This window comes from Thioclava sp. F1Mire-8 (assembly GCF_002213165.1).
Classification (GTDB): domain Bacteria; phylum Pseudomonadota; class Alphaproteobacteria; order Rhodobacterales; family Rhodobacteraceae; genus Thioclava; species Thioclava nitratireducens.
In genome coordinates this window covers 55,369-111,188 of record NZ_NBNY01000006.1, presented here as the reverse complement: position 1 = coordinate 111,188, position 55,820 = coordinate 55,369, and the positions used below count along the sequence as shown (strand labels likewise).

54 protein-coding genes and 1 pseudogene (2 of these 55 only partly in view) are annotated in these 55,820 nt (G+C 64.3%); 27 read left to right on the top strand and 28 right to left on the bottom strand.

What is annotated here, in order from left to right:
- A protein-coding gene (locus B6V75_RS17625) for a DUF1217 domain-containing protein (RefSeq protein WP_088720550.1) crosses the window boundary here: on the top strand, positions 1-9 show its 3' portion. 810 nt of this gene lie to the left of the window's left edge; 9 of the gene's 819 nt are visible here — the last part of the coding sequence; its start codon lies off the left edge, out of view; its stop codon occupies positions 7-9.
- A gap of 3 nt (positions 10-12) precedes the next feature.
- Here the strand turns inward: B6V75_RS17625 and B6V75_RS17620 are convergent, their stop codons facing one another.
- A complete protein-coding gene (locus B6V75_RS17620) occupies positions 13-1,005 on the bottom strand; it encodes an asparaginase (protein ID WP_088720549.1) in 993 nt (330 codons plus the stop codon).
- A 166-nt stretch (positions 1,006-1,171) separates the two neighbouring features.
- Here B6V75_RS17620 and B6V75_RS17615 point away from each other — a divergent pair, with 166 nt between their 5' ends.
- The 4 genes from B6V75_RS17615 (at position 1,172) to B6V75_RS17600 (ending at position 4,727) form a co-directional block, all read left to right on the top strand.
- Positions 1,172-1,687, top strand: coding sequence for an invasion associated locus B family protein (locus tag B6V75_RS17615; protein WP_075776885.1), 516 nt, complete (start codon positions 1,172-1,174; stop codon positions 1,685-1,687).
- A gap of 133 nt (positions 1,688-1,820) precedes the next feature.
- Positions 1,821-3,002 carry a 23S rRNA (adenine(2503)-C(2))-methyltransferase RlmN gene (gene rlmN / locus B6V75_RS17610; RefSeq protein ID WP_088720548.1) on the top strand — a complete coding sequence of 394 codons (1,182 nt, stop codon included), beginning with the start codon at positions 1,821-1,823 and terminating at the stop codon, positions 3,000-3,002.
- Between the two features lie 58 nt (positions 3,003-3,060).
- Positions 3,061-4,020, top strand: coding sequence for an amidoligase family protein (locus B6V75_RS17605; protein ID WP_088720547.1), 960 nt, complete (start codon positions 3,061-3,063; stop codon positions 4,018-4,020).
- Positions 4,017-4,727, top strand: a complete 711-nt coding sequence (locus B6V75_RS17600) for a gamma-glutamyl-gamma-aminobutyrate hydrolase family protein (RefSeq protein WP_075776791.1) — start codon at positions 4,017-4,019, stop codon at positions 4,725-4,727. The genes B6V75_RS17605 and B6V75_RS17600 overlap by 4 nt, the downstream gene beginning before the upstream one ends.
- A gap of 9 nt (positions 4,728-4,736) precedes the next feature.
- On the opposite strand, the gene B6V75_RS17595 is transcribed toward B6V75_RS17600, so the two are convergent.
- Positions 4,737-5,558 (bottom strand): LOG family protein, encoded by an 822-nt coding sequence (locus tag B6V75_RS17595; protein WP_088720546.1) that lies wholly within the window; start codon positions 5,556-5,558, stop codon positions 4,737-4,739.
- An 82-nt stretch (positions 5,559-5,640) separates the two neighbouring features.
- Here B6V75_RS17595 and dapD point away from each other — a divergent pair, with 82 nt between their 5' ends.
- The 3 genes from dapD to B6V75_RS17580 all read left to right on the top strand — a co-directional run bounded on the left by dapD (position 5,641) and on the right by B6V75_RS17580 (position 8,185).
- A complete protein-coding gene (gene dapD, locus B6V75_RS17590; RefSeq protein WP_075776793.1) occupies positions 5,641-6,468 on the top strand; it encodes a 2,3,4,5-tetrahydropyridine-2,6-dicarboxylate N-succinyltransferase in 828 nt (275 codons plus the stop codon).
- Positions 6,461-6,826, top strand: a complete 366-nt coding sequence (locus tag B6V75_RS17585; RefSeq protein ID WP_075776794.1) for a hypothetical protein — start codon at positions 6,461-6,463, stop codon at positions 6,824-6,826. Before dapD ends, B6V75_RS17585 begins: the two co-directional genes overlap by 8 nt.
- Before the next feature lie 84 nt (positions 6,827-6,910).
- Positions 6,911-8,185 carry a lytic murein transglycosylase gene (locus B6V75_RS17580; protein ID WP_088720545.1) on the top strand — a complete coding sequence of 425 codons (1,275 nt, stop codon included), beginning with the start codon at positions 6,911-6,913 and terminating at the stop codon, positions 8,183-8,185.
- 33 nt (positions 8,186-8,218) lie between these two features.
- Here the strand turns inward: B6V75_RS17580 and B6V75_RS17575 are convergent, their stop codons facing one another.
- From B6V75_RS17575 to ade, 4 genes are all read right to left on the bottom strand, one after another.
- Positions 8,219-9,094: a DMT family transporter gene (locus B6V75_RS17575; protein ID WP_075776796.1), complete on the bottom strand. Its 876-nt coding sequence runs from the start codon at positions 9,092-9,094 to the stop codon at positions 8,219-8,221.
- 87 nt (positions 9,095-9,181) lie between these two features.
- Positions 9,182-9,469: an HU family DNA-binding protein gene (locus B6V75_RS17570; protein ID WP_075776797.1), complete on the bottom strand. Its 288-nt coding sequence runs from the start codon at positions 9,467-9,469 to the stop codon at positions 9,182-9,184.
- Positions 9,470-9,600: 131 nt separating this feature from the next.
- Positions 9,601-11,076 carry an AMP nucleosidase gene (locus tag B6V75_RS17565; protein WP_088720544.1) on the bottom strand — a complete coding sequence of 492 codons (1,476 nt, stop codon included), beginning with the start codon at positions 11,074-11,076 and terminating at the stop codon, positions 9,601-9,603.
- Positions 11,073-12,875, bottom strand: a complete 1,803-nt coding sequence (ade, locus tag B6V75_RS17560; RefSeq protein ID WP_088720543.1) for an adenine deaminase — start codon at positions 12,873-12,875, stop codon at positions 11,073-11,075. Before ade ends, B6V75_RS17565 begins: the two co-directional genes overlap by 4 nt.
- A 101-nt stretch (positions 12,876-12,976) precedes the next feature.
- On the opposite strand from ade, the gene B6V75_RS17555 reads away from it, so the two are divergent.
- Entirely contained in the window at positions 12,977-13,828 is an 852-nt protein-coding gene (locus B6V75_RS17555) for an SDR family oxidoreductase (protein ID WP_088720542.1), read from the top strand.
- Here the strand turns inward: B6V75_RS17555 and B6V75_RS17550 are convergent.
- Entirely contained in the window at positions 13,816-15,051 is a 1,236-nt protein-coding gene (locus tag B6V75_RS17550) for an MFS transporter (RefSeq protein WP_088720541.1), read from the bottom strand. The two genes, B6V75_RS17555 and B6V75_RS17550, sit on opposite strands and share 13 nt — an antisense overlap.
- Before the next feature lie 172 nt (positions 15,052-15,223).
- Between B6V75_RS17550 and B6V75_RS17545 the strand changes: the two genes are divergently transcribed.
- Complete coding sequence (locus B6V75_RS17545) at positions 15,224-15,820, top strand: glutathione S-transferase family protein (RefSeq protein WP_088720540.1); 597 nt, start codon at positions 15,224-15,226, stop codon at positions 15,818-15,820.
- Between the two features lie 45 nt (positions 15,821-15,865).
- On the opposite strand, the gene B6V75_RS17540 is transcribed toward B6V75_RS17545, so the two are convergent.
- The 5 genes from B6V75_RS17540 to B6V75_RS17520 all read right to left on the bottom strand — a co-directional run bounded on the left by B6V75_RS17540 (position 15,866) and on the right by B6V75_RS17520 (position 21,809).
- Positions 15,866-17,053: a TIGR03862 family flavoprotein gene (locus B6V75_RS17540; protein ID WP_168174509.1), complete on the bottom strand. Its 1,188-nt coding sequence runs from the start codon at positions 17,051-17,053 to the stop codon at positions 15,866-15,868.
- The gene (gene holA / locus B6V75_RS17535) at positions 17,050-18,072 is read right to left on the bottom strand and encodes a DNA polymerase III subunit delta (protein WP_075776804.1); all 1,023 of its coding nucleotides are present in this window, start codon (positions 18,070-18,072) and stop codon (positions 17,050-17,052) included. Before holA ends, B6V75_RS17540 begins: the two co-directional genes overlap by 4 nt.
- Positions 18,069-18,566 carry an LPS assembly lipoprotein LptE gene (lptE, locus tag B6V75_RS17530; RefSeq protein ID WP_088720539.1) on the bottom strand — a complete coding sequence of 166 codons (498 nt, stop codon included), beginning with the start codon at positions 18,564-18,566 and terminating at the stop codon, positions 18,069-18,071. The genes holA and lptE overlap by 4 nt, the downstream gene beginning before the upstream one ends.
- Positions 18,553-21,111: a leucine--tRNA ligase gene (gene leuS, locus B6V75_RS17525; protein ID WP_088720538.1), complete on the bottom strand. Its 2,559-nt coding sequence runs from the start codon at positions 21,109-21,111 to the stop codon at positions 18,553-18,555. Before leuS ends, lptE begins: the two co-directional genes overlap by 14 nt.
- A gap of 152 nt (positions 21,112-21,263) precedes the next feature.
- Entirely contained in the window at positions 21,264-21,809 is a 546-nt protein-coding gene (locus B6V75_RS17520; RefSeq protein WP_088720537.1) for a DUF3576 domain-containing protein, read from the bottom strand.
- Between the two features lie 350 nt (positions 21,810-22,159).
- Here B6V75_RS17520 and B6V75_RS17515 point away from each other — a divergent pair, with 350 nt between their 5' ends.
- Together B6V75_RS17515 and B6V75_RS17510 are read left to right on the top strand one after the other, a co-directional pair.
- Complete coding sequence (locus tag B6V75_RS17515; RefSeq protein WP_088720536.1) at positions 22,160-23,134, top strand: porin; 975 nt, start codon at positions 22,160-22,162, stop codon at positions 23,132-23,134.
- A gap of 99 nt (positions 23,135-23,233) precedes the next feature.
- Positions 23,234-23,887, top strand: a complete 654-nt coding sequence (locus tag B6V75_RS17510; RefSeq protein ID WP_088720535.1) for a YggS family pyridoxal phosphate-dependent enzyme — start codon at positions 23,234-23,236, stop codon at positions 23,885-23,887.
- Here the strand turns inward: B6V75_RS17510 and B6V75_RS17505 are convergent.
- On the bottom strand, positions 23,884-24,438 hold the full coding sequence (locus B6V75_RS17505) for a L,D-transpeptidase family protein (protein WP_075776810.1): 555 nt from the start codon (positions 24,436-24,438) through the stop codon (positions 23,884-23,886). The genes B6V75_RS17510 and B6V75_RS17505 overlap by 4 nt on opposite strands.
- The gene (ribA, locus tag B6V75_RS17500; RefSeq protein ID WP_088720534.1) at positions 24,438-25,514 is read right to left on the bottom strand and encodes a GTP cyclohydrolase II; all 1,077 of its coding nucleotides are present in this window, start codon (positions 25,512-25,514) and stop codon (positions 24,438-24,440) included. The genes B6V75_RS17505 and ribA overlap by 1 nt, the downstream gene beginning before the upstream one ends.
- Before the next feature lie 142 nt (positions 25,515-25,656).
- Between ribA and B6V75_RS17495 the strand changes: the two genes are divergently transcribed.
- Entirely contained in the window at positions 25,657-26,343 is a 687-nt protein-coding gene (locus B6V75_RS17495) for a response regulator transcription factor (RefSeq protein WP_075776812.1), read from the top strand.
- Positions 26,344-26,455: 112 nt separating this feature from the next.
- Here B6V75_RS17495 and B6V75_RS17490 read toward each other — a convergent pair whose 3' ends face one another.
- The 10 genes from B6V75_RS17490 to B6V75_RS17445 all read right to left on the bottom strand — a co-directional run bounded on the left by B6V75_RS17490 (position 26,456) and on the right by B6V75_RS17445 (position 38,989).
- Positions 26,456-26,800, bottom strand: a complete 345-nt coding sequence (locus B6V75_RS17490; RefSeq protein WP_075776813.1) for a DUF3775 domain-containing protein — start codon at positions 26,798-26,800, stop codon at positions 26,456-26,458.
- Positions 26,801-26,861: 61 nt separating this feature from the next.
- Positions 26,862-28,313 (bottom strand): DNA recombination protein RmuC, encoded by a 1,452-nt coding sequence (gene rmuC, locus B6V75_RS17485; protein ID WP_088720533.1) that lies wholly within the window; start codon positions 28,311-28,313, stop codon positions 26,862-26,864.
- Positions 28,310-30,208: a DNA mismatch repair endonuclease MutL gene (gene mutL, locus B6V75_RS17480; RefSeq protein WP_088720532.1), complete on the bottom strand. Its 1,899-nt coding sequence runs from the start codon at positions 30,206-30,208 to the stop codon at positions 28,310-28,312. The genes rmuC and mutL overlap by 4 nt, the downstream gene beginning before the upstream one ends.
- Positions 30,209-30,273: 65 nt before the next feature.
- Complete coding sequence (locus B6V75_RS17475; protein WP_206198508.1) at positions 30,274-31,599, bottom strand: pitrilysin family protein; 1,326 nt, start codon at positions 31,597-31,599, stop codon at positions 30,274-30,276.
- On the bottom strand, positions 31,596-32,978 hold the full coding sequence (locus tag B6V75_RS17470) for a pitrilysin family protein (protein WP_077701340.1): 1,383 nt from the start codon (positions 32,976-32,978) through the stop codon (positions 31,596-31,598). The genes B6V75_RS17475 and B6V75_RS17470 overlap by 4 nt, the downstream gene beginning before the upstream one ends.
- Before the next feature lie 93 nt (positions 32,979-33,071).
- The gene (locus tag B6V75_RS17465; protein ID WP_075776816.1) at positions 33,072-33,623 is read right to left on the bottom strand and encodes a DUF3035 domain-containing protein; all 552 of its coding nucleotides are present in this window, start codon (positions 33,621-33,623) and stop codon (positions 33,072-33,074) included.
- A gap of 71 nt (positions 33,624-33,694) precedes the next feature.
- Positions 33,695-34,174 (bottom strand): signal peptidase II, encoded by a 480-nt coding sequence (lspA, locus tag B6V75_RS17460; protein ID WP_088720531.1) that lies wholly within the window; start codon positions 34,172-34,174, stop codon positions 33,695-33,697.
- A gap of 84 nt (positions 34,175-34,258) precedes the next feature.
- On the bottom strand, positions 34,259-35,845 hold the full coding sequence (gene purH, locus B6V75_RS17455; RefSeq protein WP_088720530.1) for a bifunctional phosphoribosylaminoimidazolecarboxamide formyltransferase/IMP cyclohydrolase: 1,587 nt from the start codon (positions 35,843-35,845) through the stop codon (positions 34,259-34,261).
- A gap of 64 nt (positions 35,846-35,909) precedes the next feature.
- On the bottom strand, positions 35,910-37,631 hold the full coding sequence (locus B6V75_RS17450) for a heparinase II/III family protein (RefSeq protein WP_240496998.1): 1,722 nt from the start codon (positions 37,629-37,631) through the stop codon (positions 35,910-35,912).
- An 86-nt stretch (positions 37,632-37,717) separates the two neighbouring features.
- Positions 37,718-38,989, bottom strand: coding sequence for a transcription antitermination factor NusB (locus B6V75_RS17445; RefSeq protein WP_088720528.1), 1,272 nt, complete (start codon positions 38,987-38,989; stop codon positions 37,718-37,720).
- A gap of 80 nt (positions 38,990-39,069) precedes the next feature.
- Between B6V75_RS17445 and B6V75_RS17440 the strand changes: the two genes are divergently transcribed.
- Positions 39,070-39,255 carry a DUF1674 domain-containing protein gene (locus tag B6V75_RS17440; RefSeq protein ID WP_088720527.1) on the top strand — a complete coding sequence of 62 codons (186 nt, stop codon included), beginning with the start codon at positions 39,070-39,072 and terminating at the stop codon, positions 39,253-39,255.
- A 97-nt stretch (positions 39,256-39,352) separates the two neighbouring features.
- Here B6V75_RS17440 and dapB read toward each other — a convergent pair whose 3' ends face one another.
- Positions 39,353-40,162, bottom strand: a complete 810-nt coding sequence (dapB, locus tag B6V75_RS17435) for a 4-hydroxy-tetrahydrodipicolinate reductase (RefSeq protein ID WP_088720526.1) — start codon at positions 40,160-40,162, stop codon at positions 39,353-39,355.
- A gap of 97 nt (positions 40,163-40,259) precedes the next feature.
- Between dapB and rbfA the strand changes: the two genes are divergently transcribed.
- From rbfA to putP, 7 genes and pseudogenes are all read left to right on the top strand, one after another.
- A complete protein-coding gene (gene rbfA / locus B6V75_RS17430; RefSeq protein ID WP_075776888.1) occupies positions 40,260-40,691 on the top strand; it encodes a 30S ribosome-binding factor RbfA in 432 nt (143 codons plus the stop codon).
- A complete protein-coding gene (locus tag B6V75_RS17425; RefSeq protein WP_088720562.1) occupies positions 40,672-41,421 on the top strand; it encodes a phosphodiester glycosidase family protein in 750 nt (249 codons plus the stop codon). Before rbfA ends, B6V75_RS17425 begins: the two co-directional genes overlap by 20 nt.
- A gap of 52 nt (positions 41,422-41,473) precedes the next feature.
- Positions 41,474-42,376 carry a tRNA pseudouridine(55) synthase TruB gene (truB, locus tag B6V75_RS17420; RefSeq protein ID WP_075776823.1) on the top strand — a complete coding sequence of 301 codons (903 nt, stop codon included), beginning with the start codon at positions 41,474-41,476 and terminating at the stop codon, positions 42,374-42,376.
- A gap of 78 nt (positions 42,377-42,454) precedes the next feature.
- Positions 42,455-42,985, top strand: coding sequence for a DUF1643 domain-containing protein (locus B6V75_RS17415; RefSeq protein WP_088720525.1), 531 nt, complete (start codon positions 42,455-42,457; stop codon positions 42,983-42,985).
- A gap of 87 nt (positions 42,986-43,072) precedes the next feature.
- The gene (locus B6V75_RS17410) at positions 43,073-44,104 is read left to right on the top strand and encodes a calcium-binding protein (protein ID WP_146735150.1); all 1,032 of its coding nucleotides are present in this window, start codon (positions 43,073-43,075) and stop codon (positions 44,102-44,104) included.
- 120 nt (positions 44,105-44,224) lie between these two features.
- The gene (gene rpsO, locus B6V75_RS17405) at positions 44,225-44,494 is read left to right on the top strand and encodes a 30S ribosomal protein S15 (protein WP_075776826.1); all 270 of its coding nucleotides are present in this window, start codon (positions 44,225-44,227) and stop codon (positions 44,492-44,494) included.
- 253 nt (positions 44,495-44,747) lie between these two features.
- A pseudogene (gene putP, locus B6V75_RS18890) lies at positions 44,748-46,193 on the top strand (sodium/proline symporter PutP).
- Between the two features lie 52 nt (positions 46,194-46,245).
- Here putP and B6V75_RS17395 read toward each other — a convergent pair.
- Entirely contained in the window at positions 46,246-47,478 is a 1,233-nt protein-coding gene (locus tag B6V75_RS17395) for a sodium:proton antiporter (RefSeq protein WP_088720523.1), read from the bottom strand.
- Positions 47,479-47,592: 114 nt separating this feature from the next.
- A complete protein-coding gene (locus B6V75_RS17390) occupies positions 47,593-48,414 on the bottom strand; it encodes an NYN domain-containing protein (protein ID WP_240496997.1) in 822 nt (273 codons plus the stop codon).
- A gap of 125 nt (positions 48,415-48,539) precedes the next feature.
- Here B6V75_RS17390 and pnp point away from each other — a divergent pair, with 125 nt between their 5' ends.
- Entirely contained in the window at positions 48,540-50,684 is a 2,145-nt protein-coding gene (pnp, locus tag B6V75_RS17385) for a polyribonucleotide nucleotidyltransferase (RefSeq protein WP_075776830.1), read from the top strand.
- Between the two features lie 137 nt (positions 50,685-50,821).
- Here pnp and B6V75_RS17380 read toward each other — a convergent pair whose 3' ends face one another.
- A complete protein-coding gene (locus B6V75_RS17380) occupies positions 50,822-51,475 on the bottom strand; it encodes a peroxiredoxin (RefSeq protein ID WP_088720522.1) in 654 nt (217 codons plus the stop codon).
- A gap of 179 nt (positions 51,476-51,654) precedes the next feature.
- On the opposite strand from B6V75_RS17380, the gene B6V75_RS17375 reads away from it, so the two are divergent.
- The 5 genes from B6V75_RS17375 to B6V75_RS17355 all read left to right on the top strand — a co-directional run.
- Positions 51,655-53,091 (top strand): aldehyde dehydrogenase family protein, encoded by a 1,437-nt coding sequence (locus B6V75_RS17375; RefSeq protein WP_075776832.1) that lies wholly within the window; start codon positions 51,655-51,657, stop codon positions 53,089-53,091.
- A gap of 127 nt (positions 53,092-53,218) precedes the next feature.
- Positions 53,219-54,007, top strand: a complete 789-nt coding sequence (locus B6V75_RS17370; RefSeq protein ID WP_088720561.1) for an exodeoxyribonuclease III — start codon at positions 53,219-53,221, stop codon at positions 54,005-54,007.
- Positions 54,008-54,103: 96 nt separating this feature from the next.
- Positions 54,104-55,021 carry a co-chaperone YbbN gene (locus B6V75_RS17365; protein WP_088720521.1) on the top strand — a complete coding sequence of 306 codons (918 nt, stop codon included), beginning with the start codon at positions 54,104-54,106 and terminating at the stop codon, positions 55,019-55,021.
- Positions 55,022-55,048: 27 nt separating this feature from the next.
- Positions 55,049-55,687: an LON peptidase substrate-binding domain-containing protein gene (locus B6V75_RS17360; protein WP_075776834.1), complete on the top strand. Its 639-nt coding sequence runs from the start codon at positions 55,049-55,051 to the stop codon at positions 55,685-55,687.
- Positions 55,684-55,820 carry the 5' portion of a Trm112 family protein gene (locus B6V75_RS17355; RefSeq protein WP_075776835.1) on the top strand. It continues 76 nt past the right edge of the window, so the window shows 137 of its 213 coding nt (coding positions 1-137); it begins with the start codon at positions 55,684-55,686; its stop codon lies beyond the right edge, outside the window. The genes B6V75_RS17360 and B6V75_RS17355 overlap by 4 nt, the downstream gene beginning before the upstream one ends.

Sequence of the window (55,820 nt, the reverse complement as noted above, 5' to 3'; positions counted from 1 at the left end):
CGACTCTAGGCTTTAGGGGAACTGCGCTGCACGGCGCAGCTCGCCCGTTTTTAGGCCGCGCCAATTGGTGATTGGCCCGGTCAATCTGCGATGCACCACGGGCGCGTTGGCATCGAGCGCACCAAGGCGGATCAGCAGCGCGATTATCGCCGCTTCCGAGGCCCGGGTTGCGCCATCAGTGATTTTCAGGGCGACGCCGCGCTTCTGATCCGGAAGCATGGCGACGTAGACGCCTTCCGCACCGGTTTTGACGGCGACACGCCCGTTCGCCTCGCGCATGATTTCGGTGCAGGCGCGCCCTTCGCCCGCGACCATTTCAGGATACTCCATCATCGCGTCGACCAGTCGGGCGGCAGCGCGCGCCCGCAGATCGCCGTCCGGTTTCGCCGACGCGAAGAATTGCATCGCACGCGCGAGGCCAGCGAGGCTGGTCGCGAAATTCGGGGCCGAGCATCCGTCGATCCCATAGCGCGGAGAGCTCTCTTCGGTGACCTCTTCAAAGGCGGATTTCACGGCGCGCTGCACCGGGTGATCGATATCGATATAGTCCGGCCCGCCGCCCAGATGCCGGTTCAGCGTCAGGAAGCCGGCATGTTTGCCCGAGCAATTGTTATGTGCTTGGCAAGGCGCGTCGTCCGCGCAGATCAGATGTTTCTTCTCGGCCTTGTCGCGCGGCAGATGGGCCCCGCAGCGCAGATCATCGTCCTTCATCCCGAGCGTCGCGAGCCAGTCTTCGACTGCGGCGCGGTGCATGCGAGCGCCGGAATGGCTCGCGCAGGACAGGGCCAACTGGGAAGTGGTCAGGCCAGCGGCCTCCGCCGCCCCGCTTTCCAGCAGCGGCAAAGCCTGAATCATCTTCACGGACGATCTCGGAAAAATTACTGTTTCGGGATCGCCCCAAGCCGCTTCGATGCCCTCGGGGCCGAAGATCACTGCATGGCCATGATGGACGGATTCACACATCCCTCCGCGCCATAGCTCAATCATTGCCTCGGGTGCCGTCATCGCCTGCCTCCTATGCGCGAAATCTCGCCGTCGCGGGGTTTTCCCCCTAGGCTTTTTAGGGTTAAATGAGTGTTATCGAGAGGAAAACGCATCCGCCACCGAAAAAAGGGTGACCAGCCCGGGCGATGCAGAGGCAACGTGACAGCTGGAGGCTGTAAGCATGATGATGAAGGGTCTGCGGATCGCGGCGGTCGCCGCGCTCATGATCGGGGCGGGGCACGGCGCAATTGCGCAGGAAAGCACCAACCGCGTCGCTGCGAATACCGATTGGAGCGTCTTCGTCGATAACGATCCGAAAGAATGTTGGGGCGTGTCGAAGCCGAAGAAAACGGTCAACACCAAGGCTGGGAAGGTCGTACAGGTGAACCGCGGGGATATCCTGCTCTTCGTGACCTATCGTCCGGGTAAGGCGCCCGAGATTTCCTTCATGGGCGGCTATCCTTTCGCGGATGGCTCGACCGTCGATCTGGAAGTCGGGGGGCAGAAATACACCCTCTTCACCGACGGTGGCGGCGCTTGGGCCGGATCGCCGGAAGAGGACGCGAAGATCATCGCCGCCCTCAAGGCTGGCGCAGACGTGAAACTGACCGGTCGTTCGAGCCGCGGCACCCAGACCGAGGACACGTTCTCGCTGATGGGCTTCACCGCCGCGACCGACGAAGCCGAGCAGCGCTGCAAGTGAGCGACCCTCGCGCCTGACATTGGAGCCCCGGCCATGCGCCGGGGTTTTCGCGTTCGAGCCAAAAGCGCGACGCCCCCTGTTAATGCAGGGGCGAATCCCCTATATGAGGCGCCTCATTTCAAGGAAACATGCGATGACCCAGTCTCAGGCTCCGATCACGCAAGACGTGCACACGATCCCGCGCAAGCTGCCCGAAGGCGGCAAGGTGAATCTCATCGGCCTCACCCGTGACCAGCTGCGCGCGGCGCTGATCGAGGCGGGCACGCCCGAGAAGCAGGCGAAGATGCGCGTCGGCCAGATCTGGCAGTGGATCTATTACTGGGGTGTGCGCGATTTCGCGGCGATGACCAACCTCGCCAAGGATTACCGCGCGATGCTGGCCGAGACGTTCGAGATTACCCTGCCCGAGATCGTCTCGAAGCAGGTCTCCGAGGACGGCACGCGGAAATACCTTCTGAAGATCGCGGGCGGCCACGAAGTCGAGGCGGTCTACATCCCCGAGGAAAGCCGCGGCACGCTGTGCATCTCGAGCCAGGTGGGCTGCACGCTGACCTGTTCGTTCTGCCACACCGGCACGCAGAAACTCGTGCGCAACCTGACGCCCGGCGAGATCGTCGGCCAGGTCATGCTCGCACGCGACGATCTGGGCGAATGGCCCGAGAAGAACAGCCCGAAGAACGAGACCCGTCTGGTGTCGAACGTCGTTCTGATGGGCATGGGCGAGCCGCTTTACAACTTCGAGAATGTCCGCGACGCGATGAAGGTCGTGATGGATGGCGAGGGGCTGAGCCTCAGCCGCCGCCGGATCACGCTCTCGACTTCGGGCGTGGTGCCGGAGATCGCGAAGACCGCCGAGGAGATCGGCTGTCTGTTGGCGGTGTCCTTCCACGCCACGACCGACGAAGTGCGCGACAAGCTGGTGCCGATCAACAAGCGCTGGAATATCGAGACGCTGCTGAACGCGCTGCGGGAATATCCGCGCCTGTCGAACTCCGAGCGGATCACGTTCGAATACGTGATGCTCAAGGGGGTGAACGATAGCGACGAGGACGCGCGGCGCCTGGTGAAGCTGATCCGCGGCATCCCCGCGAAGATCAACCTGATCCCGTTCAACGAATGGCCGGGCGCGCCCTACGAGCGCAGCGACTGGAAGCGGATCGAGAGCTTCGCCGACATCATCTACAAGGCGGGCTATGCCTCGCCGATCCGTACGCCGCGCGGCGAGGACATCATGGCCGCCTGCGGTCAGCTGAAATCGGCGACCGAGCGGGCGCGCAAGTCGCGGGCGCAAATTCAGGCGGAGGCGGGTCTTTAAGGAACCCGCTTCGCCGGGTCCGCATTGACGCTGGGTGTGGCTAGTTTCCGGAGACGTCATGACGCGAGAGGCCATCGCCCCGCTGCCAAAGCCCTGCAATGCCGAGGGAAAACCGCGCCGCACCGGCGTGGAGATCGAGTTCGCGGGGCTGACCGAGGCGCGCATCGCGCAGATCGCTGCGCGGGCCCTGGGGGGCGAGGCGCGGCGCAGCGACGGTCAGGACTGGGAAGTCACCGGTACGAAGCTCGGCGATCTGCAGGTCTATCTCGATATCTCGCTGCGCAAACAAGCCGGTGGGACGCTCAAAGAGCTTGGTCTACGCATCGGGCGCGAGGTCATTCCGGTCGAGATCGTGACCGATCCGCTGGACCGCGAAGGGCTCCTGCAGCTATCTGATTTCCTTGACTTGCTGCGCAGCGAGGGCGCGCAAGGAACCGGTCGGTCGCTGCTCTATGGTTTCGGGCTTCACCTAAACCCGGAGATCGCGTCCAGCAACGCAGAGGACATCGTCCGCCCTCTACTGGCCTTCGCGCTGATCGAGGAGTGGATGCGGGAGACATGGCCGATCGAGGCGACCCGCGAAGTGCTGCCCTTCACCGCCCCTTACCCCAAGAAGCTGATCGAAGATTTGGCGCGGCTCGGCCCGGATGCCGCGCTCGACGCGGTGATCCTGGCTTATCGCAAGCACACGCTGTCGCGGAACCACGGGCTCGACATGCTTCCGATCTTCTGCGAACTGCGACCCGACCTGATCGCGCCGGAAGAAGGGAAGGGTGGCACCGTTTCGCCGCGTCCCGCCTTCCATTTCCGGCTGCCCGATTGCCGCATCGACGATGAGACATGGTCGCTCGATAACGAATGGAAGCGCTGGTGGTTCGTGGAGACGCTCGCGGCAGACCCTGAACTGCTGGGTCTGATGTGTCGCGAATGGTTGACGGCGAAAACCGAATTTCATCTGCTGGGTGGGAAATGGCTCGAAACCTGCGAGAAAATTCTGAGGCTTGCCGGGCATAAATGAAGCCTCTGATCGGCATATCGACCTCGCGTCGCACCGGGTGGCGGGTCTATCCTTTCATCGCCTTCGGCGTCTGGCTTGCGGGCGGGCGTTCGGTGCGCTGGGTCGCGGGCAAACGCGCCGAGGTGCGCCATGTCGATGGCGTCATCGTGGGCGGGGGCGACGACATCTCTCCAGAGCTGTATGGCGGCGATCTGATCGCGAGCGCGGTCCTCGATCCGGCGCGCGACGAGTTGGAGAAATGTCTGGTCGAGGAGGCGATGGCGCAGGGAAAGCCGGTGCTGGGGATCTGCCGCGGCGCACAGATGATCAACGTGGCGCTCGGCGGTGATCTGCATCAGGACGCCTACGACCATTACAACGCGCGCAAACACACGACGCTCTTGCCGAAAAAGGATGTGCGGATCGAACCCGGCACCCGCCTCGGTGCGCTGGCCGGGTTGGAGCCGATGCGGGTCAACGCGCTCCACAGTCAGGCGGTGGATCGGTTGGGCGATGGCCTGCGGGTCGCGGCGCGCGACGGCTCGGGCATGGTGCAGGCGGTGGAGCGGATCGAGGAACCTTTCGCCCTCGGCGTTCAGTGGCACCCGGAATACCTGACCTATGCGCACCGGCAACGGGCGCTGTTTCGGGCGCTGGTGGCGGCCGCGCGCGCCGGTGTCGAACATCGCGCGCAGCTTCCCGAGGTCAGCGCCGAGGCGAAGGCCTGAGCCCACGCCTCAGCAGTTGTCGTAATCCCAGCCGTCGATGATCGCGACTGCCTCTTTTGCGGTCTCTACGAAGCTGACGAGCTCGAGATCTTCGGGCGAGATCGTCCCGGCCTCGGCCAGCCGATCCCAGTTGATGATCTCTTCCCAGAATTTTCGCCCGAACAGGATGAAGGGGATCTTCGACATCCGCCCCGTCTGGATCAGCGTCAGCGCCTCGAACATCTCGTCGAGCGTGCCGAAGCCGCCGGGGAAAACGCAGACGGCGCGGGCGCGCATCAGGAAATGCATCTTCCGGATCGCGAAATAGTGGAAGTTGAACGTCAGATCGGGCGTCACGAATTCGTTGGGCGCCTGCTCGTGCGGCAGCACGATATTGAGGCCGATGGACTGTCCGCCCGCTTCATGCGCGCCGCGGTTGCCTGCCTCCATCACGCCGGGGCCACCGCCGGTGCAGATCACGTTCTCCCGGCCATATTCCTGCATCGAACGCTCCGTCATCGCGCGGGCGAAGCTGCGGGCCTCCTCGTAGTAACCCGACAGTTCCGCGAGATATTCGGTCTTGGCGCTCGCCTTGTTTTCGGGGGCAGGGATGCGTGCGCCGCCGAACATGACGATGGTCGACTCGATGCCGCGCTCGTCCATGATCAGTTGCGGCTTGAGCAATTCGAGCTGCAGCCGAACCGGGCGCAGCTCGTCGCGCAGCATGAAGTCCACGTCCGTATAGGCCAGCCGATAGGCGGGCGCGCGGGTCTGTGGCGTGTCGGGAATGTTCTTTGCGGTCTGCGCGTCTTCCCGCGAGTGGCGGAACGAATGCGTCGTGTCGTCCTTCATAGGGGCACCTGCTCATTGCGCGATTGGCTCTGACCAACTATAGGCTGAACGCTGTAAAGGCCACCTGAAAGAGGATTTGCCCATGTCGAACGCCGCGCTCGAAACTGCAATCGAAGCCGCTTGGGAAGCCCGCGACACGATCACCCCGTCAACCGGCGGTGAGACCCGCGAGGCGATCGAGGACACGCTCAACGCGCTGGATCGCGGCGAGCTGCGTGTGGCCGAAAAGCGCGAGAACGGCGACTGGCATGTGAACCAATGGGCCAAGAAGGCGGTTCTGCTGGGATTCCGCCTGAAGGACATGGAGCAGCAGGATGGCGGCCCGCAGGGCGGTCACTGGTGGGACAAGGTCGACAGCAAGTTCAAGGGCTGGGGCGACAACGAGTGGAAAGCCGGCGGTTTCCGCGCCGTGCCGAACTGCATCGTGCGTAAATCGGCCTACATCGCACCGGGCGTGGTGCTGATGCCCTCTTTCGTGAACCTCGGCGCCTATGTCGACGAGGGCACGATGGTCGATACCTGGGCCACCGTCGGCAGCTGCGCGCAGATCGGCAAGGGCGTTCACCTCTCGGGCGGCGTCGGCATCGGCGGGGTGCTGGAGCCGATGCAGGCCGGCCCGACCATCATCGAAGACAACTGCTTCATCGGCGCGCGCTCGGAAGTCGTCGAAGGCTGCATCGTGCGCGAAGGCTCGGTTCTGGGCATGGGCGTCTATATCGGCAAGTCGACCAAGATCGTTGATCGGGAGACCGGCGACGTGATGTATGGCGAAGTGCCGCCCTATTCGGTCGTCGTGTCGGGCTCGATGCCGTCCAAGAACGGCATCAACCTCTACTGCGCGGTGATCGTGAAGCGCGTCGACGCACAAACCCGGTCGAAGACCGGCATCAACGAGCTGCTGCGTGACTGACAAGCCGGAAAAGCCGAAGAAGAAACCCTCGCGCCAGCAGGTCTTCACCCTGCTGGTCGAGGTCGGTCGCTCGCCCAATGACGGTCTGCCGAAAGGCGCGTCCGGGGCGGGGCTGCTCTGCTACGCATCGGGCGTGGACGAGGCAGAGGCCGTGCGCGAGACCGTGGCGATCCTCAAGCAGGCAGAGATGGCGCCGCTTGACGTCACGGGTTACGGGACGCTCGCGGAGCGCGAGAAACAGGGGCACGAGATCGACGACGCTGAACGTGAATTGATGCAACGGGCGCTCGACGAGAACTCCGTGATAATCGCCCAGATGGAGCCGTTTTTCGGCAACGACAAGAAGCCGCTGCAGTAAGCCATAGAGTGTCTTTTGACGCCCGTTGAAACCTCACGAACCGTTGATACAGTGGTTCAAAGGGCAAAACAGCGAGCAGGCAACATGGCAATTCCGGGCAAGATTATCCCACTGACATTCATGGCGTTTTCCGCGCTCTCGGCCTGTGCGGGGCCTCCCGAATCCTCGCCCCGGCCGCTGGCGCGGGGCAGCGCGCCCGTGGCGGATCCGATCCCGCCGACGGACGCCGCAACGGAAGCGCGTTTCGAGTCCTGGCTCGCGGGCTTCAAATCACGCGCGCTGGCGAACGGCATCACCGAGTACACCTGGAACCGCGCGATGGCCGACGTGCGCTACAATCCCAAGGTGATCGAACGCGACCGCTACCAATCGGAATTCACCAAGTCGATCTGGGACTACCTCGACAGCGCGGTCTCGGCTGAGCGCGTCGCCACCGGCAAGCAGATGCTGCGCCAATATGGCCCGCAGCTGGATGCGATCGAACGCAAATACGGGGTCGACAAGGAAGTCGTCGTCGCGATCTGGGGCATGGAGAGCCGTTACGGAGCCTATCGTGGGAAGACGGCGATCATCCCGGCGCTCGCGACGCTGGCCTATGACGGGCGACGCGGCGAGTTCTTCGCCAAGCAGCTGATCGCCGCGCTCAAGATCATCCAGTCCGGCGACGTGGATGCGCGGCACATGACCGGCTCCTGGGCCGGGGCAATGGGCCACACGCAGTTCATCCCGACCTCCTATCTGTCCTATGCGGTTGATTTCACCGGCGATGGTCGGCGCGATATCTGGTCGGAAGATCCAACCGATGCCCTGGCCTCGACGGCGGCCTATCTGGCGCGCTCGGGCTGGTCGAAGGGGCAGCCGTGGGGCGTGGAGGTCATCTTGCCCTCTGGCTTCGACTACGGCCTCACTGGCAAGGGCACGAAGAAGAGCCCTGCCGATTGGGCGGCGCTTGGCGTGCGCTCGGCCACGGGCGGCACGGTGCCGAATTATGGCTCGGCGTCGATCCTCGTGCCCGCAGGCGCGAAGGGACCGGCCTTCATGATCTTCGGCAACTTCCGCGCCATCTCGCGCTACAACTCCGCCGACAGCTACGTGATCGGCGTCGGGCATCTGTCGGATCGTCTGAAAGGGAAGGGGCCCTTCGTGCAGGATTGGCCCCGCACGGGCAAGCCGCTCAATTCGAAGCAGAAGGTCGAGCTGCAGGAGAGGTTGACCGCGGCGGGCTTCGATACGGACGGGACCGACGGCAAGATCGGTGCGAATACGTCGAAGGCGATCGTGGCCTTCCAGAAGTCGCGCGGTCTGCCGCCCGATGGCTACGCCACGCTGGAGCTGCTGCAGGTGCTGCGCGGTTCGTGAATTGCTAGGCGTAAAGTTCAGGGGCGCGGGGGGTTACCTCCGCGCCTCTTGCTTTGATATCTGCACGGCGAGAATGCCGCCTGCGATCACCAGCACGCCAAGCGCGTCGTGCCAGTCGACATGCTCGCCCAGCACAGCCCAGGCGATGGCGACGCCGAAGACCGGCGTGAGGAAGTGGAACGTCGCCGCGCGCACCGCGCCGATGCGGCCCACGAGGCGGAACCACACCCAGGTCGCCATCAGGCCTGGCACGATCACCGTGTAGGTGAAGGCCAGCGCCAGTTTCGGCGTGACGGTCACGTCCAGATGCTCGGTGAAGGCGGAGACCACGGCGAGGCTCACGGAACCCACCAGCATCTGCAGCCCGACGATCATCAAGACGCCGCCGCCGCCGCCGCTCGCGCCGCGCACGGTCAGCGTGGCCACTGCCAGCGCCAAGGCGCCCGCGACGCAAAGACCCAGCCCGAACGGATCGATCCCGCCTTGCAGCCGCGCCCCCATGATGATGCCAACGCCCGCGAAACCCGCGATCAGCCCGGCGATACCGAGGAGCGGAATCCGGTCGCGGAAGACGATCCATCCGAGCGCGCCGACGATCAGCGGCATGGTCGAGGCGATGATCGCGGCGACCGAGGCTTCGACCGTCGTCATCGCGACCCAGTTAAACCCCAGGTAGAGCGCGTTTTGACAAATACCGAAAATGATCGTGGCGCGCCATTGGGCCCGGCTCAGCCTCCAGCTTTGCCCGAAGGCCAGCGCAAGCGCGATGCCGATCCCGCCGGACAGGGCGAACCGCAACGCCAGCGCCGCAAGGGGCGGCGCCTCCGCCACGATGATATGCGTGGACGTGAAAGCCGAAGACCACATCAGGGCAAAGGCGAGCCCCATTCCGATCGCGCGCAGATCCATCTTTCCTCCGGGCCTGAAAAAGGGCGCCCCGATTGCTCGCGGGCGCCCTAAAAACTTGGCTGTCCCTCTCTAGAGAGAGTCCTGCGATCAGGAGTTCACGCTGTCCTTGAGCGCTTTCGCCACGGTCACTTTGACCTGCTTGTCAGCCGGCTTTTGCATCTGCTCGCCGGTGGCCGGGTTGCGGACCATGCGCTCGGGGCGCTCGCGGCAGTAGACTTTGCCAATGCCCGGCAGGGTAACGGCGCCGCCGTTCGACACTTCTTTGGTGACGACGTCGGTGATTGCGTCGAGCGCGGCCGAAGCCGTCTTTTTGTCGGCGTCCATCGCCTCGGCGAGGGCTGCCACCAGCTGGGTCTTGGTCATCGGTTTCGACATGTTCGTTCCTCTCTCCGCCCCGGTAATCCAGGGTCAATTTCGTCCGCGTTGCACGGTTGGTGGGCCATGTTCCACACGTTTTTATTGAGCATGGCAAGCCCTTTTCCCAGAATGCGCGGGTTTTTCCCACGTCACAGAAAAGCTGTTTCCTCGAAGCTACGCAATTTCCGGCTGTGAATACGATCCAGAGGCATCTCGCGAAGTTTCTCCATCGCGAGGATGCCGATGAGCAAATGGCTCGCGACTTGGGTGCGGTAGAATTCGGTCGCCATGCCGGGCAGCTTCAGCTCGCCATGCAGCGGTTTGTCCGAGACGCAGAGAAGCGTGCCGTAGGGCACCCGGAAGCGGAAACCGTTCGCGGCGATCGTGGCGCTTTCCATATCGAGCGCAACCGCGCGCGACTGGCTCAGCCGATGTACCGGGCCTGACTGGTCTCTCAACTCCCAGTTGCGGTTGTCGATCGTCGCTACCGTACCGGTGCGCATGATCCGCTTCAGCTCGTAGCCTTCCAGTTTCGTCACCTCTGCCACCGCTTCCTGCAGCGCGATCTGGATCTCGGCCAGCGCCGGGATTGGCACCCAGACGGGAAGGTCGTCATCGAGCACGTGGTCCTCGCGCAGATAGGCATGGGCGAGGACGAAGTCGCCCAGCTGCTGGGAATTGCGCAGACCCGCGCAGTGACCGACCATCAGCCAGGCATGCGGTCGCAGCACGGCGATATGGTCCGTCGCGGTCTTCGCGTTGGAGGGGCCGACGCCGATATTGACCAGCGTGATCCCGCCGCCATCGGCGCGCTTGAGGTGATAGGCGGGCATCTGCGGCAGTTTGGCGAGGCCCGGGATCTCGTCCTGCGGGTCGGTAATCTCCTGATTGCCGGGAGCCACGAAGCTCGTATAGCCCGAGTTCTTGTCGCCCAGCAGGCGGCGCGCAACGGCCTCGAACTCGTCGACATAGAACTGGTAGTTCGTGAACAGCACGTGGTTCTGGAAATGTTCGGCCTTGGTCGCGGTGTAATGCGACAGGCGCGCCAGCGAGTAATCCACCCGCTGCGCGGTGAAGGGGGCGAGATGGCCCGAGCCGTCCGGGTTCGGCCCCGCCATGCCGTTGACGATGTCGTCGTTCATCCCCGCAAGGTCCGGCACGTCGAACACGTCGCGCAGGCTGAAATCGAGCACGCCTTCCTGCGGCACGGTCACTTCCGGATGCGCAGCCACGGCGAAATGCACCGGGATCGGCGTGTCCGACGGGCCGATCGTAACCGGGATATTGTGGTTCTTGATCAGCAGGCCCAGTTGCTGCGTCAGGTAATTGCGGAACAGGTCGGGGCGCGTGATTGTCGCCATGTAGGTGCCCGGCAGCGCCACATGGCCGAAGCTCAGCCGGCTGTCGGCCTTGATATGCGATGGCACAGAGATGCGCACCTCCGGGTAGAAGGCGCGAAAGCGGTTCCGCGCGGTCTTGCTCTCCAACGTCTCGTTGAATTTCTCGAGCAGGAAGGCGGTCGCCTCGTCATAGAGCGCCTCGAGCCGGGCCACGGCCTCGGCGGCATCGGTGAAGCTCTCCGCAGGGGCTGCGTCAGGGGTGATGAGGTCTAGCGTTTCATTCATTCAAAAAGATCCGTCAGTTCAAAACGCGTCACGTCGACAAGGCCAAGATCCGAAATGCGGATCTCGGGAATGACGACGAGCGCGAGCAGCGAATGCTGCATGTAAGCGTTGTTCAAAGTGCAGCCGCAGGCGCCCATCGCCTCGACCATCTTGGCGGCGCGCGCGGCGACCGTTTGTGCCGGATCGTCCGACATCAGCCCTGCGATCGGCAGCGGGACGGCGGCGATTTCTGCGCCGTCCTTCCAGACAGAGACGCCGCCGCCCATCTCGCCAAGCGCATTGGCGCAGGCGGCCATCATCTCGCGATCAGTGCCGACCACGATCATGTGGTGGCTGTCATGAGCGACAGTCGAGCCCATCGCCATGCGGCCCTTGTAGCCGAAGCCTGAGACGAAGCCGTTGGTGACGCCGCCCGTGCCCTGATGGCGCTCCACCAGCGCGATCTGGGCGATGTCCTTGGAGGTGTCGGGCTGGGCGAGCCCGTCGGTCACGTCCAGCTCTGCGGTCAGCGCCTTGGTCGGGGCCTGGTTCTCGACCACGCCGATCACCTTGGCGGTCACTGTGTTAGCGCCCTCCGGCGCGGCAATCTCGAAATCCGCAGCCGTCAGGGTCTTGCCCAGATGCACCGTGTTGCGGGCGCTTTCAGGCCAGTCGTAATGCGGGCAGTCCGCCAGCAGCTTTCCATCCTTCGCCACCGTGCGCCCAAGTGCGATGACCTGCTCGACCGGCAGGGTCGCCAGATCCGAGGTCAGGATCACATCGGCCCGGCGGCCCGGCGTGATCGAGCCCAGCTCGCGCTCCAGCCCGAAATGGGTCGCGGTGTTGAGCGTGCACATCTGCAGCGCGACCAGCGGATCGGCCCCGCATTCCACCGCATGGCGGAAGACGCGGTTCATATGCCCGTCATTCACCAACGTGCCGGAATGGCAGTCATCTGTGCAAAGAATGAAATTGCGCGGGTCGAGACCCTTCTCGGTGACGGCAGTGATCTGCGTCTCCACGTCATACCAAGCCGAGCCCAGCCGCATCATCGAGCGCATCCCGTTGCGTACCCGCGCGATCGCGTCCGCCTCGCAGGTGCCTTCGTGATCGTCGGCGGGCCCGCCCGCGACATAGGCGCGGAACGGCGCGCCCAGATCGGGGGAGGCGTAATGTCCGCCCACGGTCTTTTGCGCGTTCTGCGTCGCTGCGATCTCGGCGAGCATCTTCGGGTCGGCATTGATCACGCCGGGGAAGTTCATCATCTCGCCCAGACCGATGATGCCGGGCCATGTCATCGCCTCGGCCACATCTTCGGGGGTGATCTCGAAGCCCGTCGTTTCCAGCCCGGGCGCAGAGGGCGCGCAGGAGGGCATCTGGGTGAAGATGTTGACGGGCTGCATCAGCGCCTCGTCATGCATCATCCGCACGCCGGCGAGCCCCAGCACATTCGCGATCTCATGCGGATCGGTGAACATGCTCGTCGTGCCGTGGGGGATCACGGCGGCGGCGAATTCGGCGGGCGTGAGCATACCGCTCTCGATATGCATATGCGCGTCGCACAGGCCCGGCACCATATAGCGCCCTCCGGCCTCGATCACTTCGGTATCGGGTCCGATGCTGTCCGATAGATCGGGCGCCACGGCAGCAAATCTCCCCTCGGCCACGGAAATATCGTAGCCGTCGAGAACCTCTCGTGTGTGGACATTGACCCATTTGCCACCCCGGATCACGAGGTCGGCAGGTTCGCGCCCGGCAGCCACGGCAATCAATCGCGGTGCGGCTTCGGGCCAGGATTTGATCTTGTTCTTCTGTTCCATGTCCAAGCCTGTCATTGCATGCGGGAAGGTTCAAGAGACGTTGTTATGCCTTCACACAGCCTCTACCTATGACGGATGACAGAAACGCAAAGGAGGCCGTGATGCCGACGCTTCTTTCCATCGGACACGGCTATTCCGCCCGTGCACTCGCACCGCTTCTTCTGGCGCGTGGCTGGCGCGTGATCGGCACCACGCGCAGCGACGAGAAGGCCGAAATGCTGCGCAGCGAAGGCGTGGAGCCGCTGGTCTGGGAAGGTGGGCCTCTGCCGCTCGATCAAGCGACGCATCTGCTGTCTTCGGTGGCCCCGGGACCGGAGGGCGACCCGGTCCTCGCTGCGCAGCATTCCGAAATTGCTGCATCGCGGCATCTGGAGTGGATCGGCTATCTTTCGACCGTCGGCGTCTATGGCGATCACGCGGGCGGCTGGGTCGATGAGGCAACGCCGCTGACCCCCTCGACCAAGCGCGGGCAGGCGCGGGTGGAGGCCGAGGCGGCTTGGGGCGCGCTGGCCGCAGCCCATGACCTGCCGCTGCATATCTTCCGGCTCGCGGGCATCTACGGCCCCGGGCGCGGACCCTTCGAGAAGGTGCGGCAGGGCAAGGCCCGGCGGATCATCAAGGAGGGGCAGGTCTTCTCGCGCATTCATGTCGAGGACATCGCGCAGGTGCTGCTCGCCTCGATCGACCGTCCCGATCCGGGCGCGGTCTATAATGTCTGCGACGACGATCCCGCGCCGCCGCAGGACGTGATCGCCTATGCTGCGGAACTGCTCGACCTGCCGCTACCGCCCGAGGTGCCGTTCGAGGAGGCCGATCTCAGCCCGATGGCGCGCAGCTTCTATGCGGAGAGCAAGCGAGTGCGAAACGACAAGATCAAACACGACCTCGGCGTCACGCTGCGCTATCCGGATTACCGCGCAGGGCTGCGTGCGCTTCTCTATCAGGCGGGCTGAAGCTCCACCCGCTTCTCGCGCACGGGCAGGTGTACGATGGCGGAGAAGGCACCCACGCCCACGCCAACCCACCAGACCAGCGTATAATCCCCGTAGATGTCGTAGAGCTTGCCGCCCAGCCAGACGCCGAGGAAGGCGCCGACCTGGTGCGAGAAGAAGACGATCCCGTAGAGCGTGCCCATGTAACGAAGCCCGTAGATATGCGCGACCAGCCCCGAGGTCAGCGGCACGGTCGCGAGCCACAGCGCCCCCATCGCGAGCGAGAACATCAGCACCGTCGCGGGCGTCATCGGCGTCAGGATGAATGCGGCGGCGACGAAGGTGCGCAGCAGGTAAACTCCCGCCAGCAGGTATTTCTTCGACCAGCGCTTGCCCGCCCAACCCGCATAGATCGTGCCAGCGATATTGGCGAGGCCGATCACCGAGATCGCGGCGGCGCCGAGCGCCGAGGTCGTCTCGATCCCGATCCCGGCGAGCAGCGATCCGGGCGGCACCGCGCCGCACATCTCGGTCACCATCGCGGGGAAATGCGCCGTGATGAAGCCCAGCTGATAACCACAGGAGAAGAAGCCGAGGAAGATCAGCGTGTAGGACGGATCGCGGAAGGCGCGCATCAGAACGGTGCCCATGCTCTCGGCCATCTCTTCGCGGCTGGCGCGCTCAGGCGCGCGGATCAGCGGCAGGAAGGCCAGCGAGGCGAGGATCACGGCGGCGAAGATCACGAAGACGGTCTGCCACGGGAAATGGCCTAGCAGCAGCTCCGCCATCGGCGCGCCGAAGACCTGACCGGCCGAGCCTGCCGCCGTCGCGATGCCAAGCGCGAGCGAGCGGTTCTCGTCCGAGGTCGCTCGGCCTACCACGGCGAGGATCACGCCGAAGCCGGTACCCGCGATGCCGAAACCCACGAGGATTTCCAGAAGCTGATGCTGTCCAGGCTCCACCGCGTAGGCCGAGAGCACGAGGCCGAGCGCATAGACCAGCGCACCGAGGATGATCGCCAGCCGGTCGCCCCAGCGCTCGGCAATCGCGCCGAAGATCGGCTGACCAATGCCCCAGGCGAGGTTCTGCACCGCGATGGCGAGCGAGAATTCGGCGCGTGGCCAGTTGAACTCGCTGGCGATCGGAATCTGGAAAACGCCGAAGCTCGCCCGGATGGCGAAGCTCAGCATCAGGATCACGGCCCCTCCGATCAGAACCGGCGTGAACAGTCTGCCTTGTGTCATTCTACGTCTCCCGGCGGATCTCCCTTTCGCGCGGGCGGCATATCGCCATGGATGCTGCAGCGCGTCAATCGCGAGCTTGTCTCGGTCACAATCGCGCGGGAATGCCCCAGAGCCGCTCTTGAACCTCCCCCGCAGCCATGGCCCAATGGCGTGACTTTCGAGGGGAGGCAGGATGTATACGGTTATCGGAACGGTCGGCTCGCGGACGCTGCGCGTGTTGTGGATGCTGGAGGAGCTGGGCGCGGAGTATCAGCACGTGCGGGCCGCGCCGCGCTCGGAGGATGTCGTGGCCTTCAACCCGGCAGGCAAGGTGCCGGTGCTCGTTGTCGACGGCACGCCGATCACCGATTCCACCGCGATCCTCACTTATCTTGCTGATGCGCATGGGAAGTTCACCCATGAGGCGGGTACGCTGGAGCGCGCGCGGCAGGACAGCCTGACGCAATTCCTGCTCGACGAGTTCGATGCGAATCTCTGGACCGCCGCGCGCCACAGTTTCGTCCTGCCCGAAGAGCTGCGGCTGTCGGGCATCAAGAATTCCCTGCGCTGGGAGTTCGAGCGTTCGCAGCGCACGCTGATCCACCGAATGGGGGATGGGGAGTTCGTGATGGGCGAGGAAATGACCGTGCCCGATATCATCCTGACGCATTGCCTCGACTGGGCGCTGATGGCGAAATTCCCGATCGTCGAGCATCGGCTGAGCGAATATCACGACCGGATGCGGGCGCGCCCCGCCTATAAGCGCGCGGTCGCGAAGCGGGACGAGTAAGGGGGCTCTGCCCCCGGTGCTACGGACCTCCCCCGGGATTTTCTATCAAGAAGAAGCGAGCCGTTGGACCGCGGCGCGTCCGGCATGGCGGCCGGAGGCGAGGCAGGCGGTCAGCAGATAGCCGCCCGTCGGGGCCTCCCAGTCGAGCATTTCGCCTGCGGCGTAGAGGCCGGGCAGGGCGGTCAGTTCCAGATCGTCGGTGAGGCTGTCCCACGCGATGCCGCCCGCGCTGGAGATCGCCTCGGCGATCGGGCGCGGCGCACCGAGAGGCACGGGCAAGGATTTGAGCGTTGTCGCAAGTTGCGTCGGGTCCTTGGGTAGCGGGCGTCCCCATTCCAGAGCGAGCGCGAGTTTCACCGGGTCCAGCTTCGCGCCTTTGCGCAGGCGGTTCGTAAGGCTCTGTTTGGGCGGGATCTTCGCAAGCCGTGCGGCAAGGTCTTCGGCGCTCTGATCCGGGGCGAGATCGAGGCTCAGCGGCGCGCCTTCGCGCAATTCGGCGGAAAGTTCATAGATGCCGCCGCCCTCAAGGCCACGCTCCGAGATCACGATTTCCCCGCGCGTGCGCCGGGTCGGCGTGATCAGCGCGGCCCCTTTCACGGGCTGGCCGAGCTGGCTTGCCATATGCGCCGACCAGTCGATCTCGAACCCCATGTTGGCGGGGGCAAAGGGGGCGATCTTTACGCCTTTCGCGCTCAGCCAAGGCACCCATGCCGCATCCGAGCCAAGCCGCGGCCAGCTTGCGCCGCCAAGCGCGAGAATCGTGGCATCGGGGCTCAGGCTCTGGCGCCCCTCGGGCGTGTCGAAGATCAGTGCGTCGTCGTCGAAGCCCTGCCAGCGCCAGCGGGTGTGGATCGTGACGCCGAGAGATTCGAGCCGCGCGATCCAGGCGCGCAGCATCGGCGAGGCTTTCATCACTTTCGGGAAGACCCGACCGGTGGAGCCGGTGAACAGCTCGACACCCAGATCGCGGGCGAAACTCTGCGTCGCCTCGGGGCCGAACGCGCGCGTGATCGCGGCGATCTGCGGGTGGGAATAATGGGACAGGAAGACGTCGAGCGGCTCATCCTTGGTCAGGTTCAGCCCGGACTTTCCCGCCATCAGGAATTTGCGCGCGAGCGTCGGCTTGGCCTCTGCCAATGTCACGGCGACACCGGCCCGCGCCAGTTCCTCGGCTGCCATCAGTCCCGCCGGGCCGCCACCGATGACGAGCGCGGATTTCGCCGCCGCGCTCACCGCCGGGCCAGCATCGCGAGCCGCATCAGCGCGCGCTCCATCACCGCCATCTGCGGCGCGCGGCTGGCGGAGCGCAGGGTCAGGTCGGTCTCGACCAGTTCCTTCAGCGCGGTCTCCAGCTTGAACATGCCCCAGCTTTGCGCCTGCCGCTGCATCCGGTCGCGGCGCGGGCCGAAGATCGGCGGACGCATCCGGGCGATGCCTGCACCGGGGCCTTGCGGGTCGGAGGCCGCAGCATGCAGCGCGCGGAAATGGCGCATCGCGGCGATGGCGAGCTGCACGGGTTGCACCCCTTGGCTTTCCAGCCGCCGCATAACCGGACCAAGCTCGGGCGCGCGGCCCTCGGCCACGATGGAGAGCACGTCATCGACGCCTGCCTCGACCGAAGACGGCGCGCAGGCAGCCACATCGGCAGGGGCAAGCGGCGTAGTGTCACCGAATTTGTAGAGCGCGATCTTCTCGACGGTCTGGCGGAAATCGCCCGGATCGAGCGCCCGCGACAGCGCCACGAGATCGGTCATCGCGTCGTTCGAGATGTCGCGCAGACCGGCGCGGCGCAGGATATCCTCGATTTCCTCGCGGCTTGGCGGGTCGTCGTAAATCCCTACAGAATAGGCGTTGTTGTGACCCTCGAAAGCTTTGCGCAGCTTCGATTTCGCGGCGAGCGAGCCTGCGGTGATCACGATCTGCGCATCGCCTTCGCGCCATGCGTCGAGCGCGTTTTTCACTGCATCGGCTACTGCGTCGGTCGCGTCTTCGACGAAGGCCACGCGCGGGCCAGGGAAGAAGCCGACCTCCTTGATCGCATCGAGCAGCAGCGAGGGTTGCTTGCGCAGATCGCCGCCCGCGATCCGGCTCAGGCGCATCTCCTCTTCGCCCTTTGCGCCGATCAGTGCGGCGATGACTTCCTGACGGCGCAGGGCCACGCGCATCGCATCGCCCCCGAAGATCAGCAGGCCGGTGCGCTCGGGCTCGGGTTTGGCGAAATAGCGGGTCGCTGCTACGCCGGTCAGCTTCATTCCGGCAGACCCGGCGCTTGTGACAGAAGTCGCGTCACGATCTGATCGGCAAGGATCACCATCAGACGGCGATGCGCGTCTTCCTGCGCGGCCTGTGAGGCGACCACGGTGCCGGTTGCGGACCACGAGGTGAAGGAGGTGACGCGTCCGGTCAGCAGCACGGCGTTATCGGCCGCATCGCGCAGCGTGTAATCCACAGTGCCGTTCAACTGGTAGCGCGTCGTCGCGTTGTCGGGCGAGATGCCCTGACCGACCGCCTCGGTGTCGATCTTGTAATCGAGCCGGTAGCGGGTGGCCTGCGACGGGCCGAGCCGGGCATTCAGCTGCTGAACGAGGGCGAAGGCGTCGCGCGTCGTGGGCGCAGCCGGTTCGACCCCTTCGAGCAGTTTCGCAGCCCCGCCCTGAGGCCCGTAGGCCGGGGTGAAGCCGCAGCCCGCGAGCAGGCCAGCGGCCCCCGCGAGCCCCAGAAATCCGCGTCTGTCAGATGACCACATTGACGATCCGCCCCGGCACAACGATCAGCTTCTTGGGCTGGCCACCGGCCAGCGCCTTGACCACAGCTTCGTCGGCCAGAACCTGCTTTTCAACCTCTTCCTTCGGCATGTCCTTGGGCACCGAAATCTCGGCGCGGCGCTTGCCGTTGATCTGGATCGGCAGCGTCACCGAATCCTCGACCAGCAGAGCCGGGTCCGCCTCGGGCCAAGGGGCTGCGATCACGAAACCTTCGCCGCCCAGCATCGACCAGACCTCTTCGGCGAGGTGCGGGACCATCGGCGCCATCAGCTGCGCCATCAGCTTCATCGCCTCGCGCTTGGTCTCGGCCCCGGCCTTCGATTTCGACATCGTGTTGGTCAGGCCGTAGAGCGTCGCGACCGCCTTGTTGAAGGTGAAGCCCTCGATCGATTTGGTGACCTCGTCGATTGCCTTATGGGTGGCCTTAAGCAGCGCCGTATCCTCGGCCTCGTTCGCGGGCGCATCCGAATTGGCGATATCGTCGGCAATGCGGTGCACGCGGGCGAGGAATTTCGACGTGGCTTCGGCGCCAGCGGCGGTCCACTCCACGTCCCGCTCGGGCGGGCTGTCGGACATCACGAAGAAGCGGGCGGTATCGGCCCCGAACTCGGCGATGATGTTCATCGGATCGACGACGTTCTTCTTCGATTTCGACATCTTGGCCGAGGGGATGGTCTCGACCGCTTCGCCGGTCGCCTTCAGCTTGCCGTCCTCGACCTCTTCGGGGAGGTGGTAGACGGGGCGATTCTTGGCGTCGCGCGTGAGGTAGATCTCGTGCGTCACCATGCCTTGCGTGAAGAGCGCATCGAACGGCTCGATCGCTTTCGCTGGCAGGTGGCCGGTCTTGTGCATCGCGCGGGCATAGAAGCGCGAATAGAGCAGGTGCAGAATCGCATGCTCGATGCCGCCGATATATTGGTCGACGTTCATCCAATACTCGGCCTCGGCCGGATCGGTCGGCGTGGCGGCACCGGGCGAGGTGAAGCGCGCGTAATACCAGCTCGAATCGACGAAGGTATCCATCGTATCGGTCTCGCGCTGACCCGGCCCGCCGCAATTCGGGCAGGTGCAGTCGCGCCAGCTGGGATGACGGTCGAGCGGGTTGCCAGGGATCGAGAAGTCGATCTTCTGGCCGTCCTCGTCGTAAGGCAGCTCGACGGGCAGGTTTTCCTTCTTCTCCGGCACCACACCGCAGGTCTCGCAATGCACGACCGGAATCGGGCAGCCCCAGTAGCGCTGGCGGCTCAGGCCCCAGTCGCGCAGGCGGAACTTGGTCACGCCCTGACCGATGCCGTTTTCCTCGCAGAAGGCGATCGCGGTTGCGACGCCCTCTTCGCCGGTCTGCACTTCGTCGCCCGCGAAGCCTCGGATATAGCGGACTTTTTCCGATTTCAGCGGGACGTATTCGGCGTCGGGATAGTCGCCCTCGAGCGGCTCGAAAACGGGCGTGATCGGCAGCTCGTATTTCGTCGCGAATTCGAAGTCGCGCGCGTCATGCGCCGGGCAGCCGAAGATCGCGCCGGTGCCGTAATCCATCAGGATGAAATTCGCGATATAGACCGGCAGTTCCCAGCTCGTGTCGAGCGGGTGGCGGACCTTGATGCCGGTATCCATGCCGAGCTTCTCGGCAGTCTCGATGGCTTCTTCTGTTGTGCCGCCCGCGCGGCATTTCGCGACGAATTCCGCGACCTTGGGATCGTGGCGTTCCAGATGCTTGGCGAGCGGGTGATCGGGCGAGATCGCCGCAAAGCTCGCACCGCGCAGGGTGTCGGGGCGGGTCGTGTAGACCTCCAGCCGGTCGAAACCTTCCGGCGCATCGACGGTCGAGAAGGCGAATTGCAGGCCGCGCGATTTCCCGATCCAGTTTGCCTGCATCAGGCGCACCTTCTCGGGCCAGTCTTTCAGGTTGTCGAGCGCGTCGAGCAGTTCTTCGGCATAGTCGGAAATCTTGAAGAACCACTGCGTCAGCTCGCGGCGTTCGACCTCGGCGCCAGAGCGCCAGCCCTTGCCATCGATCACCTGTTCATTGGCAAGCACGGTCATGTCGACCGGGTCCCAGTTTACCACCGCGTTCTTGCGATAGACGAGACCGGCGTCGAGCATGTCGATGAACATCGCCTGCTGCTGGCCGTAATAGTCCGGGTCGCAGGTCGCGAATTCGCGCGACCAGTCGATCGAGAGGCCCAGCGGCTTCATCTGGTCCTTCATTACGGCGATATTGCCGTAGGTCCAGTCCTTCGGGTGACCGCCATTGTCCATCGCGGCGTTCTCGGCGGGCATCCCGAAGGCATCCCAGCCCATCGGATGCAGCACGGAAAAGCCCTTCGCCATCTTGTAGCGCGCGACGACGTCGCCCATCGTGTAGTTGCGCACATGGCCCATATGGATGCGGCCCGACGGGTAGGGGAACATCTCGAGGACGTAATATTTCGGCTTGGCCGGATCACGGCGCGCGGCGAAGAGATCCGCCCTGTTCCAGGCCTCTTGCCATTTCGTCTCGCTCTGGCTCGGTTCGTAGCGTGCCATGTCGGGCCCCTCATCACGTCGAATTCTGCGCGAGCTTGCTACACTGGCCTTGGGGGCGAGGTCCAGCCGCCGCGCTCATTTGGACAGAAATATCCCCGCCGGAGGCTGGCTCGGGCGGGGATCTGAATGCGTCCTGCGGTCGACTTTCGGGATCAGAGTTGCGAGTCGCGGACCCGCAGCTGACGTGCGCGGGTGAGAATCGCGTTCTCCACGGCGCGCTGCGTATCGGCGGAAACTGCTCCGCCCCGGGTGCGGATCGACACTTTCAGCGAGCGCGCATCGAGCGCCGGATCGGTGACGTAAACAGTGGCCTTGTAGGCGCGACCGCCGCCCGGCGGGGTGCCGTAGCCGGTCACGATGACGCCGGAGAAGGGGTCAACCTCTTGAATCGGCAGGAAGTCGAGCACTTCGAGCGAAGCCTGCCAGAGATACTTGTTCACCTCGACGGTGATGTTCGGATCGCCCTTGCCGCTGAAGAGGTCCCAAACGGTGGATTTCTTCTGAACGCGGCGCGAGGGCCCGTCGGCAACGGCCTCGTTGGTGCCTGCCATATGGCTGAGCTGATTGGCGTCGCGCTGCGCGGGGGTGCCACCGCTACCCGAGAAGATGTTGCCGCTCGAGATACCCTTGCCGCAGCCTGCGAGCGCGAGGCACAGGCCCAGAATTGCCGTGCGTTTCAAAAGGGTTCTGGAAGTCATGCGAAGCTGTCCCCGTCGGCCTGCGTCATTGGTTGCCTTTTCTCTAGCCCATGGCCCCAAGCCCGACAAGGTTTTTCCCTTTTCGCCCCGGAATTCGCCCGAACGGCCCGCTGCCACTCGCGGGTCGTGTGCCGCTATATACGCACATGAGGGCTGTCGCGAGGCGATGGCAAGGAACGGCTGCAAAGGCGGGCTGACGTTACTGTGACATGTCTGCACCATCAAACACCCTATTCGACCGGGGCGGGCGCTTTGAGTTGCAATAGAAGGGGTGGGGAGAGAAAACACCGTCATACCCAACTTCGGATTCCCCAGGTTGGGGGTTACCTGTAAGACAATGAGGGAAAACGATGAAAAAGGTTCTCTTCGCGACGACCGCGCTCGTGTTCTCGGCTGGCATCGCTGCCGCTGAGGTCTCGGTTGGCGGCGACGGCCGCATGGGTGTCGTGTACAACGGCTCCGACTGGAACTTCTCGAGCCGTATCCGCGTCTCGTTCACCGCTTCGGGCACCACCGACGGTGGCCTCGAGTTCGGTGGCTCGGTCCGCGCTGACCAAGCTTCGGCTGCGACCAGCGGCACCGCTGCTTCGGTCTACATTTCCGGCGCATTCGGCAAGCTCTCGATGGGCGACGTTGTCGGCGCTCCGGAAGCTCTGTTCGGCGACCTGCCGGAAGTCGGCTACACCGACCTCGACGGCGCTGGCCTCAAGAACGTGGGCACGCTCGGTGGCCGCAACAACATGGGTGCGAACGAAATCCCGTACCTGACCGGCGACAACGGCGGTAACGTTCTTGGCAACACCACCACCACCGGCAGCTCCACCTCTTCGGGCCCGAACCTGCTGTACACCGGCACCTTCGGTGCTTTCTCGGTCGCAGCGTCGATGTCCGACGGCAAAACCGGTTCGGTTGATCAAAGCCAAGAGTACGCGCTGGCCGCTGCTTACACCTTCGGCAACTACACCGTTGGTGCTGGCTACGAAGTCGTCGACCCGGTCGGCGGTGGCGCCAACTGGAAGCAAGCTATGATCTCCGGCGTTGCTCAGTTCGGCAACACCTCGGTCAAAGCCTACTATGCTGACGGCAGCGGCGACAACAACCTCGACAAAGGTTACGGCATCGGCGCGACTTCGGTCTTCGGTGCGACCTCGGTCATGGCTTACGTCAACTACGCCAAAGACTCGGCCGGCGCTGAAGGCACCGCTTACGGCCTCGGCGCTGCGTACGATCTGGGCGGTGGCGCCTCGATCGTCGGTGGTGTTGCAGACAGCGACATCGCAGGCACCGACACCCAAGCCGACCTCGGCGTGAAGTTCTCGTTCTAATCCTTCGGGACAGAACGATGGGAAGAGCGGGCCTTGCGCCCGCTCTTTTCTTTTTGGGCCCTTCGGTGTTTCTTGGGCGCGCTGACGAGGGAGGGCCAGATGGGACTGAGCGACATTCAGGCGCGGATCGCGAAAGCGGAAGACGAGGCAGGGCGCGACGCGGGATCGGTGAAGCTGATCGCCGTGTCGAAAGTTCAGCCCGCCGAGCGGGTCGAGGCGGTTCTGCGCGAAGGGCATCGGCTCTTCGGCGAAAACTACGTGCAGGAAGCGCAAGGCAAATGGCCCGCCTGGCGCGAGGAATTTCCCGGCTGTGAGGTCCACATGATCGGGCCGCTGCAGTCGAACAAGGCGAAGCTGGCGGTGGAGCTGTTCGAGGCGATTCACACGCTCGACCGGCCCTCGCTGGGCAAGAAGCTGGCCAATCTGGCGCAGGCGCGCGGGGCTTCTCCCGATCTTTTCATTCAGGTCAATACCGGGTGTGAGCCGCAGAAGGCGGGCGTGCTGCCCGATGATCTCGACGCCTTCGTCGCGGATATGCGGGCGAAGGATCTTCCGGTCGTCGGGCTGATGTGCATCCCGCCCGAATCCGATGACCCTGCGCCGCATTTCGCGATGCTGGCCGAGATGGCCGGGCGCAACGGGCTCGACGGTCTCTCAATGGGAATGAGTTCGGATTTCGAGAAAGCGATCGCGGCCGGTGCGACCTATGTGCGCGTGGGTTCGGCAATCTTCGGTGCGCGCGACTATTCCTAAGCTTTGTCTCGGGCGTCGAGCGCCGGGGGCTTTCCGCCCCCGGACCCCCGGAGGATATTTCCGCCAAGCCGAATTGGAATGTCGAGCGGTTCGCCCGGTGCAACATGCCGCGCGATCCAGATCAGGTGGTCCCGGCGGAAGGCGAGGCAGCCTGCGGTAGGGTAGCCCGCGCGGCGGCGCTGATGCAGGAAGATGGCCGAGCCTTTGCCTGCCTGCGCCTGCGGATAGTTCCAATCGGTGACCAGTACGATGTCGTAAAGCGGATCGGCGCGCCGCATCGCCTCATGCGAGGCGGGGTAGGGTGCGCGAACCAATTGGTTATAGGCCGAATCCTCGGAGGCGTCGCACCACAGATCGCGCGGCCCGATCGGTTCGGCCCAGTCTTGAGGCGCGACAATTCGATCCGCGCGGTAGAACATCCGCAGGATGTGCAGCCGCCCCGAGGGGGTCGCGCCGTCGCCCTCCTGCTTGCTGCCGGTGATGCCGCCGCGGCCGATCTCGACCGGGAAACGGCGACCGCGAAACAGCAGGCCCGTGGGCGTCAGGCGCATCACAGGATATGCCCCGATTTCGCCGCCTTGGTGGCCAGGTAGTTTTCGTTATGGCGGCTAATGCCGACCTTCAGCGGCACGCGCTCGGTCACGTCGATGCCGTTGGCCTCCAGCATCGCAACCTTGGCGGGGTTGTTGGTCAGCAGCCGCACCTGCGAAAACCCGAGCTTGCGCAGCAGCGCCGCGCCGATCCGGAAATCGCGCTCGTCATCCTCGAAGCCGAGGCGGTGGTTCGCCTCCACCGTGTCGAAACCCTGATCCTGCAGCGAATAGGCGCGCATCTTGTTCGCAAGCCCGATCCCGCGCCCCTCCTGATTGAGATAGAGCAGGATGCCCGCGCCCTCATGACCCATCAGCGTCAGCGCCGCGTCCAGCTGCGGGCCGCAATCGCATTTCAGAGAGCCCAGAACGTCGCCGGTGAAACAGGCCGAATGCAGCCGCGCGAGAACCGGTTTCGAGCGATCGGGGCGACCGATCTCGATCGCGTAATGCTCCTCGGCGCCATTGTCGGGGCGGAAGATATGCAGGCGCCCCGCTTCGGCGGCGCGCATCGGCACGCGCGCGGCAGAGACCGGGGCGAAAGCCTGCGGGATGTCGGCAGCGGCGAGCGCCTCTTCGGCGGTGATGCAGGTCAGATCCGTCGGCGTGGGGTCGGGCGCTGCGACCATCAGCGCTGCGGGCAGAAGCTGGGCGGACTTTGCCAGCCGGATAGCGGCACGGGAGAGATCCGCATCGCCGCCGCGAAGGGCCTTGAGCGGGCCTTTCATCGGCACGCGCAGATCGTCGGCCGGATCGGCGAGCGCGCGCAGCCAGAGCAGATCGGCGTCTGCAGGCACTTCGATCCGGGCGATATCGGCGTCATAGACCCGGGCTTTCAGCGTCTCGGCCCGGCGCGCGGTCAGCACCAGCGTCAGCGGCCCCAGTGCGCGCAACGCCGCCAGCCGCTCGGGCGAGAGCGTCTCGACCGCCACCGCGAGGTGATCTGACAGCAAGACGGGCAGCCCCATGCGCAGATCGGCGCGGGCGCGATTCAGTCGTTCAGCCGGGCTCGGCCCGAGGGAATAGGTACCGGTCATGCGCTCTGAGATAGCCTCGACTGTAACAAATTGAAATATCTGCCGGTGATTCGACACGTCAGCGTGAGATAGGTTTCACCACCCTTGCCATCGCTGTGAAAGGGCAACAGCTATTCGTCAAACGCAAATGGAGGCTCAGGACATGGCATCATTGAAGAAGGTCCTTTTGGTTGACGATGACAACGATCTGCGCGAGGCGCTCGCCGAGCAGCTCGTCGCGACCGATGATTTCGAGGTGTTCGAGGCCAGCAATGGTCACGAAGCGGTAGATAAGGCGAAATCGACGCTTTACGACCTCGTCGTTCTGGATGTGGGCCTTCCCGACACCGATGGCCGCGAACTGTGCAAGAAGCTGCGCAAAAGCGGTGTGAAATGTCCGATCGTGATGCTCACCGGGCATGACACCGACGCCGATACGATCCTCGGCCTCGACTCCGGCGCCAACGACTACGTCACCAAGCCCTTCAAGTTCCCGGTGCTTCTGGCCCGTCTGCGCGCCCAGCTTCGCACCCATGAACAGTCTGAAGACGCCGTATTCCAGCTCGGCCCGTATACGTTCAAGCCCGCGATGAAGATGCTGGTCGACGACAAGGACCGCAAGGTGCGTCTGACCGAGAAGGAAACCAATATTCTCAAGTTCCTCTATCGCGCGACCGACGGCGTGGTGCCGCGCGACGTGCTGCTGCACGAGGTCTGGGGCTATAATGCGGGTGTCACCACCCACACGCTCGAGACGCATATCTATCGCCTGCGTCAGAAGATCGAGCCCGATCCCTCGAATGCGCGCCTGCTGGTGACGGAATCGGGCGGCTATCGTCTGGTGGCCTGATCCGAGGCGCTTTATGCGGCATGGGCTGCGTGACGCGCGCCAAGGTTGGAAATGAGGAAGGCGGCTCCTGCGGGGGCCGCCTTTTCCTTGTCCGGCGCTTGGGATGCGCGGCTCAGACCGTGGGGTAGATGTCTTCCTCAGCCTCTTCGAGCGAGATACCAAGCGCATTCAGCCCGTCTTCGAGATGATCGGCCAGCATCGGATTGCCCAGCAGGTAATCTTCGGTGGGCGCGGTCGCTTCGGCCTTGGCGGTGGCGATCGCCTCATCCAGTTCCGACGCGTCATAAGTGTCGCGCCCGACCCACATCACCGCAGTCAGACCTGCTTGCTCATCCTCGTTCAGCGCGGCGATGAAGGCACGCAGCTCACGGGCTTGGCCGGAGCCGGGCACGCCCGCGTCGAACTTGCGGGCGCGGATGATGACATGGGCGATTTTGGCGGGGCTGATGGTGAGCATGTATCCCTCCTGAGGCTTGAGTTTGCGCCTCCGCCCTCTTTTGCGCAAGCGGCAATAGGTGTCAGTCTTCCTCTTGCACGAGCGCCGGGGCGGAGACCGCGCGCGGATGGCTGTCGACCAGCGCGGGCGTCTCCAGCGTGCCGCCATCGGGCACGACGCCCATCTGTTCGAAGCGGCGGGCGGAAGGCAGCACGCGGCTTTCCAGCGAGCCCACCGCCTTGTTGTAGCTCTCGACCGAGCGGGTCAGCGCCTTGCCGACGGATTCGACATGGCCGCCGAAGGTCTTGATCCGCTCGTAGAGATCCTTGGCGGTCTTCTGCACTTCGATGGCGTTGCGGGCCATCTTCTCCTGCTGCCAGCCATAGGCGATGGCTTTCACCAGCGCCATCAGCGTCGTCGGCGAGGCGATCAGCACCTTGTTCTCGAACGCGTATTCGATAAGGCCCGGATCGGCCTCGGCGGCGGCGGCCACGAAGGTCTCGCCGGGGATGAACATGACGACGAAATCGGGCGTCTCGTGCAGCTGGTCCTGATAGGATTTCGAGGACAGCAGCTTCACATGCTGACGCACCTGCTGCGCGTGGCGGGTGATGGCCGCGTTCTGCAGTTCCGGGGTCTCCGCCTCCAGCGCATCGAGATAAGCCTCGAGCGGGGTCTTGGCGTCGATCACGATGCTCTTGCCGCCGGGGATATGGACGATCGCATCGGGGCGGCGCGCGCCTGCATCGGTCTGGAAATGCTGCTCGAGGTGGAAATCCACGTTCTCGGACATCCCCGCCATCTCGAAGACCTGCCGCAGCTGCATTTCGCCCCAGCGGCCCCGCGTCTTCGGCGCCCGTAGCGCCTGCACAAGCTTGCGGGTCTCCTGCCCCAGATGCGCTTGCCCTTGGGCCAGCGTCTTCACCTGCGCATGGATCGCGCCGTAAGCCTCGTTGCGGGCCTTCTCGATCGACTGGATCTGCTCGCCGAACTCGTTGAGCCGGGTGTTGAGCGGCTTCACCAGATGCTCGATCGCGTCGCGGCGGCGGTCGAGTTCCTCCTGCGCGGTCTTCTCATGGGTCTTGAACCGTTCCGAGACGAGCGACAGGAAAGCCTCGGAGTTCTTCTGCAGCACGCCGGAGGCGACCGAGGAGAACCGATCCTCGATCTCCTTCTTCATGCCGCGCAATTCTTCGAGGCGCGCCGCATGTTCGCGCTGCAGGCTCTCATAAGCCTCGGACTTGGCAACGCGCGCCCGGTATTCGTCGTTGAGCGCGTTTCGCGTACGCTCCAGCGTGGCCTCGACCTCGTGCAGACGTTCTGCCGCAGCTTCAGAGGCAGCGAGCGCCTCGCGCAGGTTCTGGGCCTCTTCGCGATAAGGTTCGGCCGCGGCCAGATCGGCATCCAGTTCCGCGGCACGCTTGCGCGCAGACAGCCACAGCCCGGCGAAGATCAGCGCGACGACGACTGCGCCGATCAGAGCCTGAACCACGGGATCGTTAAGGTCGAGCGTGAGGGAACCGAGCTGGATCATGTGCGGCCAAACAGTCTTTCAATATCGCTGAGCTTCAGTTCGACATATGTCGGACGCCCATGGTTGCATTGGCCGGAATGGGGGGTGGCCTCCATCTGGCGCAGCAGCGCATTCATCTCGTCGGCGCGCATCTGGCGGCCCGAGCGGATCGAGCCGTGGCACGCCATGCGGCTGAGTACCGCTTCGATCTTGGCCTGCACCAACTGGCTGTCGCCCAGATCGGACAGCTCGTCGAGCACGTCGCGCAGCAGCCCTTCGGCATTGATTTCGCCCAGAACGGCAGGGGTTTCGCGCACCGCAATCGCGCTGCCGCCAAAGGGTTCGATGGTCAGCCCAAGGCGGGAAAGCGCGTCGGCATGTTCCAGGAGCAGCGCGGCGTCGTCTTGGGAAAGCTCCACAATCTCGGGGATCAATAGCGCCTGCGCGGGCACGCCGTTCTCGGCCATCTGGCCCTTCAGCTTCTCATAGACCAGCCGCTCATGCGCCGCGTGCTGATCGACGATGACGATGCCGCGCTCGGTCTGGGCGATGATGTAATTCTCATGCACCTGCGCGCGGGCAGCCCCCAAGGGCTTTTCGGTCAGCGCGGGCTCAGCGGGGGCCGGGGCCTCGGCCCGCGCCGAGGGCGCATAGTCGAAGCTGGGCGCAGGGGCCTCTTGGAAGGACGGCTGCGGGTAGGATGGGGGCTGATAGGCCGGATCGGGCAGCGGCGCCTGCGCGGAGTAGGACGACCGCATCGCGCCAAGGCTCGGGCGATCCATCTGGTAAATGCGCGGCGGCTGATTGGCGGTCGGTTCGGGGCGCATCGCGCCGAGCGTCGCATCCGAGACGGTCGAGGACGCCCGATGCCCCGCTTGCGCCAGCGCATGGCGCAGCCCCGTCACGATCAGCCCGCGCACGGTCGCGGCCTCTCGGAAGCGGACCTCGGCCTTTGCGGGGTGGACGTTGACGTCGACGCGCTCGGGCTCGCAGGTCAGAAAGAGGCAGGCGGCGGGATGACGTTCGCGGCTGAGGAAATCCATGTAGGCCGCGCGCAGTGCCCCGGTCAGCTGCTTGTCGCGGACTGGGCGACCATTGACGAAGAGGAACTGCTCCACCGCCGCGCCGCGCGAATAGGTGGGCAGCGCGGCGTAACCGGTCAGGCGGATATCTTCGCGCTCGGCGTCGATCTTCACCGCGTTATCCGAGAAGGCGCGCCCGATCACCCGAGCCAGTCGCTCCGCGAGCGCGTCGAACAATTCGCCCTGCTCGCCATCGGCGCGGAAAATCTCGCGCGATTTGCCGTTGGACACATCGGTGAGGGTGAAGCTGACATAGGGCGCCGCCATCGCCAGCCGTTTCATCACATCGGCGATCGCCTGCGCCTCGGCCCGGTCGGTGCGCATGAATTTCAGACGTGCGGGCGTGGCGAAGAACAGGTCGCGCAGTTCGACCACGGTGCCCCGGTTTAGCGCCGCCGGTTTCACCGGCCCGATCTGGCCGCCCGCCACGCTGATCTGGAAGGCGTCGAGACCATCGACGCGCGAGGTGATCGTCAGCCGTCCGACCGCGCCGAGCGAGGGCAGCGCCTCTCCGCGAAAGCCGAAAGTGTGGATGTTGAGAAGGTCCGAGCCGTCGATCTTCGAGGTGGCATGGCGCGAGAGCGCCAGCGGCAGATCCTCGGCGGTCATCCCGCAGCCGTCGTCGGTCACGCGGATCAGCGTCTTGCCGCCATCGCAATATTCCACCGCGACCCGCGAGGCGCCTGCATCCAGTGCGTTCTCCACCAGCTCCTTCACCGCCGAGGCCGGACGTTCGACCACCTCGCCCGCTGCGATGCGGTTTGCCGCAGCGTCATCGAGCTGCCGGATCACAGGACGCTCAGACGCGCCGATATTGCGGTTGTGCTGGTTCATTCCACTAGGGATAGCATGGCGCGGCGCTCATCTAAAGAGATTCGCGCCAGCTATCCCCAGCGAAATCAGTTCAGGCCCTGCGGGCGTCCGACGACGACGAAGGTCAGGTTGTCGGGGTTCAGGATGCGCTTGGCCACGCGCTGGATATCCTCCTTCGTGACCGCGTTCACCTTGTCGTTGCGGGTGTCGATATAGCTCGGCGCCATGTCGTTGAGCTGCATCCCCGTGAGAATGCCCGCGATCGTGCCATTGCCGTCGAAACGCAGCGGATAGGCACCGGTGAGGTAGGTCTTGGCGTCCTCCAGCTCCTTGTCGGTGACCTTGCCGGTCGCCGCTTTTTTCCACTGTTCTTTCACGACCGAGATCGCCTCTGCGACCTTCTCATTGGCGGAGGCAAAGCTGCCCTGCCAAGTCTTCGCCAGATCCTTGTCGACGATATAGGAGGCGATGCCATAGGTCAGGCCGCGTTTCTCGCGCACCTCGTCCATCAGGCGCGACGAGAACCCGCCCGCGCCGAGGATCTGGTTGAGGACATAGGCCGCGAAGAAATCGGGGTCTTTCAGCCCGATCCCCTTCTGGCCGAACATCACCACCGATTGCGGGCTGTCGAAATCGACCGTGGTCACGCCGCCCTTGAAGCTCGGATCCGCGGGGGGTGGCATGTCGGCGCCCTTGGCGGGCAGATCGCCCAGCAGCTTGTCGAGCATCGGCCCGAGTTCTTCCGGGGTGATGTCGCCCACTGCGGAGACCACCATGTGATCGCGGGTCATCACACGGTCCTTGGCCTCGAACAGGTCCTCGCGCGTCAGGCCCTTCACGCTCTCGGTGGTGCCGTTGAGCGAGCTACCATAGGGATGATCGCCATAGGTGATCTCGCGGAATTTCTCGCCCGCGATGTCGTTCGGGTCCTGTTTGCTCGACGCGATCACGGCGAGCACCTGCTGGCGGACGCGTTCGATTGCGCTTTGATCGAAACGCGGATTGACCAGCGCCTCGCGCAGAAGATCGACGGATTTGTCGCGGTTCTCGGTCAGCATCCGGGCCGAGATGTCGAGCGAGTCGTCGCCCACATCGAAGCCGAACTGTGCGGCCAGTGCTTCCTCGGCCTCGGCGAATTGCTGCGAGTTCTTCTCTCCCGCGCCTTCTTCGAGCGTGGCGGTCATCAGGTTGATCGCGCCGCGTTTGCCCTTGGCATCGAGGCTCGCCCCGCCGCGGAAGGCGATGTCGAGCGCGGTGAAGGGGATGTCGTGATTCTCCACCAGCCACGCCTTGATGCCGCCGGGCGAGGTGACCTGCTGAATGTCGATCGCGCGGGCGGGCAGGGCCAGCACGAAGGCGAAGAGCGACGCCATCACGAGGCGCGCGGCGATCGGGAAACGGGTATGGATCATTGCGTGATCTCCTGCGCGGTCACGGGCGGCGCGGCGGGGGCCGCAGTCTCGGCGGGGGCGTCATCGGGACGCTTGGCATAGCCCGTCACCGAGGACTTGTTCTGGAACAGATCGCGGGCCGCGGCCATCACGTCCTCCTCGGTCACCGACATCAGAACGTCCGGCCAGTCCTCGACATCCTTCACCGTGAAGCCCGAGGCCAGTGCTTCGCCATAGCGCCGTGCGAGGCCCTGCGTGTTGTCGCGCGAATAGATCTCGGAGGCCTTCACCTGCGTCTTGATGCGGGCAAATTGCTCCGGGTCGATGCCTTCCTTCAGAAATTGCGCCAGCGCCTTGTCGAGTGCCTTTTCAGCCTCGGGGAGGCTCACATCCTTGGCGGGCATGACCGAGAGGTTGAACGTCGTCGGGTCGATCGACATGCCGTCATAGTAGCTCGACGCGTAGATCGCGGTGCCGTCGCCGTAGATCAGCTTTCGGCCAAGTACGGAGGTCGCCTGATTGCCGCCGAGAATCTCCGACAGAACGGTCAGGGCGGCCGCGCGCTTCTGATCGCCCGGATTGCGCTCGGGGGCGAGATAGGTGCGGACCAGATAGGGCTGGGCGACGCGGGCGTCCTCGAAGGTCAGGTGGCGCGCGGCGCGTTGCGGCGGCTCTTGCGGGCGGGCGCGGGGCGACAGGTCCTCGGTCGGTTTCAGCTTGCCGTAATACTTCTCGGCGAGCGCCTTCACCTCGTCGGGCTTCACATCGCCCGCGACCACGAGTACCGCGTTATTGGGCGCGTAATATTCGTGATACCACTTGAGCGCGTCCTGCCGGGTCAGGCCTTCCATTTCCTTGCGCCAGCCGATGACCGGCGTGCCATAGGGCGAGTTGAGGAACTGGGCGGCGCGCTCCTGTTCGTTGAACAGCGCCTGCGGGTTGGAATCGGTACGCTGCGCACGCTCTTCCAGGATCACCTGCAGCTCGGTCTTCGCGTCGTCGGGCGAGATACGCAGATTGCGCATCCGGTCCGCTTCCATCTTCATCACCAGCGGCAGTCGGTCCGCGGCGATGCGCTGGAAATAGGCGGTGTAATCGAAGCTGGTGAAGGCGTTGTCCGAACCGCCATTGGCGGCGACCGTCTTCGACAGCTCGCCGGGGGCCATGGTGTCGGTGCCCTTGAACATCAGGTGTTCAAGGTAATGCGCGATGCCGGATTTGCCGCGCTTCTCGTCGGCCGATCCGGCTTTGTACCAGACCATATGGACCACGACGGGCGCGCGGTGATCTTCGATCACGACGCCTTTCAGGCCGTTTTCCAACTCGAAAGTAGAGACGTCACCGGCCACCGCCGGGCTCAGACCTGCCAATGTCAGCAGGGCGAACAGGAATGCACGCAATGCCCAACTCCTCACAAGACACAGTTTCGGCGAAGATAAGCACTCTCGCTTCGCGTGCAAACGCCGGTGACGTTCTCGTGATGATTTTCCGGATTACTTGACCGCTTGCTGCGCTTCACCCGAGGGCGGGGCGCCCGGGGTGACGACGCCGAGACGGCGCCAGCGCTCGAGCTCTGCCGACTGGTCGAGCTCCATCGGCTTGTAGGCTTTGTAGTAGACCGAAACCTGGAACAGACGTTCGAGCAGGCGACCGTCGTGATCCTTGCGCCACTGGTAATCTTCGGCGGCGAGGGTCTGGCGGATGCCCGCCTGGCTGCCGTAACGCGAAGCCGCGGAGACGAGCGCCCGATCCGACGTCGGCACCTGGCCGTTCCGATCAAGGCGGCGCGGATTGCCACCAAGGGCGGCGACGGCATCAGCTTCGGGCGTGGGATCGGTGATGTTCGCGCCGCCCGGCGTGGGCGGCGGCAGGGCATCCAGGTTCTCCGGCATCTCCAACGGCTTCGTCGGAATTACGCCGAATTCGTCCGGGCCTTGGTGCGAAGACCGCAGATTCATCAGGCTGGGGTCGCGGGAATTGCCGCAGGCAGCCAGCGTCAGTACCGCTGTAAACGCGAGTCCGAGCGTGCCGATCTTCGCCTGCATGAACCACTCCCTTGCCAGTTCCGCCCCCGTCTTAACGCAACATTGGAGCGTCGTCACCTGCGAAAAACAGGCTAGCCTTCGTTGGGGCGATGGTCCTTGCCGGTGAACAGCACCAGACCGACAGCGCCGAGGAAAATCGCCACATCTGCCACGTTGAAAGAATAGGGGTTCTCCCAACCCGGTAGCGACATGTTGAGAAAATCCGCCACCGCGCCGTAAACGAGCCGGTCGACGACGTTTCCGAGCGCGCCACCGACCAGCAGCCCGGCCGAGATATTCACCCGCCGCGAATGCGGCTCACGCGCGATCCAGACCCAGACCCAGAGCGAAATCACCAGCGCGACGATAATCAGCACCCAGCGCATCCAGTCGGTTTCGCCGGAGAACAGACCGAAATTGACGCCGCGATTCCATGCCATGCGAAAGTTGAGGTAGGGCGGCACCACGTCGATCGCGCCGCGCTGGTCGAGATGCATCCCCTGCACCACGATATATTTCGACACCTGGTCGAGGAGCAGGACGCCCGCTGTCACTTTCGCTGCTAGCCGCATCTGGCCCTCGTTTGTTTCTCGTCACGTCTTCATGCCAGAAGGTGCAGCCCGGCATCCACCGGGCTACGCAAAGATACGGGCGGATCAGTGGCGGAAATGGCGCATTCCGGTGAAGACCATCGCGAGACCACGCTCGTTCGCCGCGTCGATCACTTCCTGATCGCGCATCGAGCCGCCGGGCTGGATGATCGCGGTGGCGCCTGCCTCGGCCGCGGTGATCAGGCCGTCGGCGAAGGGGAAGAAGGCGTCCGAGGCCACGACTGACCCCTTGGTGGGAGTCTCGCTCAGACCAGCGGCTTCCATCATGTCTTCCGCTTTGCGCGCCGCGATCCGGGTCGAGTCGACGCGGCTCATCTGGCCCGCGCCCACGCCGACGGTCGCGCCGTCCTTGACGTAGATGATCGCGTTCGACTTGACGTGTTTCGCGACTTTCCACGCGAACACAAGGTCTTTCAGCTCCTGCTCGGAGGGCTGGCGCTCGGTCACCACTTTCAGATCGTCCAGCGAGATCACGCCGTTGTCCTTGTCCTGTACGAGGAAACCGCCCGCGACCTGACGATAGGTCGTGATCGGTGCGGTGATGTCGGGCAGGCCACCGGTTTCGAGAAGGCGCACATTCTTCTTCTTCGCGATAACCTCTTTCGCCGCCTCGTCCACCGAGGGCGCGATGATGACTTCGGAGAAAATCTTGGTGATCTCTTCGGCGGTCGCCGCGTCGAGCGTCTGGTTCAGCGCGATGATGCCGCCGAAGGCCGAGGTGCGATCGCAGTCGAACGCGCGCTTATAGGCTTCGATCACGGTCTCGCCGGTCGCCACGCCGCAGGGATTGGCATGCTTGATGATCGCGACGGCGGGCTTCTCGGTGCCGAATTCCGAGACCAGCTCGTAGGCGGCATCAGTGTCGTTGATGTTGTTGTAGCTCAGTTCTTTGCCCTGCAGCTGCTTCGCGGTCGCGACGCCGGGGCGGTTCGTACCGTCGAGGTAGAAGGCCGCCGACTGGTGCGGGTTTTCGCCATAGCGCAGCGTTTGGGCGAGCGTGCCCGCGAAAGCGCGGCGGCGCGGGGTCTGCTCGCCGATGGCGCCAGCCATCCAAGTCGAGACGGCGGCATCATAGGCCGCGGTGCGCGCATAGGCGATCTGGGCGAGGCGCTGGCGGAACGGGTAGGAGGTCGCGCCATCATTCGCGTCGAGCTCTTCCAGCACGGCGGCGTAATCTTCGACATCCACGACGGTCGAGACAAACGCGTGGTTCTTCGCCGCAGCCCGGATCATCGCCGGGCCGCCGATATCAATGTTCTCGATGCAGGTGTCGTAATCGGCGCCTTTCGCCACGGTTTCCTCGAACGGGTAGAGGTTCACCACCAGCAGGTCGATCGCCTCGATCTGATGCGCTTCCATCGCGGCGAGGTGTTCTTCGTTGTCGCGCAGCGCCAGCAGGCCGCCATGCACTTTCGGGTGGAGCGTCTTAACGCGACCGTCCATCATCTCCGGGAAACCCGTCAGATCGGCCACGTCGCGCACGCTGAGGCCAGCTTCGCGCAGGGTTTTGGCGGTGCCGCCGGTGGATAGCAGTTCCACACCGCGCGCAGCAAGCGCTTGGGCGAAGTCGACCAGTCCGGTCTTGTCGGAAACGGAAATCAGCGCACGGGTCAGGGGGATCGGGCGGGTCACGGGCAGCTCCTCGCAAGGCTCAGGTCAGGGGCGCCCGGCCATCCTTGGGGGATCTGCCCCAAGGTCAGGGCGCGTCGATGGCCGAGGGGTTATCGCGTGCTTGCGAAAAGGTCCAGCCAATCTGGCAGGCCCGGTCCAGAACCTTGCTGGAAAGCACGATCTGTTGTGCAGGACGCGGGCGAATGCGCCCTTTTTCCAGGTAAACCGAGGGTTCCAATGCCAGATCGGCGACCCCGTCATGGCGGAAAATCCAGATTTCCCCGGTGCGCAGCGCGACCGAAACGGCGGTGCCACCGAGATCGAGTGCCGCGTCGCAATCGGGATGCAGGTGAAAGCGGATGTCGAAGGGAATGCCGCGCAGGCCTTCACGCTCGAAGATCTGGTCGAAGCGCTCGATATCCTGAGGCGTCATCGCGCCCAGCGTGTCGCGCCCGCGCAATTCGCGCCCGTCGACGGAGAGGTCCAGCTCGCGGATATGCGACATGCCGTGGGTCTCGGCATAGCCGTCATGGCCGAAGATCATCCCGGTCTCGGACAGGTCGTCGGGCTTGAACCAGACGTTTTTCGGCGTCTTGTCGAGAAAGGCGCGCGGTGCCCGTCCGAAGAGGCGCTCGGGGCCGAGGCGCGACGAGGAATAGCCGCGGATCGAGAGGGTCGAATGGCTGGCGGTGGCCCGGCCCGCCCGGTGCCAATCCGCGCCGAACTGCGCGCCCGAGCCGCAATTGACGATCAGCGGGCGACGACCGGAGGTCAGCTCGAAAGCCAGCGTCGACGCATGGGCATTGGCCGAGGCCTCGCCCTGCGGAGGTCGCGCCGCGTCGATGATGAGAGAGCCGCGCCCCCCCTGCATTCGCACATAGCCCATCGCGATCGGTTCGCGCCGCACGCTGCGGATGCCGGTCGCCGAGAGCGCTGCGTCGAGCCGCCCTTCGGGGCCGCGTCCGCCGCCGTGAAACCGCGCCAGCGCCCCATCGGAGTGGCGCAGTGCGCGTAGGGTGGGCGCAATCCGAGCGATCGCATCGAGGAGCGGACCCGGCGGCGTGCGCCCCGCCGTTTCCAATGCCTCGGCTGCCCAGTTGAGAAGCGTCAGGATCTCGAGCAGTTCCTCGGGGTTCCGGCTGGCGATCCCGCCCTCCGCGTCGATTTCCTGCGCGCAATCGCGCGACAGCGCCTCGAGCGCGGGGGCGGCGTGCCGCTCCATCCCGGTCAGCGCAAGTCCCGCATAGACGAGACCGGTCAGCGCCTCGAACCGGGGCAGCCCCTGCACCGCGCCGAACCAGCGCTTCGAAAGGAAGATCGTCTGCTTGCCCAAGGCGTGGAAGAAGCGGTCGGCATCCACGCGCTCGCGCCCGTTCAGAAGCAGGACCGCGTGGTTGATCCAGCGGATCAGGCGGCGCCCGGTCAGATCGGGCGTCCAGCCCGGCCCTTTGCCGTCGCCGAAGCGGTCGATCCAGCCGAAGACCCAATCCTGCGCGCGGATCCGGGCCTCGCGGGTGCCCAGCGCGGCGAGATCGTCCAGCCAACCGCAACCGTGAAGCGCATCCTCGAACGCGGGGTCAGGCATCGGCAGATCCCAGATGTTGACCCCCGGGCCTTCGATCAGGAAGCCGGCGAACAGGAAATTGCCCTGAACGAGTTGCCGCCCCTTGGCATAAGAGCCGATCGTGCGCGGTTCCGGCTGGCTGACGAAGCCGGTCACGGTTTGCGCACGGCCCGCGCGCGCAGCAGCGAGCCGGTTCAGCGCCATGCCGAATTTTGCCGATGATCGGGTTCTGTCCTTGCCCATTCCGTCGCCGCTTGCATGCCCTTCTGTCGGGGAATGCGGTCACGTTACTGGGAGGCAGGCGCGCTGTCACCGCCTGCGGTGCCAGTTCACGCAGAGCGTTGCAGTCGCGCCATGTAGAATCCGTCCATCCCCCCGAGATCAGGCCAGAAATCGGGCCGCAGGCGCAGCCCGCCTTCCTCGGTGATCCACGCGGGATCGACGCCGGGCAGATCGGGGCGGATCACGGTGAGGTCCGGATGCCGGGTGAGCGCCGCCTTGATCTGCGCCTCACCCTCTTCGGGCAGAAGCGAGCAGGTCGCATAGACCAGCATGCCGCCGGGTTTGAGCCATTGCAGCGCGCGGTCGAGGAGTTGTTCCTGAAGCGCGAAGAGCGGCTTGATCGAGGTGCCGTCCTTGATGAAGGGCAGGTCGGGATGGCGGCGGATCGTGCCGGTGGCCGAGCAGGGCGCATCGAGCAGGATCGCGTCGAAAGGCGCATCCGGCTCCCATTCGAGCGCGTCGGCGGCGACGATCTCGGCCTCCATCTGCGTCCGGTCGAGGTTTTCCGCGAGCCGCTCCAGCCGCGCCTCGGAAATATCGAGCGCGGTCACATCGGCCCCCATCGCGGCGAGTTGCAGCGTTTTGCCCCCGGGTGCTGCACAAAGGTCGAGGACGTGCGCACCAGATGCCGGAGCGAGCAGCTTCGCGGGCAGCGCGGCGGCGGCATCCTGCACCCACCACGCGCCGTCTTCGAAACCGGCTAGCTCGGACACTTTGCCCGGATCGGTCAGCCGCAGCGAGCCCGTGGGCAGAAGCGTCGCGCCCAGCGTCTCGGCCCATCCTGCGGCATCGTCCTTCACGCTCAGGTCGAGCGGCGCACCGGCCAGGTGCGCGACTTCCATCGCCTGCGCGGCCTTCTTGCCGAAGGACGACATGACGCGCCCGCGCAGCCAGCCCGGCATTTCGGGCGCAGGCGTCGTGGCCCATTTATCGCCCTCCTCGGAGACCTTGCGCAGCACGGCATTCACCAGTCCCGAGAAGCTCTGCAACTTCGGCCCGGCCGATTTCACCAGCGTTACGGCGGCATCGACGACGCCATGCGGGGCTTGCTTTTCTTCCAGCAGCTCGACCGTGGCCAGCCGCAGGATCGCCATCACGTCCGTCGGCGTGCGACGGCGCAGATGCGGTTTGAGAATCCGGTCGGCGCGGCCCAGATGGCGCAGCGTCGTCGTCGCGAGGCGCTGGGCGCGAGCGCGTTGCGCAGGCTCCAGCCCGTCGAGCGCTTCCGCGCCGATTTGCTCGGAGAGGCTTTCGCGATCCTCGAGAACGCCCACGATCAGGCCAAGGGCTGCGCGGCGCGCGGGGTCGGGTCTGGACATGGGCTGCGGCTTCCTGGCTTGTTGCGGCTTAAGCGCAGGCCTATATCATGCCCCGATCCACAGACAAGAAAGGACGCGCCATGTCCGATAAGCCCGAAGATAAGCGCGACTTGCCGCCCGCAGCCCTGCGCGCGCTCGCCGAAGCCGAAGAGCGCCGCAAGAACGCGCAGGCGGCGGAACTCCCGACTGAGCTTGGCGGTCGCGACGGTCCCGAGCCCGTGCGCTACGGCGATTGGGAGAAGAAAGGCCTCGCGATCGACTTCTGATCGCGGCGCCCTTTGATGCCGGGGCAGGGGGCGTCGCCCCCTCGGCGCGTTGCGCCTCGCCCCCAGGATATTTGAGCCAATCCGAAACTGCTGTGACTCAGAGCCCCAGCACGTCGAGCATGTCGTATTCGCCGGGGCGTTTGTCCTGCCCCCAGAGCGCGGCCTTGAACGCGCCGCGCGCGAAGATGGCACGGTCGGTGGCGACATGGCGCAGGATGATCCGCTCGCCCATGCCGGCAAACAGCACGTCATGCTCGCCCACGATATCGCCGCCTCGAATGGCCGAGAAGCCGATCGCGCCATGCTTGCGTGTGCCGGTGATACCGTCGCGGCCCGACTCGCGATTGTCTTCGAGCGAGACGCCACGGCCTTCCGCCGCCGCCTCGCCCAGCATCAGCGCGGTGCCAGAGGGTGCATCGACCTTCTTGTTGTGATGGGCTTCGATCACTTCGATATCCCAATCGGCATCGAGCGCCTGCGCGACTTTCTTCGTCAGCTGCGTGAGCAGGTTTACCCCGAGGCTCATGTTGCCCGCGCGCACGATCACCGCGTGACGGGCACAGGGCTTGAGCGCCGCGATGTCATCGTCATCCATGCCGGTCGTGCCGATCACATGGGTCAGGCGTGCCTGCGCCGCGATCTTCGCGAATTCGCGGGTGGCGGCAGGCGCGGTGAAGTCGATCACGGCCTGCGCCCCGGAAAACGCCTCCAGCGGATCGTCGGTCACGATCACGCCGTTCGGTGCGCCGCCCATCGCCTCGCCCAGATCCTGTCCGACCCAGTCGTGGCCCGTGCGTTCGACGGCGCCCACGAGGCGCGCCTTGTCGCTCTCGCTCACGGTGCGGATCAGCATCTGGCCCATCCGGCCCGACGCCCCGGTGATCACGATGCCCGGCAGGTCGCTCATGTCTTTCTCCTTAACGGTTTCGCGCTATCTAGCTTGCACAGGCGCGCTTGGCAAAGCCCCCGTTGCGCAAAACCCGCAGACGCCCTATGTGAGCGCCATGGCAAAGAACCGTTTCTCCTCGGGCGATGGCCCCTCGCAACGTCAGCTTCGCATGGGCGAGTTGATCCGACGCACGCTGTCGGACCTCCTGATGCGCGGCGACGTGCATGATCCCGATCTCAGCCGCTTCTCGGTGACGGTGGGCGAAGTGCGCTGCTCTCCAGACCTGAAGGTCGCGACCGCCTATGTCACGCCCTTGGGCGGGGAAGGCGGCAAAGAGTTGATCGCGGCGCTCGCGCGCAACAAGGGCGAGCTGCGGCGTCTGCTGGGCAAAGAAATGACCGCGAAATACAGCCCCGATCTGCGCTTCCGGTTGGACGAGACTTATGACCGGCTGGACGAGACGCGCCGTATGTTTTCGGACGAGACGGTGCAGCGCGATATCGCTGCGCGGGACGATGACGAAGACGATGAAGACGATCGCAACTAATGCTGCCGCGCTGATGCTGCTGGCCACGCCTGCGCTGGCCGACGCTCCTTGCGCGGATCGCAGCTTCGACGGCGTGACCTACACGGTCTGCGAAGCGCAGCTCGGGCAGGACCTGAAGCTGTTCCTCGACGATCCCGATGGCAACCTGATCGGAACGCCCGAGCGGCTTTCCGAAGTCGTCCCCAAAGGCGACCGCGTTATCTTCGCGATGAATGCGGGGATGTACCATCCCGATCGCAAGCCGGTGGGCCTGTTCATCGAGAACGGCAAGGAACTGCATTCGATCGTCACCTCCGAAGGGCCGGGCAATTTCGGCCTGCTGCCAAATGGTGTCTTCTGCATCGGCGAGACATTCTCGGTGACGGAATCGCGCGCCTTCGCCGCTGACCCGAAGGACTGCACCTATGCGACGCAATCGGGGCCGATGCTGGTGATCGACGGCACGCTGCATCCGAAATTCCTCGCCGACGGAACGTCGAAGAACATCCGCAACGGGGTGGGTGTCTCGGCCGATGGCAAGACCGCCTATTTCGCGATCTCCGATGCGCCGGTGAGCTTTCACGAATTCGGTCGTTTCTTCCGTGACGAGATGCAGGTGCCCAACGCGCTCTATTTCGACGGAAAGATATCTCGGCTGACCATTCCCGGCCAGGGGCGCGAGGATATGGGCCTGCCGATGGGGCCGATCGTGGCGCTGATCGCGCACGCGGACCCCGCTGCTGGAGATTGACGGCTCGCGCCGCTTGGGCTAGCAGGCGGCCCCTGTTGACTACGGAGGCCTCATGGCACGCAAGAAGGGTCGCGACATTTCCGGCTGGTTGATCGTGGACAAGCCCGCGGACATCACCTCCACCTCGGTGGTGAACAAGGTGCGCTGGGCGCTGGGCGCCAAGAAGGCGGGCCACGCGGGCACGCTCGACCCGGCGGCGACCGGGGTTCTGGCGGTGGCGCTGGGCGAGGCCACGAAGACGGTGCCTTTCATCACCGATGCGCTGAAGTGCTATCGGTTTCAGGTGCGGCTGGGGGCTGCGACCAAGACCGACGATGCCGAGGGCGAGGTGATCGAGACCTCCGATCTGCGCCCCACCGATGAAGAGATCGCCGCCGCGCTGACCGCTTTCGAAGGTGATATCGAACAGGTGCCGCCGCAATTCTCCGCGGTGAAGGTCGATGGCGAGCGCGCCTATGCCCTGGCCCGGGCGGGCGAGGAAATGGAACTGGCCGCGCGGCCTCTCTATGTCGAAAGCCTCGTGATGCTGGGCCGGCCCGATGCCGATACGGTCGAGCTGGAACTGGTTTGCGGCAAGGGCGGCTATGTGCGCTCCATCGCGCGCGATCTGGGGCAGAAGCTGGGCTGTCTCGGCCACGTCCTCTGGCTGCGCCGCGAATGGTCGGGGCCTTTCGAGGCGAGCGACGGGATCACGCTGGCGGAGATCGACGAACTGGCAAAGACGCCCGAACTCGATGCGAAACTGCTGCCTGTGGAACTTGGTCTTGACGATCTGGTGCAGCTGAAAGCCACGCCCGAGGGCGCGGTGCGGCTGAAGAACGGCAATCCGGGCATGGTGCTGCCGGGTGACGCCGAATGGGGCGAGGAAGTCTGGGTCAGCCATGAGGGCAAACCGCTCGCCGTCGGCATCTACAAATCCGGCGAGGTCCATCCGAGCCGCGTCTTCAATCTTTGACGCGCCCTTCCCCTTGGTCCAAATATCCCCGCCGGAGGCCTCCGCCCTCTGCCACACACGCAACGGTCAGGACGAGAGATGATCACCCGCGAGCATATTAAAGGCGACGCCCCTTCCATCGCGGTCTATTCGGATTGCGAGAACTACCGCTACCTGCTGACGCGGGTCTGGGACGACAGCAAACCCCGGGCGCTTTTCATCATGCTCAACCCCTCGACCGCGACCGAAGTGCAGAACGATCCCACGGTGGAGCGCTGCGAGCGCCGCGCGCGGGCGCTGGGTTTCGGGGCGTTCCGGGTGACCAATATCTTCGCCTATCGCGCAACCGATCCGAAGGTGATGCGGGCGCAGGAAGATCCGGTCGGTCCGGAGAATGATGCGTCGATCCGCGAAAGCCTCGATTGGGCGAGCGGTCCCGAAGACCGGATCATCTGTGCCTGGGGCGCGCATGGGGCGCATCTTCAACGGGGCGCCGCAGTAGAGGACTTGCTGCGCGCCAGTGGCCGGGCGCTGCACCATCTCGGGCTGACCAAGGCAGGCGCGCCGAAGCATCCGCTCTACATCGCGTACGAGCATCAGCCCGAGCTGTGGTTCGCCCCGGAAGGGTGAGCGTATCGTTAAGCATTTAACGCTTAAGTCCTAGGGATTTCTTCTCCGCGACCGTAACGTCCGCGCATCTTCACAGGGGTGCTCGAGATGTTGTTTCTGTCGGGATTTCTGGGTCTGCTGATGGCGGGTGCCACGGCGGGTCTCATGGTGGTTTCCTCCGACAATGAGGAGGATGAGCCGCCGCAGGGTGATCCGGATGGCACGTCCATGGAGAGTGAGGGCAACCTTCTTACCTTGGTCAGTGCCGGAGAGGCTTCGCCGGTACCGGTCGATCCCCCAGCGCCCGGCCCGGAGGATTACATGACCTGGGGTGATGCGTCCGACGATGCGATCGCGGGGGCGGCGGGCGATGACCAGATCGATGGATATGGTGGCGATGACAGCCTGCTTGGCGGCAGCGGTGATGACGAGCTTCTCGGGGCGGCCGGCAACGATACGCTGCGCGGAGAGGCGGGGGCGGACACGCTGATCGGCGGCGACGGCGCGGATGTGCTCGCAGGTGGCGCGGATCCGGATTTCCTCTCCGGCGGGTCAGGGGCGGATCGGCTCTCTGGTGAGGCGGGGGGCGACACGCTGGTCGGTGGCGTGGGAGACGATACACTCGCGGGCGGCACTGGGGACGATACGTTGGTCGGAGCGGATGGCGCAGACACGCTGACCGGGGATGCCGGGCACGACGAATTGAACGGCGATGCGGGAAACGATCTGCTGCGCGGCGTCACGCCGCAGACGCGCGATCTGGGGGCGGCCGATGCCGATACCCTCAATGGCGGGGCAGGGGAGGATGTGCTCCTTGGCGGCTCCGGCGATTGGCTGCATGGTGGCGAAGATCCCGACAGCTTTGCTCTGAGCGACTGGATCGACCCGGCGACGCCCGCAACGATCGCCGATTACACGGCGGGCGAGGATCGGTTGGCCGTGATCTACGATCCGCAGGGCGCGGCCTTGCCGCAGATGAGTGTGGAGCCCTCGGAGGTTCATTCCGGTGCGGCGTGGATCCTGCTCGATGGGATACGGCTGGCCGAAGTGCTCGACGCGCCGGAGTTGAGCGCGCAGGACATCGCACTCTTCACGCCCGAGCAATTCGCGGCGCAACAGGCGGTAGGCGCTTTGAAATAAGGCTTTTCAACAGGCCGATTCGCGTCTATACGCGCGCATCTGCTCCGAAAGGGGCAGTCTATGGACCTTGCTGGACGACATCCCGGCTTGCGCCCGAACCCTCAATGTAAGGAGATCCCGATGTCGATCACTGTTGAAGACAAGAACGCGCTTATCAAGGAATACGGCACCAAAGAAGGTGACACCGGTTCCCCCGAAGTTCAGGTCGCAGTCCTGACCAAGCGCATCGCGAACCTGACCGAGCACTTCAAAGAGCACAAGAAAGACAACCACTCGCGTCGTGGTCTTCTGATGCTCGTCGCGCAGCGCCGCAAGCTGCTCGACTACCTGAAGGCGAAAGACGTCGCACGTTACCAGTCGCTGATCGAGCGCCTCGGCCTGCGTCGCTAATCCGCCTAGGATTGGAATTCGAAACGCCCGCGCATACCGCGCGGGCGTTTTCATTTGCGTAATTCCGTGTGAATTGCCTGAAATGACATGATTGGGCTCTGTTCCCATGATTGGCGAGATTTTTGGGCGAATGGCCTTCCAATGAAAAAACTTTGGTCGGTTCGACTTCTTGTCCTCCTGTATCGTCCGCTCCAAACGGGAAAACGCGCGCATCTGCCCTAGTTTGCAGATGCGGTAACAGGGAGGATACAAAATGCAGATCGGAGTCTGGATCAGCTTGGCACTGTATTTCGTGCTGATGCTGGCCATTGGGGTCTACGCGTGGCGCAAGTCCACGTCGAGTTCCGAGGAATACATGCTGGGCGGGCGCAACCTGCCCCCCGCGGTTGCAGCTCTCTCGGCAGGCGCATCGGACATGTCGGGCTGGCTGCTTCTGGGTCTGCCGGGCGCGCTCTTCGTGTCGGGCCTGACGCAAAGCTGGATCGGGATCGGTCTTTTCGTCGGTGCGTTCGTGAACTGGATCGTCGTGGCGCCGCGCCTGCGCGAGCAGACCGAGCGTTATGACAACGCGCTGACGATCCCGGGCTTCCTCGCCAATCGCTTTCCGAGCCACGCGACATTGCTGCGGATGGTTTCGGCGGTGATCATCGTGGTCTTCTTCGCGGTCTACACCGCCTCGGGTCTCGTCGGCGGCGGCAAGCTTTTTGCCAGCGCCTTCGGTGGCAGCTACATGACTGGGGTCATCCTCACGCTTGGTGTCGTGCTGGTCTACACGGTGATCGGCGGCTTCCTCGCCGTGTCGCTCACCGACTTCGTGCAGGGCTGCATCATGATGCTCGCGCTCGTCATCATGCCGATCGTGATCCTCACGACCGGTCAGGGCGACGGCGTGGACGCGGCTGCGAGCCGGCTGAGCGATATCGACCCGAACTTCCTGTCGATGACGAACGGGCTGACCTTCGCGGGCTGGCTCTCGGCCGTCGCCTGGGGGCTGGGCTATTTCGGCTAGCCGCACATCATCGTGCGCTTCATGGCCGTGCGCTCGGTCGCCGATGTGCCGAAAGCGCGGAATATCGGCATGGGCTGGATGGCGATCTCGCTGATCGGCGCGATCTCGGTCGGGATCTTCGGCCGCGCCTATGCGCAGCGTAACGGGCTCGACGTGCAGGATCCGGAGACGATCTTCATCATCCTGTCGAACCTGCTCTTCCATCCGCTGGTGACGGGCTTCCTGTATGCCGCGCTTCTGGCGGCGATCATGTCGACCGTGTCGAGCCAGCTTCTGGTGTCGTCCTCGTCGCTGACCGAAGACTTCTACAAGATCGTCTTCAACAAGGAGGCCTCGGACCGTGCCTTGGTGAATGTCGGTCGTCTCGCGGTGCTGGCCGTGGGGATCGCGGCGATCATCATCGCCTCGAACCCGGACAGCAAAGTGCTTGGCCTCGTCTCGAATGCTTGGGCCGGGTTCGGTGCCGCCTTCGGTCCGCTGATCATCCTGTCGCTGACCTGGAAACGGATGACGGGTCTCGGCGGCGTGGCTGGCCTCGTCGTCGGCGCACTGACCGTGATCGTCTGGATTTCGCTGGGCTGGGGTTCGTTCCTCTACGAGATCATCCCGGGCTTCATCGCGGCCTTCATCGCCATCATCGTGGTGAGCCTCGCAAGCGAAGATCGGGGCGAGTTCCGCCCGATCGAATGATCCTCGCGACTTGAGATGTGAAAGGCCCGTCCAATGTGGCGGGCCTTTTGCGTTACTCCTTCGCAGCGCGTCTCGCGAGCCAGCCGACGCTCAGCCCTTGCACCACGATCGAGAAGACGACGATCACGTAGGTGGCCGAGAGGATTTCATCCGTCCACTGCGAGTCCGGCAGGGACAGCGCGAGGGCGACCGAGATGCCGCCTTTCAGCCCGCCCCATGTCATCACGCGGGTCACGCCGGGGCCGAAGTTGCGGAACGGGCGCAGCGCGAGGATCGGCACCACCACCGCGACCAGCCGGCCGACCAGCGCTAGGCCGATCGAGGCGACCGACGTCGTCAGGATATCCGCGTCGAACCGGATCGCGAAAATCTCCACCCCAATCAACAGGAAAAGCACGGCGTTGAGTATCTCGTCCACCAGCATCCAGAAAGCGTCGACGTACTTGCGGGTCTCCTCGGACATGCCGAACCGCGCCCCGACATCTCCGATCAGAAGCCCGGCGCAGACCGCGGCGATCGGGCCGGAGACATGCAGGAACAGCGCCAGCTCATAGCCACCGAACGCGAGGCCAAGCGTCAACAGTACTTCCAACGAGGGGTCGTCGATGAGGCGCATCACGCGAAACAGCCCCCAGCCCATCGCGAGGCCGAGCGCCGCGCCGCCCACCGCTTCGCGGAAGAACAGGGTGCCCGCCCCGGACAGGCTTGAGGCTTCGGAGTGGCCGCTGGTGAAGGCGAGGCCAGAGAGGATCAGGAAGACCGTGTAGCCGACGCCGTCGTTGAACAGGCTCTCGCCCGAGATCACGGTCTCGAGCGTGCGGCGCAGATTGGCCGAGCGCAGTACGCCGAGCACGGCGACGGGATCAGTCGGCGAAATCAGTGCCCCGAAGGTCAGCGCGACCATGATCGGCGCGCCGGTCAGCCAGTGAAAACCGAAGCCCACCACGAGGGTCGACAGCACGACGCCGATCGTCGCCATCACCAGAACCGTCGGCCAGACCGCCCGCAGGTCCGACAGCTTCACATGCAGCGCCCCCGCGAAGAGCATCAGCCCCAGCATCCCGTCGAGCAGCGCTTTCGAGAAGTCGATGCTCTTGACGTAATCTTGTACCTGCTGCGCGAGGTTCAGCCCGAAAATGCGATCGACGATCATCAGTCCGATCGAGGTCATCAGAGCGACGATCAGAATCCCGATCGTCGGCGGCAGGCGCAAAACGAAGTGATTGATGACGCCGAACAACCCAGCGAGCACGATGAGGGCGGCGGCGAATTGCAGAACGGTCATGGGGCGGCTCTCGGCGTGATTGTCCGTTTAAGGTAGCCCAGAGCACCTCAGGGCAAGCGGCGCAAGCCCTGCAGAGGGGCGCCGCATTGATCCCGAGATCGCGGGGCGGGGACTCTATTGGGCGGCGATGACAAGCTGTGCGAAGCCCTTCGCGCGGTAGCGGACGAACGCCTCCGGGCCCTTGGGGTCGAGGTCGTAAAGATGCGGACGCCCGGCAAGATAGGGGCGCCAGCGCTTTTCCGGCGTTTCGCTTATCAGCACATCGTGAGACTTCTTCATCTCGCACGCGAGGTCCTTGATCTTCATTCCCCGGCCTTCCTTGCTGTTCTGCGCGATGACCTGTCGGATCTTGTGGTCGAGTTGGCCGATTTTGCTTTCGGGCGGGGCCACCTCCTTCGGCTTGCTCTTCGGTAGGCCGATTTCGTGAAACACGGAGCAGCTTTTCCGAAACCCCGCGGGCGCCTTCTTTTCGCCGATGCCGATGACTTCAAAACCCTTCTCGCGAAGGCGGGTCGCGAGATGCGTGAAGTCTCCATCAGAACTTGCGATCACGACACGTTCGGCCAAACCTTCGAAAGCGATCTCCAGCGCGTCGAGGGCAAGCAGCAGGTCGGACGCGTTCTTGCCGGTGCCCGAATGTATGAGCCGGATCGACGGCACGTCTCCCCAGTTCTTGATCTGCGCGATATCGCCATAGGCGCGCCGGATGAACGCACCGGGTGCGAAGGATAGGATCTTCGGCGCGTGGCAGGCGGAGATGTTCTCGCCGTCGATGAAAAGGGCTGTGGGTTTGCTCATGGTCTCACAATGTTCAATCTTAATAACTACGGGCTGAGGATGGCGCGCCAATCTGGCCAGAATTGGGCGCGGGCCGTTTCCTTCCCCAAGGACTCTTTGCTTCCCAAACCCCTTCATTTCCTGTATTGGCAGGCCCATCTGAGACGTGACGCCTCGAGCCCCCGGGCGCGTGCAAGAGGATAAGGGGGCGGCGGCAATGGGGCCGCCATGCAAATCGGGAGACACGGGATACGCCTGTGAGAGCTCCCAGAAGGATACGCTGAATGTTCAACACCGTTAAAAAATCGATCCAGTGGGGCGAAGAAGAGCTCACGCTGGAGACCGGCAAGGTCGCACGTCAGGCTGACGGCTCGGTTATCGCCACGCTGGGCGAAACCTCCGTCATGGCCAACGTGACCTTCGCCAAGGAACCGAAGCCGGGTCAGGATTTCTTCCCGCTCACGGTTCACTACCAAGAGAAATACTATGCCGCCGGTAAAGTGCCGGGCGGCTTCTTCAAGCGCGAGGCCCGTCCGTCCGAAAAAGAGACGCTCACCGCGCGCCTGATCGACCGTCCGTGCCGTCCGCTCTTCGCGGAAGGCTTCAAGAACGAAGTGCTCGTGATGTGCACCGTTCTCTCGCACGACCTCGTCAACGAGCCCGACATCGTCGCGATGATCGCCGCGTCGGCTGCGCTGACGATCTCGGGCGTTCCGTTCATGGGCCCGATCGCCGCTGCGCGCGTCGGTTTCGCCGATGGCGAATACATCCTGAACCCCGAAGTCGACGACATGCAGAAGCTGCGGGAGAACCCCGAGCAGCGTCTGGACCTCGTCGTCGCGGGCACCAAGGACGCCGTGATGATGGTGGAATCGGAAGCTTACGAGCTGTCCGAAGCGGAGATGCTGGGCGCGGTCAAGTTCGGCCATGACGCGATGCAGCCGGTGATCGACCTGATCATCGACCTCGCTGAAGCCGCCGCGAAAGAGCCCTTCGACTTCCAGGCGCCCGACTACTCGGCGATGCTCGAGACCGTCAAAGCTCTGGGCGAAGAGAAGATGCGTGCTGCATATGCGATCTCCGACAAGCAGGAGCGCGTGGCCGCCGTCAACGCCGCCAAGGAAGAGATCAAGTCGCAGCTCACCGAAGAGCAGCTCGAAGATCCGACCCTCGGCACCGCGATGAAGAAGCTGGAATCGGCTGTTCTGCGTGGTGACGTCGTGAAGAACGGTCGCCGCATCGACGGTCGTGCGCTGGACGAGGTTCGCCCGATCGTGGCGGAAACCGGTCTGCTGCCGCGTACCCACGGCTCGGCGCTGTTCACCCGCGGCGAGACGCAGGCGCTGGTCGTGACCACGCTGGGCACCGGCGACGACGAGCAGATCATCGACGCGCTGCACGGCAATTCGCGCTCGAACTTCCTGCTGCACTACAACTTCCCGCCCTACTCGGTCGGCGAAGTGGGCCGCGTCGGTTCGCCCGGCCGTCGTGAGATCGGTCACGGCAAGCTCGCATGGCGCGCGCTTCAGGCGGTTCTCCCGGCTGCGACCGACTTCCCCTACACGATCCGCCTCGTCTCCGAGATCACCGAGTCGAACGGCTCGTCCTCGATGGCGTCGGTCTGCGGTGGCTCGCTGGCAATGATGGACGCGGGCGTTCCGCTGAAGTCGGCCGTGGCGGGTGTCGCGATGGGTCTGGTGCTGGAAGAGGATGGCTCCTGGGCCGTTCTGACCGACATCCTTGGCGACGAGGATCACCTCGGCGACATGGACTTCAAGGTCGCGGGTACCGAGGAAGGCATCACCTCGCTGCAGATGGACATCAAGGTCGCCGGCATCACCGCCGAGATCATGGAGAAAGCTCTGGAGCAGGCACGCGCTGGCCGCATGCACATCCTTGGCGAAATGAACAAGGCGCTCTCCGCGGGCCGTTCGGAATTCTCCGCCCATGCTCCGCGCATCGAGACGATGACCGTTCCCACCGACAAGATCCGCGAAGTGATCGGTTCGGGCGGCAAGGTCATCCGCGAGATCGTGGAAGTCTCGGGTGCCAAGGTCGACATCAACGACGACGGCGTGATCAAGATCGCTTCGGCCAATGCCGAGGCCATCAAGAAAGCGCATGACATGATCCACGCTATCGTGGCTGAGCCTGAAGAAGGCCAGATCTACACCGGCAAGGTCGTGAAGCTCGTCGATTTCGGCGCCTTCGTGAACTTCTTCGGCAAGCGTGACGGTCTCGTCCACGTCTCCCAGATCGCCAACAAGCGCCTGAACCACCCGAGCGATCTGCTCAAGGAAGGTCAGGAAGTGAAGGTAAAACTTCTGGGCTTCGACGATCGCGGCAAGGTACGCCTTGGCATGAAGATGGTCGATCAGGAAACCGGCGAAGAGATCGCGCCGGAAAAGCGTGAAGAGAAAGCCGATTGATCGGTTTGATCCGCTAGACGATTTAGAAAGGCCCCGGAGCGATCCGGGGCCTTTTGCTTTTGGTCCTTCTGGGTCGGGCGGAAATGAAAAAGCCCCGGGCGTTGCCGGGGCTTTTCCGCAATCGGACGAGACTGCTCTCAGCCCTGCGCTTTCACAGTGCGCAGATAGGGCAGCTTGACGTCGACTTCGCCGAATTTCTCTTTCGCTTCCTCGGTCGACACTGAGAGGGCGACGATCACGTCCTGGCCCGGGACCCAGTTCGCGGGGGTCGCGAAGGGCTTGCCGTCGGTAGCCTGAACGGCATCGAGGGCGCGGATGATCTCGGCGAAGTTGCGGCCGACCGACATCGGGTAGGACATGGTCAGACGGACCTTCTTGTCGGGTCCGATGATGAAGACGGTGCGCACGGTCGCCGAGTCCGCCGGGGTGCGGCCGTCGGGCAGGTAGGCGTCGGCGGGCAGCATGTCATAGGCTTTCGACACGGCCAGCGAGGTGTCGTCGATGATCGGGAAATTCGCGGGCGCGCCGGCGACTTGCTCGATATCCGATTTCCACTTCACGTGCTCTTCGACGCTGTCGACCGAGACGCCCATGACCTTGGTGTCGCGCTTCTCGAATTCGGGGGCGAGCTGCGCCACAGCGCCGAATTCGGTGGTGCAAACCGGGGTGAAGTCTTTCGGGTGCGAGAACAGGATGGCGTAACCGTCGCCGATCCAGTCGTGGAATTTGATCTCGCCAGCGGTCGAGTCGGCGGTGAAATCGGGAGCGGTGTCGTTGATACGCAGGCCCATGAAAAACCTCCTGTGTTTGCGTAAAATTACGTCTTTGCGGGATATAAGTCCTCGCCGGGGTCCATTCCAGACAGTTTGGAATCTTTTCAAACTTGGGGTCTGCGACCTATCGTCAGGCCTTGCGCAGGGCCGAGAGTGGTGAAACGCTCTTGCGCAATATCTGTGTGCGGGAGGCTGAAATGATCGAGAAGCGGAATTTCTACATCGACGGGGAATGGGTGGCACCCAAGGCTGCGCAGGACTACGAGGTGATTGATCCATCGACCGAAGATCCCTGTGCAGTAATCTCGCTGGGCGATCAGGCCGACACGGACGCGGCAGTCGCGGCAGCGAAGGCGGCGCTGCCCGGTTGGAAAGCGGCCGACCCGGCAGAGCGGATCGCGGCGGTCGAGCGGATCGCCAAAGTCTATGCCGAGCGCGCCGAGGACATGGCGCAGGCGATCAGCCTCGAGATGGGCGCGCCGATCGATCTCGCGCGCAAGAACCAGTGGGGCGCGGGCGCCTATCACATCAAGAATTTCATCGACGCGGCGAAGGCGTTCGAGTGGGTGCATCCTTTGGGCGACGGCACGCCGGGCGCGATGATCGCCTATGAGCCGGTGGGTGTCGTCGGGCTGATCACGCCGTGGAACTGGCCGATGAATCAGGTGACGCTCAAGGTGATCCCGGCGATCCTCGCGGGCTGCACGATGGTGTTGAAGCCGTCCGAGGAAGCGCCGCTGTCTTCGCTGATCTTCGCGGAAATCCTTGATGCGGCGGGGCTGCCCAAGGGCGTGTTCAACCTCGTGAATGGCGACGGCGCGGGCGTCGGCACGCAGCTCTCGACCCATCCGGATGTCGAGATGATTTCCTTTACCGGCTCGACCCGTGCCGGGCGCGCGATCTCGAAGGCGGCGGCCGATACGCTCAAGCGCGTGACGCTGGAGCTTGGCGGCAAGGGCGCCAACCTGATCTTCGCCGATGCGGACGAGGATGCGGTGGCGCGCGGTGTGAAGCATTGCTTCCAGAATTCGGGGCAAAGCTGTAACGCGCCGACGCGGATGCTGGTCGAGCGTTCGGCCTATGACCGCGCGGTCGAGGTCGCGCGGCAGACCGCCGAAGCCACGCAGGTCGCCAGCCCTCGCGAGGAGGGCAAGCATATCGGTCCGGTCATCAACAAGGCGCAGTTCGACAAGATCCAGGGCCTGATCGAGACAGGCATCGCGGAAGGCGCGAAACTCGTCGCGGGCGGTCCCGGACGGCCCGAACATCTCAATCGCGGCTTCTATGTCCGTCCGACGGTCTTCGCCGACTGCGATCCCTCGATGACGATCATGAACGAGGAAATCTTCGGCCCAGTCCTGTCGATCATGCCCTTCGACAGCGAGGAGCAGGCGATTGAGGTGGCCAACGCCACGCCTTATGGTCTGACCAATTACCTGCAATCGGGCGACGGCGCGCGACGCAACCGGCTGGCGCGTCAGTTGCGCTCGGGCATGGTCGAGATGAACGGTCAGGACCGCGGGGCGGGGGCACCGTTCGGCGGCGTCGGTTCCTCGGGCCGGGCGCGCGAGGGTGGCCGTTGGGGCATCGAGGAATTCTGCGACGTGAAGTCGATCTCCGGCTGGGCGGAATAAGGGGCGCTGCCCCTCTTGCCCTATCGGCCAATTAACCTGCCGATATTTTTATTGAGAAGAACAGGGGCGGTTGCGCAAGCGGCCGCCCTTCGACATGATCGCGCGGCTTTTGGAACGGGAGAATGAGATGAGCTTCACGCTGGCGACCTGGAACATCAACTCGGTGCGGCTGCGCGAGGGGCTGGTGCGCAAGCTGATGGAGGAAGAGGCGCCCGACGTGCTCTGCCTTCAGGAATGCAAGAGCCCGGTCGAGAAGATCCCGGTCGAGGGTTTCAAGGAACTGGGCTACACGCACATGATCGCGCGCGGCCAGAAGGGCTATAACGGCGTCGCGATCTTCTCGAAAATTCCGATGGAAGAGAACAGCGCCCATGATTTTGCCGATCTCGGCCATGCACGCCATGTCGCGGGTACGCTCGAGAATGGCGTCACCATCCACAACTTCTATGTCCCCGCAGGCGGCGACGTGCCGGATCGCGAAGTGAACGAGAAGTTCGGCCAAAAGCTGGATTACCTCACCCAGATGCGCGATCACTTCAAAGCGGAAGGGCCGAAGAAGTCGATCCTCGTCGGCGATCTGAACATCGCCCCGCGCGAGGATGACGTCTGGAGCCACAAGCAGCTGCTGAAGATCGTCAGCCACACCCCGATCGAAGTCGAGCATCTGCATGACGCGATGGAGGCGGGCAAATGGGTGGACATCACCCGGCAGGACATTCCCGAGGGGCTTCTCTATTCGTGGTGGTCCTACCGGGCGCGCGACTGGGATGCCGCCGACAAGGGCCGCAGGCTCGATCACATCTGGGCGACGCCGGACATCTCGAACGCGGCGCATGGCAGCCGGGTGCTGCGTGCCGCGCGGGGCTGGGAGAAGCCCTCCGATCATGCGCCGGTTTTCGCGGCTTTCGATCTGTAATCGCTTGCGGCAGCGCGCCGCGGTCAAACGGGTTTGCGTTCGGCCCTTCCGAGGCCATATAGGAAAGCAAATCCTCCGCAATTTCGGGAGACGGACATGCTGGAACTGGGTGGCGGCGCCAAGGCCGCAAGCAAGAGCGAATACGTCACGGACGTGACCGAAGCCAACTTCATGGCCGAGGTAGTCGAGAAATCGCAGACCGTGCCGGTCATCGTGGATTTCTGGGCGCCGTGGTGCGGCCCGTGCAAGCAGCTCGGCCCGGCACTTGAAGCCGAGGTCGAAGCCGCGAAGGGCGCGGTCGTGATGGCCAAGGTCAATGTCGACGAAAACCAGATGATCGCGGGCCAGATGCGCGTGCAGTCGATCCCCACCGTCTACGCTTTCTGGCAGGGCCAGCCAATCGACGGGTTCCAGGGCGCGCTGCCCCCCTCCGAGATCAAAAGCTTCGTGGCCAAGCTGATCGAAGCCTCCGGCGGTGAGGCCGGAAACGGTCTGGGCGATGCGGTCGCGGCGGCGGAAGCCATGCTGGCCGAAGGCGCGGCAGAAGATGCGGCGGAAACCTTCGCGGCGATCCTCGAAGAAGATGGCGAGCTGGCGGAGGCGCATGGCGGCCTGATCCGCGCACGCATCGCGCTCGATCAACTGGATGCGGCAGGTGCAGCCTTGGCTGCGGTGCCGCCGAAGCTCGCCGACAGTGCCCCGGTAGAGGCAGCGCGCGCGCAGCTCGATCTGGCGAAACAGGCGCAATCGGCCGGTCCGCTCGACGATCTGAAATCCAAGGTCGAGGCAGATCCGAACGATCATCAGGCCCGCTTCGACTATGCTCAGGCGCTCTACGCGGCCGGGAACGCCGAAGAGGCCGTGGATCAACTTCTCGAGTTGTTCCGGCGGGATCGCGAATGGGACAACGAGGCCGCGAAGACGCAGCTTTTCACCATTTTCGACGCGCTCAAGCCGAACGATCCGATCGTCGCAAAAGGTCGCCGTCGTCTGTCGTCGATGATATTTGCCTGAGGGCATGGGCGCGCTAGTTTCATCGGCATGATGAAGAAAGGCGACTTGCCCGAAATCCTTCCGCTTTTTCCGCTGCCCGGTGCGCTGCTGCTGCCCCGGGCGCGGCTTCCGCTGCACATCTTCGAGCCGCGCTATCTGCAGATGATCGAAGATTGCATGAAGACCAAGTCTCGACTGATCGGGATGATCCAGCCGATCAAGGGGCCGGAGGGGCAGAACCACCTCAACACGATTGGCTGCGCGGGCCGTCTGACTGGGTTTTCCGAGACCGAGGACGGACGCTACATGATCACGCTGTCGGGGATCTCGCGCTATCGCATCCTGCAGGAGGTCGAAGGCTTCACGCCCTATATCCGCGCCGAGGTCAGCTGGGCCGGGTTCGAGCGCGATCTGGGCCCGGCGGAGCATGACAACGGCTTCGATCGAGACGATTTTCTCGACCTGTTGTCCAAGTTTTTCCACGCCCAAGGGCTGGATACTGATTGGCAAACGCTGAAGGATGCCGATGACGAGTTGCTGATCAACTCGCTCGGGATGCTTTTGCCGCTGGAGCCCGAGGACAAGCAGGCACTGCTGGAGGCGCCCTGTCTGGCCACCCGGCGCGAAACCCTGGTGACCCTGATCGAATATGCGCTGCATGGCGGCGGAGAGGAGCGGTTGCAATGAGCGAAGAGACCGAGAGCGCACCGGCTGCGGAGAAACCGCTATTCGACCGGCACATGCTGGAGGCGCTCGTCTGCCCGCTGACCCATGCGGTGCTAAAATACGATGCCGAGAAACAGGAGCTGATTTCTCAGCC

Coding starts and splice junctions, on each gene's coding strand:
- B6V75_RS17620 (WP_088720549.1), bottom strand. CDS start 1,005: ATGACGGCACCCGAGGCAATGATTGAGCTATGGCGCGGAGGGATGTGT.
- B6V75_RS17615 (WP_075776885.1), top strand. CDS start 1,172: ATGAAGGGTCTGCGGATCGCGGCGGTCGCCGCGCTCATGATCGGGGCG.
- rlmN (WP_088720548.1), top strand. CDS start 1,821: ATGACCCAGTCTCAGGCTCCGATCACGCAAGACGTGCACACGATCCCG.
- B6V75_RS17605 (WP_088720547.1), top strand. CDS start 3,061: ATGACGCGAGAGGCCATCGCCCCGCTGCCAAAGCCCTGCAATGCCGAG.
- B6V75_RS17600 (WP_075776791.1), top strand. CDS start 4,017: ATGAAGCCTCTGATCGGCATATCGACCTCGCGTCGCACCGGGTGGCGG.
- B6V75_RS17595 (WP_088720546.1), bottom strand. CDS start 5,558: ATGAAGGACGACACGACGCATTCGTTCCGCCACTCGCGGGAAGACGCG.
- dapD (WP_075776793.1), top strand. CDS start 5,641: ATGTCGAACGCCGCGCTCGAAACTGCAATCGAAGCCGCTTGGGAAGCC.
- B6V75_RS17580 (WP_088720545.1), top strand. CDS start 6,911: ATGGCAATTCCGGGCAAGATTATCCCACTGACATTCATGGCGTTTTCC.
- B6V75_RS17575 (WP_075776796.1), bottom strand. CDS start 9,094: ATGGATCTGCGCGCGATCGGAATGGGGCTCGCCTTTGCCCTGATGTGG.
- B6V75_RS17570 (WP_075776797.1), bottom strand. CDS start 9,469: ATGTCGAAACCGATGACCAAGACCCAGCTGGTGGCAGCCCTCGCCGAG.
- B6V75_RS17565 (WP_088720544.1), bottom strand. CDS start 11,076: ATGAATGAAACGCTAGACCTCATCACCCCTGACGCAGCCCCTGCGGAG.
- ade (WP_088720543.1), bottom strand. CDS start 12,875: ATGGAACAGAAGAACAAGATCAAATCCTGGCCCGAAGCCGCACCGCGA.
- B6V75_RS17555 (WP_088720542.1), top strand. CDS start 12,977: ATGCCGACGCTTCTTTCCATCGGACACGGCTATTCCGCCCGTGCACTC.
- B6V75_RS17550 (WP_088720541.1), bottom strand. CDS start 15,051: ATGACACAAGGCAGACTGTTCACGCCGGTTCTGATCGGAGGGGCCGTG.
- B6V75_RS17545 (WP_088720540.1), top strand. CDS start 15,224: ATGTATACGGTTATCGGAACGGTCGGCTCGCGGACGCTGCGCGTGTTG.
- holA (WP_075776804.1), bottom strand. CDS start 18,072: ATGAAGCTGACCGGCGTAGCAGCGACCCGCTATTTCGCCAAACCCGAG.
- lptE (WP_088720539.1), bottom strand. CDS start 18,566: ATGTGGTCATCTGACAGACGCGGATTTCTGGGGCTCGCGGGGGCCGCT.
- leuS (WP_088720538.1), bottom strand. CDS start 21,111: ATGGCACGCTACGAACCGAGCCAGAGCGAGACGAAATGGCAAGAGGCC.
- B6V75_RS17520 (WP_088720537.1), bottom strand. CDS start 21,809: ATGACTTCCAGAACCCTTTTGAAACGCACGGCAATTCTGGGCCTGTGC.
- B6V75_RS17515 (WP_088720536.1), top strand. CDS start 22,160: ATGAAAAAGGTTCTCTTCGCGACGACCGCGCTCGTGTTCTCGGCTGGC.
- B6V75_RS17510 (WP_088720535.1), top strand. CDS start 23,234: ATGGGACTGAGCGACATTCAGGCGCGGATCGCGAAAGCGGAAGACGAG.
- B6V75_RS17505 (WP_075776810.1), bottom strand. CDS start 24,438: ATGCGCCTGACGCCCACGGGCCTGCTGTTTCGCGGTCGCCGTTTCCCG.
- ribA (WP_088720534.1), bottom strand. CDS start 25,514: ATGACCGGTACCTATTCCCTCGGGCCGAGCCCGGCTGAACGACTGAAT.
- B6V75_RS17495 (WP_075776812.1), top strand. CDS start 25,657: ATGGCATCATTGAAGAAGGTCCTTTTGGTTGACGATGACAACGATCTG.
- B6V75_RS17490 (WP_075776813.1), bottom strand. CDS start 26,800: ATGCTCACCATCAGCCCCGCCAAAATCGCCCATGTCATCATCCGCGCC.
- rmuC (WP_088720533.1), bottom strand. CDS start 28,313: ATGATCCAGCTCGGTTCCCTCACGCTCGACCTTAACGATCCCGTGGTT.
- mutL (WP_088720532.1), bottom strand. CDS start 30,208: ATGAACCAGCACAACCGCAATATCGGCGCGTCTGAGCGTCCTGTGATC.
- B6V75_RS17475 (WP_206198508.1), bottom strand. CDS start 31,599: ATGATCCATACCCGTTTCCCGATCGCCGCGCGCCTCGTGATGGCGTCG.
- B6V75_RS17465 (WP_075776816.1), bottom strand. CDS start 33,623: ATGCAGGCGAAGATCGGCACGCTCGGACTCGCGTTTACAGCGGTACTG.
- lspA (WP_088720531.1), bottom strand. CDS start 34,174: ATGCGGCTAGCAGCGAAAGTGACAGCGGGCGTCCTGCTCCTCGACCAG.
- B6V75_RS17450 (WP_240496998.1), bottom strand. CDS start 37,631: ATGGGCAAGGACAGAACCCGATCATCGGCAAAATTCGGCATGGCGCTG.
- B6V75_RS17445 (WP_088720528.1), bottom strand. CDS start 38,989: ATGTCCAGACCCGACCCCGCGCGCCGCGCAGCCCTTGGCCTGATCGTG.
- B6V75_RS17440 (WP_088720527.1), top strand. CDS start 39,070: ATGTCCGATAAGCCCGAAGATAAGCGCGACTTGCCGCCCGCAGCCCTG.
- dapB (WP_088720526.1), bottom strand. CDS start 40,162: ATGAGCGACCTGCCGGGCATCGTGATCACCGGGGCGTCGGGCCGGATG.
- rbfA (WP_075776888.1), top strand. CDS start 40,260: ATGGCAAAGAACCGTTTCTCCTCGGGCGATGGCCCCTCGCAACGTCAG.
- B6V75_RS17425 (WP_088720562.1), top strand. CDS start 40,672: ATGAAGACGATCGCAACTAATGCTGCCGCGCTGATGCTGCTGGCCACG.
- truB (WP_075776823.1), top strand. CDS start 41,474: ATGGCACGCAAGAAGGGTCGCGACATTTCCGGCTGGTTGATCGTGGAC.
- B6V75_RS17415 (WP_088720525.1), top strand. CDS start 42,455: ATGATCACCCGCGAGCATATTAAAGGCGACGCCCCTTCCATCGCGGTC.
- B6V75_RS17410 (WP_146735150.1), top strand. CDS start 43,073: ATGTTGTTTCTGTCGGGATTTCTGGGTCTGCTGATGGCGGGTGCCACG.
- rpsO (WP_075776826.1), top strand. CDS start 44,225: ATGTCGATCACTGTTGAAGACAAGAACGCGCTTATCAAGGAATACGGC.
- B6V75_RS17395 (WP_088720523.1), bottom strand. CDS start 47,478: ATGACCGTTCTGCAATTCGCCGCCGCCCTCATCGTGCTCGCTGGGTTG.
- B6V75_RS17390 (WP_240496997.1), bottom strand. CDS start 48,414: ATGGGCCTGCCAATACAGGAAATGAAGGGGTTTGGGAAGCAAAGAGTC.
- pnp (WP_075776830.1), top strand. CDS start 48,540: ATGTTCAACACCGTTAAAAAATCGATCCAGTGGGGCGAAGAAGAGCTC.
- B6V75_RS17380 (WP_088720522.1), bottom strand. CDS start 51,475: ATGGGCCTGCGTATCAACGACACCGCTCCCGATTTCACCGCCGACTCG.
- B6V75_RS17375 (WP_075776832.1), top strand. CDS start 51,655: ATGATCGAGAAGCGGAATTTCTACATCGACGGGGAATGGGTGGCACCC.
- B6V75_RS17370 (WP_088720561.1), top strand. CDS start 53,219: ATGAGCTTCACGCTGGCGACCTGGAACATCAACTCGGTGCGGCTGCGC.
- B6V75_RS17365 (WP_088720521.1), top strand. CDS start 54,104: ATGCTGGAACTGGGTGGCGGCGCCAAGGCCGCAAGCAAGAGCGAATAC.
- B6V75_RS17360 (WP_075776834.1), top strand. CDS start 55,049: ATGATGAAGAAAGGCGACTTGCCCGAAATCCTTCCGCTTTTTCCGCTG.